This is a genomic window from Streptomyces sp. NPDC007808 (assembly GCF_042868655.1).
Taxonomy (GTDB): domain Bacteria; phylum Actinomycetota; class Actinomycetes; order Streptomycetales; family Streptomycetaceae; genus Streptomyces.
In genome coordinates this window covers 1-57671 of record NZ_JBIAEQ010000010.1, presented here as the reverse complement: position 1 = coordinate 57671, position 57671 = coordinate 1, and the positions used below count along the sequence as shown (strand labels likewise).

50 protein-coding genes are annotated in these 57671 nt (G+C 69.9%); 25 read left to right on the top strand and 25 right to left on the bottom strand.

What is annotated here, in order from left to right:
* Positions 1–117: 117 nt before the first annotated feature.
* From ACFYNL_RS33560 to ACFYNL_RS33550, 3 genes are all read left to right on the top strand, one after another.
* Positions 118–1212 carry a lytic polysaccharide monooxygenase gene (locus tag ACFYNL_RS33560; RefSeq protein ID WP_388810247.1) on the top strand — a complete coding sequence of 365 codons (1095 nt, stop codon included), beginning with the start codon at positions 118–120 and terminating at the stop codon, positions 1210–1212.
* Between the two features lie 139 nt (positions 1213–1351).
* Positions 1352–2617: a glycosyltransferase family 4 protein gene (locus ACFYNL_RS33555; RefSeq protein ID WP_388810244.1), complete on the top strand. Its 1266-nt coding sequence runs from the start codon at positions 1352–1354 to the stop codon at positions 2615–2617.
* The gene (locus ACFYNL_RS33550) at positions 2614–3498 is read left to right on the top strand and encodes a transferase (RefSeq protein WP_388810242.1); all 885 of its coding nucleotides are present in this window, start codon (positions 2614–2616) and stop codon (positions 3496–3498) included. The genes ACFYNL_RS33555 and ACFYNL_RS33550 overlap by 4 nt, the downstream gene beginning before the upstream one ends.
* Before the next feature lie 12 nt (positions 3499–3510).
* Here the strand turns inward: ACFYNL_RS33550 and ACFYNL_RS33545 are convergent, their stop codons facing one another.
* Positions 3511–4503: an acetylxylan esterase gene (locus tag ACFYNL_RS33545; RefSeq protein ID WP_388810239.1), complete on the bottom strand. Its 993-nt coding sequence runs from the start codon at positions 4501–4503 to the stop codon at positions 3511–3513.
* 186 nt (positions 4504–4689) lie between these two features.
* On the opposite strand from ACFYNL_RS33545, the gene ACFYNL_RS33540 reads away from it, so the two are divergent.
* Genes ACFYNL_RS33540 through ACFYNL_RS33525 form a run of 4 tightly spaced genes read left to right on the top strand, consistent with a single transcriptional unit; the run spans position 4690 to position 8900 of the window.
* Positions 4690–5682 carry an ABC transporter permease gene (locus tag ACFYNL_RS33540; protein WP_388810236.1) on the top strand — a complete coding sequence of 331 codons (993 nt, stop codon included), beginning with the start codon at positions 4690–4692 and terminating at the stop codon, positions 5680–5682.
* A complete protein-coding gene (locus tag ACFYNL_RS33535) occupies positions 5676–6548 on the top strand; it encodes a carbohydrate ABC transporter permease (RefSeq protein ID WP_388810233.1) in 873 nt (290 codons plus the stop codon). The genes ACFYNL_RS33540 and ACFYNL_RS33535 overlap by 7 nt, the downstream gene beginning before the upstream one ends.
* A gap of 13 nt (positions 6549–6561) precedes the next feature.
* The gene (locus ACFYNL_RS33530; protein WP_388810231.1) at positions 6562–8217 is read left to right on the top strand and encodes an extracellular solute-binding protein; all 1656 of its coding nucleotides are present in this window, start codon (positions 6562–6564) and stop codon (positions 8215–8217) included.
* A complete protein-coding gene (locus ACFYNL_RS33525; RefSeq protein WP_388810228.1) occupies positions 8214–8900 on the top strand; it encodes a hypothetical protein in 687 nt (228 codons plus the stop codon). The genes ACFYNL_RS33530 and ACFYNL_RS33525 overlap by 4 nt, the downstream gene beginning before the upstream one ends.
* A gap of 94 nt (positions 8901–8994) precedes the next feature.
* Here ACFYNL_RS33525 and ACFYNL_RS33520 read toward each other — a convergent pair whose 3' ends face one another.
* Together ACFYNL_RS33520 and ACFYNL_RS33515 are read right to left on the bottom strand one after the other, a co-directional pair.
* Entirely contained in the window at positions 8995–10938 is a 1944-nt protein-coding gene (locus ACFYNL_RS33520) for an alpha-glucuronidase (protein ID WP_388810225.1), read from the bottom strand.
* Positions 10939–10958: 20 nt separating this feature from the next.
* A complete protein-coding gene (locus tag ACFYNL_RS33515; RefSeq protein WP_388810864.1) occupies positions 10959–14702 on the bottom strand; it encodes a GH92 family glycosyl hydrolase in 3744 nt (1247 codons plus the stop codon).
* 428 nt (positions 14703–15130) lie between these two features.
* Between ACFYNL_RS33515 and ngcE the strand changes: the two genes are divergently transcribed.
* From ngcE to ACFYNL_RS33470, 9 genes are all read left to right on the top strand, one after another.
* Positions 15131–16618, top strand: a complete 1488-nt coding sequence (gene ngcE, locus ACFYNL_RS33510; protein ID WP_388810224.1) for an N-acetylglucosamine/diacetylchitobiose ABC transporter substrate-binding protein — start codon at positions 15131–15133, stop codon at positions 16616–16618.
* 39 nt (positions 16619–16657) lie between these two features.
* On the top strand, positions 16658–17581 hold the full coding sequence (locus ACFYNL_RS33505) for a carbohydrate ABC transporter permease (protein WP_388810221.1): 924 nt from the start codon (positions 16658–16660) through the stop codon (positions 17579–17581).
* Between the two features lie 12 nt (positions 17582–17593).
* The gene (locus ACFYNL_RS33500; protein ID WP_388810218.1) at positions 17594–18526 is read left to right on the top strand and encodes a carbohydrate ABC transporter permease; all 933 of its coding nucleotides are present in this window, start codon (positions 17594–17596) and stop codon (positions 18524–18526) included.
* 209 nt (positions 18527–18735) lie between these two features.
* The gene (locus ACFYNL_RS33495) at positions 18736–19947 is read left to right on the top strand and encodes an ROK family transcriptional regulator (protein ID WP_388810863.1); all 1212 of its coding nucleotides are present in this window, start codon (positions 18736–18738) and stop codon (positions 19945–19947) included.
* A gap of 133 nt (positions 19948–20080) precedes the next feature.
* The gene (locus tag ACFYNL_RS33490) at positions 20081–21178 is read left to right on the top strand and encodes a sugar ABC transporter substrate-binding protein (RefSeq protein WP_388810861.1); all 1098 of its coding nucleotides are present in this window, start codon (positions 20081–20083) and stop codon (positions 21176–21178) included.
* Between the two features lie 191 nt (positions 21179–21369).
* Positions 21370–22161: an ATP-binding cassette domain-containing protein gene (locus ACFYNL_RS33485; RefSeq protein ID WP_388810215.1), complete on the top strand. Its 792-nt coding sequence runs from the start codon at positions 21370–21372 to the stop codon at positions 22159–22161.
* Positions 22158–23450 (top strand): sugar ABC transporter permease, encoded by a 1293-nt coding sequence (locus ACFYNL_RS33480; protein WP_388810212.1) that lies wholly within the window; start codon positions 22158–22160, stop codon positions 23448–23450. Before ACFYNL_RS33485 ends, ACFYNL_RS33480 begins: the two co-directional genes overlap by 4 nt.
* Before the next feature lie 195 nt (positions 23451–23645).
* Positions 23646–25574 (top strand): 1-deoxy-D-xylulose-5-phosphate synthase, encoded by a 1929-nt coding sequence (gene dxs, locus ACFYNL_RS33475; RefSeq protein ID WP_388810209.1) that lies wholly within the window; start codon positions 23646–23648, stop codon positions 25572–25574.
* 145 nt (positions 25575–25719) lie between these two features.
* Complete coding sequence (locus ACFYNL_RS33470) at positions 25720–27240, top strand: amino acid permease (protein WP_388810207.1); 1521 nt, start codon at positions 25720–25722, stop codon at positions 27238–27240.
* Between the two features lie 43 nt (positions 27241–27283).
* On the opposite strand, the gene ACFYNL_RS33465 is transcribed toward ACFYNL_RS33470, so the two are convergent.
* Both ACFYNL_RS33465 and ACFYNL_RS33460 read right to left on the bottom strand, forming a co-directional pair.
* Positions 27284–27655 carry an NTP pyrophosphohydrolase gene (locus ACFYNL_RS33465; RefSeq protein WP_388810205.1) on the bottom strand — a complete coding sequence of 124 codons (372 nt, stop codon included), beginning with the start codon at positions 27653–27655 and terminating at the stop codon, positions 27284–27286.
* Positions 27656–27699: 44 nt separating this feature from the next.
* A complete protein-coding gene (locus tag ACFYNL_RS33460; protein WP_388810202.1) occupies positions 27700–29247 on the bottom strand; it encodes an NAD(P)-dependent oxidoreductase in 1548 nt (515 codons plus the stop codon).
* Between the two features lie 97 nt (positions 29248–29344).
* Here ACFYNL_RS33460 and ACFYNL_RS33455 point away from each other — a divergent pair, with 97 nt between their 5' ends.
* A complete protein-coding gene (locus tag ACFYNL_RS33455) occupies positions 29345–30361 on the top strand; it encodes a hypothetical protein (RefSeq protein ID WP_388810201.1) in 1017 nt (338 codons plus the stop codon).
* A gap of 43 nt (positions 30362–30404) precedes the next feature.
* A complete protein-coding gene (locus tag ACFYNL_RS33450) occupies positions 30405–30806 on the top strand; it encodes a hypothetical protein (RefSeq protein ID WP_388810198.1) in 402 nt (133 codons plus the stop codon).
* A gap of 97 nt (positions 30807–30903) precedes the next feature.
* Here the strand turns inward: ACFYNL_RS33450 and ACFYNL_RS33445 are convergent, their stop codons facing one another.
* The 14 genes from ACFYNL_RS33445 to ACFYNL_RS33380 all read right to left on the bottom strand — a co-directional run bounded on the left by ACFYNL_RS33445 (position 30904) and on the right by ACFYNL_RS33380 (position 44591).
* Positions 30904–33033: a 3-hydroxyacyl-CoA dehydrogenase NAD-binding domain-containing protein gene (locus tag ACFYNL_RS33445; RefSeq protein ID WP_388810196.1), complete on the bottom strand. Its 2130-nt coding sequence runs from the start codon at positions 33031–33033 to the stop codon at positions 30904–30906.
* Positions 33030–34250, bottom strand: coding sequence for a thiolase family protein (locus ACFYNL_RS33440; protein ID WP_388810194.1), 1221 nt, complete (start codon positions 34248–34250; stop codon positions 33030–33032). The genes ACFYNL_RS33445 and ACFYNL_RS33440 overlap by 4 nt, the downstream gene beginning before the upstream one ends.
* Before the next feature lie 123 nt (positions 34251–34373).
* Positions 34374–34772 carry a substrate-binding domain-containing protein gene (locus ACFYNL_RS33435; RefSeq protein ID WP_388810192.1) on the bottom strand — a complete coding sequence of 133 codons (399 nt, stop codon included), beginning with the start codon at positions 34770–34772 and terminating at the stop codon, positions 34374–34376.
* Positions 34766–35350, bottom strand: coding sequence for a hypothetical protein (locus tag ACFYNL_RS33430; protein WP_388810190.1), 585 nt, complete (start codon positions 35348–35350; stop codon positions 34766–34768). Before ACFYNL_RS33430 ends, ACFYNL_RS33435 begins: the two co-directional genes overlap by 7 nt.
* Positions 35340–36236, bottom strand: a complete 897-nt coding sequence (locus ACFYNL_RS33425; RefSeq protein WP_388810187.1) for a phytanoyl-CoA dioxygenase family protein — start codon at positions 36234–36236, stop codon at positions 35340–35342. The genes ACFYNL_RS33430 and ACFYNL_RS33425 overlap by 11 nt, the downstream gene beginning before the upstream one ends.
* A gap of 59 nt (positions 36237–36295) precedes the next feature.
* Complete coding sequence (locus ACFYNL_RS33420; protein ID WP_388810186.1) at positions 36296–37579, bottom strand: MFS transporter; 1284 nt, start codon at positions 37577–37579, stop codon at positions 36296–36298.
* Positions 37580–37594: 15 nt separating this feature from the next.
* A complete protein-coding gene (locus tag ACFYNL_RS33415) occupies positions 37595–39151 on the bottom strand; it encodes an amino acid adenylation domain-containing protein (RefSeq protein ID WP_388810183.1) in 1557 nt (518 codons plus the stop codon).
* Positions 39151–39393 carry a phosphopantetheine-binding protein gene (locus tag ACFYNL_RS33410; RefSeq protein ID WP_388810180.1) on the bottom strand — a complete coding sequence of 81 codons (243 nt, stop codon included), beginning with the start codon at positions 39391–39393 and terminating at the stop codon, positions 39151–39153. The genes ACFYNL_RS33415 and ACFYNL_RS33410 overlap by 1 nt, the downstream gene beginning before the upstream one ends.
* The gene (locus ACFYNL_RS33405; RefSeq protein WP_388810177.1) at positions 39393–40511 is read right to left on the bottom strand and encodes an acyl-CoA dehydrogenase family protein; all 1119 of its coding nucleotides are present in this window, start codon (positions 40509–40511) and stop codon (positions 39393–39395) included. Before ACFYNL_RS33405 ends, ACFYNL_RS33410 begins: the two co-directional genes overlap by 1 nt.
* A complete protein-coding gene (locus ACFYNL_RS33400) occupies positions 40508–40942 on the bottom strand; it encodes a hypothetical protein (RefSeq protein WP_388810176.1) in 435 nt (144 codons plus the stop codon). Before ACFYNL_RS33400 ends, ACFYNL_RS33405 begins: the two co-directional genes overlap by 4 nt.
* A gap of 4 nt (positions 40943–40946) precedes the next feature.
* Complete coding sequence (locus tag ACFYNL_RS33395; RefSeq protein WP_388810175.1) at positions 40947–41261, bottom strand: hypothetical protein; 315 nt, start codon at positions 41259–41261, stop codon at positions 40947–40949.
* On the bottom strand, positions 41258–42034 hold the full coding sequence (locus tag ACFYNL_RS33390) for a hypothetical protein (protein WP_388810171.1): 777 nt from the start codon (positions 42032–42034) through the stop codon (positions 41258–41260). The genes ACFYNL_RS33395 and ACFYNL_RS33390 overlap by 4 nt, the downstream gene beginning before the upstream one ends.
* Positions 42035–42079: 45 nt before the next feature.
* Positions 42080–43219 carry a YcaO-like family protein gene (locus tag ACFYNL_RS33385; RefSeq protein ID WP_388810168.1) on the bottom strand — a complete coding sequence of 380 codons (1140 nt, stop codon included), beginning with the start codon at positions 43217–43219 and terminating at the stop codon, positions 42080–42082.
* Entirely contained in the window at positions 43212–44591 is a 1380-nt protein-coding gene (locus tag ACFYNL_RS33380; protein ID WP_388810166.1) for a TfuA-like protein, read from the bottom strand. The genes ACFYNL_RS33385 and ACFYNL_RS33380 overlap by 8 nt, the downstream gene beginning before the upstream one ends.
* A gap of 775 nt (positions 44592–45366) precedes the next feature.
* On the opposite strand from ACFYNL_RS33380, the gene ACFYNL_RS33375 reads away from it, so the two are divergent.
* A complete protein-coding gene (locus tag ACFYNL_RS33375; RefSeq protein ID WP_388810163.1) occupies positions 45367–46614 on the top strand; it encodes a hypothetical protein in 1248 nt (415 codons plus the stop codon).
* 205 nt (positions 46615–46819) lie between these two features.
* Here the strand turns inward: ACFYNL_RS33375 and ACFYNL_RS33370 are convergent, their stop codons facing one another.
* The 3 genes from ACFYNL_RS33370 to ACFYNL_RS33360 all read right to left on the bottom strand — a co-directional run bounded on the left by ACFYNL_RS33370 (position 46820) and on the right by ACFYNL_RS33360 (position 50043).
* Positions 46820–48100, bottom strand: a complete 1281-nt coding sequence (locus tag ACFYNL_RS33370) for an HRDC domain-containing protein (protein ID WP_388810160.1) — start codon at positions 48098–48100, stop codon at positions 46820–46822.
* Positions 48101–48465: 365 nt separating this feature from the next.
* Entirely contained in the window at positions 48466–49128 is a 663-nt protein-coding gene (locus ACFYNL_RS33365; RefSeq protein ID WP_003997051.1) for a response regulator transcription factor, read from the bottom strand.
* A gap of 279 nt (positions 49129–49407) precedes the next feature.
* Positions 49408–50043: a DUF3000 domain-containing protein gene (locus ACFYNL_RS33360; RefSeq protein WP_388810158.1), complete on the bottom strand. Its 636-nt coding sequence runs from the start codon at positions 50041–50043 to the stop codon at positions 49408–49410.
* 170 nt (positions 50044–50213) lie between these two features.
* Here ACFYNL_RS33360 and hemE point away from each other — a divergent pair, with 170 nt between their 5' ends.
* Positions 50214–51278 carry a uroporphyrinogen decarboxylase gene (gene hemE, locus ACFYNL_RS33355; protein ID WP_388810156.1) on the top strand — a complete coding sequence of 355 codons (1065 nt, stop codon included), beginning with the start codon at positions 50214–50216 and terminating at the stop codon, positions 51276–51278.
* 4 nt (positions 51279–51282) lie between these two features.
* Here hemE and ACFYNL_RS33350 read toward each other — a convergent pair whose 3' ends face one another.
* Complete coding sequence (locus ACFYNL_RS33350; protein WP_388810153.1) at positions 51283–52104, bottom strand: rhomboid family intramembrane serine protease; 822 nt, start codon at positions 52102–52104, stop codon at positions 51283–51285.
* Positions 52105–52229: 125 nt separating this feature from the next.
* Between ACFYNL_RS33350 and ACFYNL_RS33345 the strand changes: the two genes are divergently transcribed.
* Together ACFYNL_RS33345 and ACFYNL_RS33340 are read left to right on the top strand one after the other, a co-directional pair.
* The gene (locus tag ACFYNL_RS33345) at positions 52230–52559 is read left to right on the top strand and encodes a hypothetical protein (protein WP_388810150.1); all 330 of its coding nucleotides are present in this window, start codon (positions 52230–52232) and stop codon (positions 52557–52559) included.
* A gap of 338 nt (positions 52560–52897) precedes the next feature.
* Entirely contained in the window at positions 52898–53467 is a 570-nt protein-coding gene (locus ACFYNL_RS33340; protein WP_388810147.1) for a TetR family transcriptional regulator, read from the top strand.
* Here the strand turns inward: ACFYNL_RS33340 and ACFYNL_RS33335 are convergent.
* Together ACFYNL_RS33335 and ACFYNL_RS33330 are read right to left on the bottom strand one after the other, a co-directional pair.
* Positions 53458–54102 carry a ScbR family autoregulator-binding transcription factor gene (locus tag ACFYNL_RS33335; RefSeq protein ID WP_388810144.1) on the bottom strand — a complete coding sequence of 215 codons (645 nt, stop codon included), beginning with the start codon at positions 54100–54102 and terminating at the stop codon, positions 53458–53460. The genes ACFYNL_RS33340 and ACFYNL_RS33335 overlap by 10 nt on opposite strands.
* Positions 54103–54210: 108 nt before the next feature.
* Complete coding sequence (locus ACFYNL_RS33330) at positions 54211–55014, bottom strand: response regulator transcription factor (protein WP_388810859.1); 804 nt, start codon at positions 55012–55014, stop codon at positions 54211–54213.
* A gap of 343 nt (positions 55015–55357) precedes the next feature.
* Between ACFYNL_RS33330 and ACFYNL_RS33325 the strand changes: the two genes are divergently transcribed.
* The 3 genes from ACFYNL_RS33325 to ACFYNL_RS33315 form a co-directional block, all read left to right on the top strand.
* Positions 55358–56371, top strand: a complete 1014-nt coding sequence (locus ACFYNL_RS33325) for a ScbA/BarX family gamma-butyrolactone biosynthesis protein (protein WP_388810142.1) — start codon at positions 55358–55360, stop codon at positions 56369–56371.
* 29 nt (positions 56372–56400) lie between these two features.
* Entirely contained in the window at positions 56401–57333 is a 933-nt protein-coding gene (locus ACFYNL_RS33320) for an NAD-dependent epimerase/dehydratase family protein (protein ID WP_388810139.1), read from the top strand.
* Between the two features lie 246 nt (positions 57334–57579).
* Positions 57580–57671: biotin carboxylase N-terminal domain-containing protein (locus ACFYNL_RS33315; RefSeq protein WP_308427085.1), on the top strand; the 92-nt coding region annotated here is incomplete at its 3' end.

Here is a 57671-nt window from a genome sequence, read left to right as displayed (position 1 = left end):
CCGCCCCGGGTCGCTCCCGCCCCCGCCTGTCCTCACTCGCGCGCCCGTCACGGCGCGCTTCGGCATGACGCCACACGCATCCGCACGGCCGTACCTGAAGGAACGGACTCGACTGTCATGATCCTGACAAAAGTGGAGCCGAGCGCACCTTCGGCTCATCGGTTGACTCTCCCCACTCGCGCCAGAGCCCTCTTCCTCGTCCTGGTCTCCCTGCTCGCGACGATCCCGGCGGTCGCCCTCGTCATGAGCACCGGTGGTGAGGCGGAGGCCCACGGCACCCCCATGAAACCGGGCAGCCGCACCTTCCTGTGCTGGCAGGACGGCCTCACCGACACCGGTGAGATCAAGCCGGTCAACCCTGCCTGCCGGGCCGCCCAGCAGGTCAGCGGCACCACGCCGTTCTACAACTGGTTCTCGGTGCTCCGCTCCGACGGCGCCGGCCGCACCCGCGGCTTCGTGCCCGACGGCGAGCTGTGCAGCGGCGGCAACACCAACTTCACCGGCTTCAACACACCCAGCAAGGACTGGCCGCTCACCCATCTCACGTCGGGTGCCACGGTCGACTTCTCCTACAACGCCTGGGCCGCGCACCCGGGTTGGTTCTACGTGTACATCACGAAGGACGGCTTCGACCCGACCAAGACCCTCACCTGGAACGACATGGAGGAGCGGCCCTTCCTCTCCGTCGACCACCCGCCGCTCAACGGTTCCCCGGGCACGGTCGAGGCCAACTACTCCTGGACCGGAAAGCTTCCTGACAACAAGTCGGGCCGCCACATCATCTACATGGTCTGGCAGCGCTCCGACAGTCAGGAAACCTTCTACTCCTGCTCCGACGTCGTCTTCGACGGCGGCAACGGCGAGGTCACCGGCATCAAGGAACCCGGCAACCCGACCGACCCGGTGCCCGGCGAGTGCTCCGCCACCCGCCGCACGACCGGCAGTTGGAACGGCGGCTACCAGTCCGAGGTCACCGTCACCAACACCGGTGACGTCCCGATGCTCGGCTGGATGGTCGACTGGACGCTCCCCGCAGGCCAGAAGGTGGAGAGCCTCTGGAGTGGCAACGCGACCTACAACGGCAGAGCCGTGATGGTCCACAACACCGACTGGAACGGCTCCCTGAGTCCCGGTCAGAAAGCGACCTTCGGGTACGTGGTCTCCGGCGCCGGCGGAGACAGTTCGACGACCCTGCCCTGCCGGGTGGGCTGAACCACCGCTGCACAGGTCCGATGGGCGCCGAGCCGCCGCCCATCGGACCCTCGTCGTGGGCGCTCGAAGAAGTGTTTGACGGGAGAACAAACTGATAACAGCAGGCAACCGAAGATGATCGGACACGGTCTAGCTCGCCATGAAGATCTCTTTCCTGCTGCACAACGCCTACGGGATCGGAGGCACGATCACCACCACGTTCAACCTGGCCCACGCCCTGGCCGAGCGGCACGAGGTGGAGATCGTCTCCGCGTTGCGGCACCGGGAACGTCCCAACCTCACCCTGGACCCCAAGGTTGCCCTGCGACCGTTGGTGGATCTGCGGCACGAGAAGGAACATCCCCTGCACCTGAGACCGGCGAGAGTGTTCCCCGACTCCGAGTACCGTCATCACCAGTACAGCGAGCTGACCGATCAGCGGATCGGCGCGTACCTGGCGGCGACCGACGCCGACGTCGTCATCGGCACCCGACCGGGACTCAACGTGCACCTCGCGCTCCAGGCGCCGGACCATGTCGTGCGGGTCGGGCAGGAGCACCTCTCCCTCGACAACCATCCGCCCGCGCTGCGCACCGCGCTGCGCCGGGCCTACCGCCGGCTCGACGTGCTCACCACCGTCACGCAGGCGGACGCCACCGCCTACCAGCGCAGGATGCGACTGCCGGGTGTACGGGTGGCGGCGCTGCCCAACAGCGTCCCCGATCCGGTGCTGCCCCCGGCGGACGGCACCGCGAAGGTGGTGGTCGCCGCGGGCCGGCTCGGCCCGGTGAAGCGGTACGACCTGCTCATCGAGGCGTTCGCCCGGGTGGCCGCCGAGCGTCCGGACTGGCACCTGCGCATCTACGGCAAGGGAGACGAGCACGCCCGGCTCCAGGAGCTCATCCAGCGCCTCGGCCTGTGCGAGAACGTCCTCCTGATGGGCGCGGCCTCCCCCATGGAGGCGGAGTGGGTCAAGGGCTCCCTCGGGGTGGCCGCGTCGGACTTCGAGGCGTTCGGCATGACCATCGTGGAGGCGATGCGCTGCGGCCTGCCGGTCGTGAGCACCGACTGCCCGTACGGACCCGGCGAGATCATCGAGGACGGCGTCGACGGCCGACTGGTGCCGGTCGGCGACCGCGACGCGCTCGGCGCCGCGCTGCTGGACCTGGTCCGCGACGACGAGCGCCGCCGGCAGATGGGTCGTACGGCCATGGAGAACGCGCGCCGGTTCGCCCCGGCCCCGGTCGTGGAGCGGGCCGAGCGGCTGTTCGACGAGGCGTTGGCGGCCCGCAGGTCCGGGCGACGGGTGGCACCCGAATCCGGCCGAATACGCAACCTCCTGGTCAGCCAGGGCCTCGCCGCGCGCGACACCGCACACGCCGCGGCCCTGCGCGCGCTGCGCACCGTACGAAAGGGACGGCCATGACGACAGACCCCGGCGCCTCGCGCGACACGCAGCTGCGTGCCGACTGCACCATCGACACGGACGGCCGGATCACCTTCGCGCTTCGCCCACCCGCGGCCGTCGACTTCCGCTCGTCCCGGTTGCTGCTGCGGCTGCGCCCCAAGAAGGGGCAGCCGGAGAAGGTCGTGCACACCCTCGACCTGGATCCCGCGGACGACGGCAGCCTGCGTGCCGTCCTGGAGCCGGAGCCCGCACTCGCCGAGGGGCGATGGGACGTGTACGCCCTCGCCGAACCGGGAGAAGCCGGGGAGCCCGGCGAGTCCGGGGAGTCCGGAGCGCGGCGGCAGCGCGTCCGCCCCGGTCTGCGTGACCTGCGGGCCCTCGTCGGCGGACAGGCACGTGACCGGTCGTCACCGGTGGCCGTGCGCGTTCCGTACACCACCAAGGACGGCTTCCTCGCGCTGCGGGCCTGGCTGCGCACCGCCCACGCCGAGGTCGAGCGCGTCGACGTCACGGACCGGTCGATGACGGTCAGGGCCCGGCTGCACGGCGCCACACTCGACGACGGAGCCACCGTACGGCTGCGCCTGCGGGGTGGGGACGGTGTCGTAAGGGCGCTGGAGCCGCAGGCCGCGAGCGACGGCCGGGCGTTCTCCTTCACCGTGGTCTACGGGGAGCTCGCCGCCGACCACGGCGCCGGAAGCCGTGTCTGGGACCTGTCCGTCCAGCCGCGGCCCGCCGCGGGCGCTTCGCCGATCCGGCTCGGCCGTCTGCTGGACGACATGGCCGACCGCAAGGAGATCTTCGTCTACCCGCGTGCCGCGGTGGCCGGTGTCGCCGTGCGTCCCTACTACACGGTCGACAACGACCTCTCCGTGGAGGTGACGGCCGGGAAGGCGTGAGGGCCGCCCCGCTCACGAAAAGCCCGACACCGCCTTCAGCCAGTCGAGTTGGCGGCGCACATGCACCGCCTCGCCGCCCTCGTGACCGTTGAACGGATAGGCGTGGATCTCCTTGCGCGGATCGGCGCCCGACAGCTCCGCATAGCGGTTGAAGGCGCCGTACGCCCCGCTCGGCGGGCACACCGTGTCACGCAGGCCGACACCGAAGTGGGCCGGCGCGTGCGCGCGCCGCGCGAAGGAGACCCCCTCCAGGTAGGAGAGCGTGTCGTACGCGGCCCGCTCGGCGCCCCGGTGCACGGAGAGGTACGCGGTGATCTCGCCGTACGGTGACGCGTCGGTGAGGTCGAGCGCGCGCCGGACATCGCACAGGAACGGGGCGGTGACCAGCAGCGCCGCGAGGTCGGGGACCAGCCCCGCGACGGCCAGGGCGAGCCCGCCGCCCTGGCTGTTGCCGACGGCGGCGACCCGGGAGCCGTCCACGCCCGGCAGCGCGCGTACCGCCGAGACCGCCCGCACCGCGTCCGTGACGAGCCGACGGTAGTGGTAGTCCCGCGGGGACAGCAGGCCGCGTACCGCCGGGCCCGGGCCGCCCGTGGCGGTGGCGTGCGGGTCGGGGGTGGCGCCGCCGTTGCCGTACTGGTCGCCCTGGCCCCTGTTGTCCATCAGAAGATGGGCGTACCCGGCGTTCACCCAGGTCAGCCGCTCGTGGGGGAGTCCACGGCCGCGACCGTACCCGGCGTACTCGACGACGGCCGGCAGCGGATCGTCCGCCCCGGCCGGTCTGCTGTACCAGGCGCGCACCGGATCGCCGCCGAAGCCCCGGAAGGTCACGTCGAAGGTCTCGGTCAGCCGCAGTCCGGTCGCCACCGGGTGTGCCGACACCAACACCTCGGCCCGTGCCGCCTCCTTGAGCGTGTCGTGCCAGAACTCGTCGAAGTCGGCCGGCTCCAGGGGCTCCGGGCGATAGCGCTTGAGGTCTTCCCAGGGCAGGTCGAACGCGGGCACGACAACACCTCCGATAGTTGCGCTGCATCAGCGGAATGTTTCGGGTCGTTCAGTTCGCTTGGTTACCGGCCATCCCTACTCCCCTTCCCCGTCAGCACCATTGACAGCCCTGACACCCACCCATAACCTCGCCGCAAAGTTGCCGGTACGACCCCGAAACTTTCGGTGCCACCGGGAGGCCATCGCATGAGCACCTCCACCACGTCGGCTCCACCGCCCGGCACACAGGAGCCGCCGCCGACGAAGGCACCACCCCGCCGCCGGCGGCATCCGACCCGCACCGGCCTGCGGCGGGCGCTGCGCCGGGACTGGCAGCTGTACTCGCTGGCCGTGCTGCCGCTGCTGTTCTTCCTGGTCTTCCGCTATCTGCCGATGCTCGGCAACGTCATCGCCTTCCGGCGCTTCGAGCCGGGCGGCTCCCTCTTCGGAGAGCAGTGGGTGGGGCTGCGCTATGTCGAGATGTTCCTCAGCGACCCCACCTTCTGGCAGGTGTTCCGCAACACGCTGTGGCTCGGCGGACTCACGCTCGTCTTCTGCTTCCCGATCCCGATCGTGCTGGCGCTGCTGCTGAACGAGGTGCGCCGAAGGGCGCTGAAACGGTTCGTGCAGTCGGTGTCGTACCTTCCGCACTTCCTGTCGATCGTGATCGTCGCGGGCATCACCCTGCAGATGCTCGCCACGGACGGACCGGTCAACCACGTCCTCGGCTGGTTCGGGCACGACCCGATCCGCTTCATCCAGGAACCCGAGTGGTTCCGCACCGTCTACGTCGGCTCGGAGATCTGGCAGACCGCCGGCTGGGGCACGATCCTCTACCTCGCCGCGCTCACCACCATCGACGAGGACCTGTACGAGGCCGCCCGCATCGACGGCGCGGGCCGCTGGCGGCAGATCTGGCACGTCACACTGCCCGGCATCCGGCCCACCATGATCACGCTGCTGATCCTCAACGTCGGCACGTTCATGGCCGTCGGCTTCGAGAAGGTCCTGCTGCTGTACAACCCGCTGACCTACCAGACCTCCGACGTGATCTCCACATACGTCTACCGGACCGGTGTGGAGTCCAACAGCTTCAGCTACGCCGCCGCCATCGGCCTGTTCGAGGCGATCATCGGCCTCGTCCTGATCACCTCCGCCAACCAGCTCTCGCGCCGCACAGTGGGGACCAGCCTGTGGTGAAGCCGAGCCGTTCCCACCGGGTCTTCCAGGGCGTCAACGCGGTGATCCTCACCGTCGTCGTGGTCGTGACCCTGTATCCCTTCGTCAACATCGTCGCCCGGTCCTTCAGCGGGGAGCGCCAGATCAGGGCCGGTGAAGTGACCCTGTGGCCCAAGGGGTTCGACCTCACCACGTACAGGATCGTGTTCCAGGACTCCATGTTCTGGCGCAACTACGGCAACACCGTGCTCTACACGGTCGTGGCGACCGCGGTCGCCATGGTGCTGACGACCTGTTACGCCTACGTCCTGTCGAAGAAGCACCTGGGGGGCCGCTCCGTGCTGGTCGGCGTCGCCGTGTTCACCATGTTCTTCACCGGCGGGCTGATCCCGAACTACGTCCTGATCACCAGCCTCGGCCTGAAGAACAGCGTCTGGGCGATCGCGCTGCCCAACGCGATCAGCGTCTTCAACCTGCTGGTGATGAAGGCCTTCTTCGAGAGCCTGCCGACCGAACTGGAGGAGGCCGCGCAGATCGACGGGCTGAGCACCTACGGCATCCTGCTGCGGATCGTGCTGCCGCTGTCCAAGGCCGTCGTCGCGACCATGGTGCTCTTCTACTCGGTGTCCTTCTGGAACTCCTGGTTCAGCGCCTTCCTCTACATGGACCGGACCGATCTGATGCCGGTCACCGTCTATCTGCGCAACCTCATCCAGGGCGCCACCGGCGGCTCCAACGCCGGTGCCGGCACGGAGCAGCTCAGTCAGGTCGGGGCGAACATCCAGGCGGTCACCATCGTGCTCACCGCCCTGCCGATCCTGTGTGTGTACCCGTTCGTCCAGCGCTACTTCGTCTCGGGCGTGATGCTCGGCGCCGTCAAGGGCTAACAAGGGAGCAACTGTGAAGAACACGGGACAGCTGTCGCGGCGTCAGATGCTCGCCGCCGCCGGTTTCATCGGTCTGGCGACTCTCACCGGGTGCGGCAGCGGCGACGACGGCCCGGACGCCAAGGACCTCTCGAAGAAGCGGAACGGCGCGATGAAGGAGTACCGCGCCGGGCAGCAGTTCAAGGCCGCACGGCCGCTCTCCTTCTCGCTGCTGCACAACAACAACCCCGTGTACCCCATGAAGAACGGCTGGCTGTTCTGGAAGGAGGTCACCAAGCGCACCGGAATCACGCTTGAGCCGGTCGATGTACCCCTCGCCGACTACGAGAAGAAGCGCAGCGTCCTCATCGGCGCGGGCGACGCCCCCTTCCTGATCCCCAAGACCTACCACCCCTCCGAGGTCGCCTTCGTGTCGTCCGGAGCGATCCTCCCGGTCAGCGACTACGTGCACCTCATGCCCAACTTCCAGGACAAGGTGAACAGATGGAGGCTCGAACCGGAACTCGACTCCATACGCCAGTCCGACGGCAAGTACTACCTGCTGCCCGGCCTGCACGAGAAGGCGAAGTCCACCTACTCGCTGTCCCTGCGCACGGACGTCCTCGACAAGCACGGCCTGCCCCTGCCCACCAGCTGGGACGAGGTGTACGACGTCCTGAAAGCCCTCAAGGCCGAGTACCCCGACAAGTACCCCTGGACCGACCGCTGGAGCACCAACACCCCCTTCCCGTGCGGTGCCCTGTTCAGCTATCTCGGCCAGGCGTACGGGGTCAGGGCGGGATGGACGTACGACAACATCAGCTTCGACACCGAGTCACGGCAGTTCGTCTTCACCGCCGCCCAGGACCGCTACCGGCAGATGATCGAGTACCTGAGGAAGCTCGTCGCCGAGAAACTGCTGGACCCCGAGAGCTTCACCCAGCAGGACGACCAGGCGGTGCAGAAGCTGCTGGCCGAGAAGTCCTACGCCATCAGCGCCAACCCGCAGGAACTGGTGCAGAACTACCGCTACAACCTGCACAAGCAGGTCAAGGGCGCGCAGATCGAGATGGTGCCGGTGCCGCTCGGCCCGGCGGGCCCGGTACTCATCGGCGGGGCCCGGCTGGAGAACGGCATCATGATCTCCAGCAAGGCCCTGGAGAGCGACAGCTTCGTCGCGATGATGCAGTTCGTGGACTGGCTCTGGTACTCCGAGGAGGGCCAGAAGTTGTGCAAGTGGGGCGTGCAGGGCGTCACCTACACCGAGTCCGGCGGCACCTACGAGCTGAGGCCCGGCATCTCGCTCATGGGCTCCGACCCGGACGCCCCGAAGGACCTCCAGAAGGACTACGGCTTCTTCAACGGCGTCTTCGCCTACGGCGGCAGCTGGGCCCTGGTCTCCTCCCACTTCAGCCCGGACGAGAAGAAGTTCCAGGACGCCATGGCCCAGCGCGAGCAGCTGCCCGTCGACCCCGCCCACCCGCTCCGGTCGATGGAGCAGGAACAGGCGACCCTGTGGGAGACCCCGCTCAAGGACCACGCCATCCAGAACACCCTCAAGTTCGTCCTCGGCAAGCGCCCGATGTCCGACTGGGACACCTACCTGGCCGAGTTGAAGGCCAAGAACATGGACCGGCTCGTCGACCTGCACAACAAGGCGTACGAACGCTTCAAGAAGGAGAACGGGTGAGCGGCGGCGCACCCACGGCCGACTTCGGCGCGGGAGCCCTCTCCCGCGCCGCCGCCCTGATCCACACCCTGGTGACGGTCGAGGCCCTGCTGCTCCTGGCCGCCGCACCCGGCCTCGTCGGCCTGTTCCTGCTGGGGCCCGACCCCGCCGCCCTGCCGCTGGCCGCCGTATGCCTGCTGCCCCTCGGCCCGGCGCTGTCCGCCGCCCTGTACGCGCTCCACCACCGCGGCCACGACCTCACGGACCTGCACCCGGCACGCACCTACGCGCGAGGCTGGCGGCTCAACGCCCTTGCCGCGCTGAAACTGTGGACACCCCTGCTCGCCTGGCTGACCGTGATCGCCTTCACGCTCACGCACTTCTCCGCCACCGGCCTGCCGGGCTGGTGGGCGGGGGCGCTCGGCGCGATCGGTGCCGGCTCCCTGCTCTGGGGCGCCCACGCGCTGGTTCTGACCTCTTTGTTCACGTTCCGTGCCCGCGACACCGCCCGCCTCGCCGCGTACTTCCTGGTCCGGCACCTCCGCGCCACCCTCGGCGCCGCCTCCCTGCTCCTGCTGGTGGCCGCGACCACCGCACTGCTGACCGAGGCCCTGCCCGCCCTGCTGGCCGCCCCGCTGCTGCTCTCCCTGCTGCACAGCAGCCGCCCGGTCATCGCCGAGACCCGGAAGGACTTCACCGCATGACCGCGCCGAGCGCCTGGCAGAGCAGGACGAGCCGCGAGCCCCAGCCGCTCGACCCGCTGGGCACGGCGGTCCCGCACATCCAGGAGCGCGGCCCTCAGTAGATGCGCCGCCCATGTGCGTCGGCCACACCGGACTTCCGGAAGAAGTAGCTGTTGATCTGATCCCGCCACTCACGGGCACTGCGGAGCTGCTCCTCGAACAGCTCCGCCACCCGCGCGTGGCGCGCCGGCTCCACCAGCCCGGCCAGGGAGGCCCAGGTCCGCCGGGCCTCCGCCACCTCCGCCACACCCTCGAAGTGCGTGTCGTAGATGTGCTGGATCACCGTCTTGCCGCTTCGGAGCATGTGCCCGTACGACACGTGGTGGAAGAACAGCAGCAGCTCGTCGGGGCAGGTGTCCGGCGACTCGTACAACTCGGCCCAGGGCTTGGCGTACTGCCCCGCGTACCCGGTGCCGGTCGCCACGCTGCGGTCGACGCCGACACCGTCGCGATCGGCGAAGTGGTAGGTGCCCCAAGGGCTGTACTCGTAGCCGTCCACACTCGGTCCGTAGTGATGACCGGGCTGCACCATCCAGCCCACCCCGAGCGGCGCCGTGTACTTCTCGTACGTCCGCCACGAGCCGTCGAGGATCGCGCGCAGCCCGGCCGCCGGACCCTCGCCGGAGGTGAGCCGGATCCATTCGTCGAGGACCTCGTGCGGATCGGCGTCCGGCTGCCAGGCCAGCCGCCCGAACGTGTACAGGTTCGCCTGGGCCAGCGGATGCCCCGTCCAGAACGGGTCGTCCCCGACGTTGGACACCGCGACCAGACCGCCGTCGGCCAGCTCCCCGACGGGCGACTTCCCGTCGGCCCGGAACCGCAGCACCTCGCTCCACATCGGCCCCAGCCAGCACACATGGCGCTGCTGCCCGGTGTACTCCTGCGTGGCCTGCACCTCCACGGCCAGCCGGGTGCGCGGCATCGCGCCGATCAGCGGTGAGACCGGCTCGCGCGCCTGGAAGTCCATGGGCCCGTGCTTCACCTGGAGGACGGCGTTGTCGGCGAACTCCCCGTCCAGGGGCGCGAAGTGGTCGTACGCGGCCCGCGCCCGGTCCGTCGTCCGGTCCCGCCAGTCCTGGCGGTGGTCGTAGACGAACGCCCGCCAGTGCACCGTGCCGCCGTACGGCTCGAGCGCGGCGGCCAGCATGTTCGCACCGTCCGCGTGGCTGCGCCCGTACACGAACGGGCCCGGCTGCCCCTCCGAGTCGGCCTTCACCACATACCCGCCGAAGTCCGGGATCGCCTCGTGGACCCGCGCGGTCGCCTCGGCCCACCACGCCCGCACCGCCCCGTCCAGCGGATCGGCGGTGGGCAGATCGCCGAGCAGCATCGGGGCGGCGAACGTGACCGACAGATGGGTGCGCACGCCGTACGGCCGCAACGCGTCCGCGAGGTCGGCCACGTCACCGATCCGGTCGGTGAGTAGACGCGCCTCGGCCTTGTGCACATTGACGTTGTTCACACACAGCGCGTTGATCCCGCACGCCGCCAGCAGCCGGCCGTACGCCCGCACCCGGGTCAGGTCGCCACGCGCCCGCCCGTCCTCCCAGAACAGCGAGCCGCCCGCGTACCCGCGCTCCACCTGGCCCATGACCGGGTGCACGGCCACGTTGTCCCAGTGGTCGAGCATGCGCAGTGCCGACGCCGGTGCGTGCCGTTCCCGTCCGCGCTCGCCTCGGAACGCCGCCTCTCCGAGCCGTACGACGTGGAACAGGCCGTACAGCAGCCCTCGTCGGCCCTGGGCGGTCACCGTCGTACGACCGCCTCGCCGCTCATGGGTGAACCCCTCCGAGGAGTCCTCGCCGGTCAGCTCCAGCACCAGGTCGAACGGCCCGGGGGCCGCGCCGTGCTCGACGCGGCCCCCGAAGCGCGCACAGGCCCTCGCCACCTCCGCGCGCACCGTGTCCACCAGCGGACCCGAGCCGCGGATCAGTGTCCGCCGGGTGCCGATCGGCCGGAACGCCTCGTCCGGCAGCCAGGCCGGATCGACACCCTGCATGGGACCCCCAACGCGTGTGCTCAGGCGAGCAGTTCGACTTCCGACACCACCGCCTCGCCGTCGAACACCAGGCGGTACTTCCCGTACGTACCCGGTGACCCCACGGTGAACGCGCGTGTCTGCCGGTCCCAGGCGAAGGACTGCCCGGAGCGCTCGTCGAGGGTGCGCCACGTGGTGCCGTCCTTCGACCCCTGCACCTTCCACCCGGTCGGCGCCTTCGTCCGGTCCGACGACGAGGTGAGGGTGTACTGAACTGCCCTGGTGCCCCGGGTCACCGGCAGGTCCACCGAGGTGACGCTCGCCTGGGTCGCCGACGTGTCGTCGAACAGCGCCCCGTCGCCCTTCAGGACGTCCGCCCGCGGCTGCGGCACCTCGTCGTCCTGGGTGATCGACACCGGCGCCGCGTGCCTGCCGGTACCCCACGAGGAGGGCCGCGGCCCCATGTCGAACTCCAGGACGCCGCCCTTCGCGATCAGCGAGTGGGGGAGCGAAGTCGACTTCCACGCCACGCCGTTGACCTTCAGGCCCTGGACGTACACATTGCGGGCGCTGTTCCTCGGCGCCTTGACGACCAGTTCCCGGCCGTTCTCCAGCCGGACCGTCGCCTTGGTGAACAGGGGCGAGCCGATGGCGTACTCGCCACTGCCCATCACCAGCGGGTAGAAGCCCAGCGCGGAGAACAGGAACCAGGCCGACTGCTCGCCGTTGTCCTCGTCGCCGTGGTAGCCCTGCCCGATCTCGCTGCCGACGTACAGCCGCGACAGCACCTCACGGACGTGTCTCTGCGCCTTCCAGGGCTGCCCGGCCGCGTCGTACATGTAGATCGCGTGGTGGGCCACCTGGTTGGAGTGGCCGTACATGCCCATGCGGACGTCCCGCGCCTCCGTCATCTCGTGGATGACACCGCCGTAGGAGCCGACGAAGTCGGGCGAGGCCGTCTCGGGGGTGGCGAAGTACTCGTCGAGCTTGTCGGCGAGGCCGTCGCGGCCCCCGTAGAGGTTGGCCAGACCCCGGCTGTCCTGCGGGGCGGTGAACGCGTAACCCCAGCCGTTCGTCTCCGTGTAGTCGTAGCCCCACACGCGCGGGTCGTACGTCGAGGACTCGACGCGCCAGTCGCCCTTCGCGTCGCGGCCCTGGAAGAAGCCCGCCTCGGCGTCGAAGAGGTTCACGTAGTCCCGGGCACGGTCGAGGAAGTACTCCGACTCCTCCTTGTACCGCTCGTCGCCGGTCTCGCGGTACAGCGCCCGGCCCATCCGCGCGATGCCGTAGTCGTTGAGGTAGCCCTCCAGCGCCCAGGACAGGCCCTCGTGGGTCTCGGTGCCGGTGTAGCCGAGGAAGGGGGAGGTCGCCATGCCCTTGCGACCCACGCCCGACGACGGGGGCACCACGGTCGCGTTCTTCACGGCCGCGTCGTACGCCGACCTCGCGTCGAAGTCGACGCCCTTGACGTAGGCGTCCGCGAAGGCGACGTCCGAGGAGGTCCCGGTCATCAGGTCCGCGTAGCCGGGCGAGGACCAGCGGGAGGTCCAGCCGCCGTCCTTGTACTGCTGCACGAACCCGTCGGCCATCTCGCCCGCCCGGCGCGGGGTCAGCAGCGAGTACGCCGGCCAGGTGGTCCGGTAGGTGTCCCAGAACCCGTTGTTGACGTAGACCTTGCCGTCGACGATCTTCGCGCCGGTGTGTGTCGGCGTGTCGGGACCCGGCATCGGCGAGAACGGCGACGCGTACCGGTACTTCGACCCCACCTTCTCGAAGCCGGAGTTCGGGTACAGGTACAGCCGGTACAGGCTGGAGTACAGCGTGGTCAGCTGGTCCGGCGTCGCGCCCTCCACCTCGACCTTGCCGAGCAGCCGGTCCCACTGGCGCTGGGCGCGTGCCTTCACCGCCTCGAAGGAGGTGCCGTCGGGGATCTCCTGGCGCAGGTTGTCCTTCGCCTGGTCGATGCCGATGAGCGAGGTGGCCAGGCGCAGCGTGACGGTCCGGTCGTCACCCGCGTCGAAGCGCAGGTGCCCCTTCACCCCGCTGGCGGAGCCCCCGGTCACGGGCTTGTCGAACACGCCGTACAGGAAGAGCCGGGTGGCGCCCGTCGACAGCCCGGACTTCACGTCCGAGTAGCCGGTGACGACGCCGTTCTCCTCGTCGAGGGTGAGCCCCGCCTGGTCGGTGACGTTGTCGAACAGGACGCTCGCGTCGTCGCCCGGGTAGGTGAAGCGCAGCACCGCCGCGTGGTCGGTCGGCGTCATCTCCGCCTTCAGCCCGTTCTCGAACCGCACCCCGTAGTAGTACGGCCGCGCGGTCTCGTTCTCGTGCCGGAAGGCCAGCTCACGGGCCTCGCGCCCGAGGTCCGGGGTGCTGGGGGCGGTCGACGGCATCACCTGGAAGGTCTGCCGGTCGCCCATCCAGGGACTGGGCTCGTGGCTGGCGCTGAACGCCTGGATCGTCGGCAGGTTGTCGGCGTTGTTGGCGCGTGCGTAGTCGTACAGCCAGCTCAGCGAGCCCGCGTTGGTCACCGGCGTCCAGAAGTTGAAGCCGTGCGGCACGGCGGTCGCCGGGAAGGTGTTGCCGCGCGAGAAGCCGCCGCTGGAGAGGGTGCCGCGGGTGGTGAGCGCGTAGTCGGAGGGATGCGCCTTGGGCTTCTCGGGCGCCGCGCGCCGCAGGGTGACGTCGTCCAGCCAGCCGCGGAACCTCGCCGGGCCCTCGGGGGAGTCGTAGGCCACGAGGATCCGGTCGACGGTCCTGCCCGCCGCGACCGACCCGATCCGCGACGCCACGTGGTTCCACTGGTTGACGTACAGCACCTTGGCCGCGCCCTGCCCGCGCGGGGAGAGCGGGAAGCCGTGCTGGTCGGTGGCGCCGAGCTCGCTCAGCCGGGTGCCGTCGGTGAAGGCGAGGTCGACGGAGACGTTCGTGGCGGCGTAGTCGCGGTCGCCGTCGGCCATCGACGGGAAGACGCGGTAGGACAGCCGGGTGTCGCGGCCGACCGCCACGTTCACGTCGTAGACCTTGTTGTACGAGTACGCCCGCCCGTCCGCCGTGTGCCGTCCGGCGTACCTGAGGGCCCGCTTGCCGGTGAAGCCGGCGCCCGCCTTCGCGGTGGGCGAGCCGCTGGGGCCGCGGTCGACGAGGGACAGCATGTCCTGGGGGACCGGTCCCTCGGAGCCCCCGGTCGAGAACTGGACGTCGGCGAGCTGGAGGATGCCCGAGGCGCCGTTGTTCCGGGTGACCTCCAGCCGGAAGTGCCGGTACTCGGCCGGCTCCGAGAGGTCGTACGTCTTCGTCCGGAACCGTTCGGTGAAGGTCTCGCCGGAGCGGGAGTCCAGCGCCTTCCAGTCCTTGCCGTCGGTTGAGCCCTTCAGGGTCCAGTCCCGCGGGTCGCGCTCGGCGTGGTCGTTGGCGGAAGTGAGCGCGTACCTGAGGACCCGCACCGGTTTGTCCATGTCGAACTCCACCCACCCGGTGGGTTCGAAGACCAGCCACTTGCTGCTCGGCTCCCCGTCGACGAGGTTCTCCTTCACCTCCCCGCCGCCGGTGTTCTCGCCGTTCGCCCGGACGTCCGTGACACGGTCGGTCACGTTGCCCGGTATGCCGCTGCTGTAGCCGCCGTCGACGCCGGAGGCACGCTTGTCGCCGTCCGGTCCGGTGTCGACGGTATTGAGCCAGTCGGGTGCAGGGTCGTCCGCCTCGAAGGAGGAGGCGAACTCGTGGTCGGCCGCCGCGGGAGCGTCCGGCAGGGCCACCGCGGCGCCCTGCGCGCTCACCGCCAGAGCGAAGGCGGCCGCCGACACGACCGCCCTTTCATGCCATCTGTGCCGAGCTCTCTGCTGCTTCAAGGGGTACCCTCCCTGCGCACGGGACAACGTTGTCAACTTCGATGCGCAAGGATCAGTTGTGGCCCAAGTGCTCAGCCATGTCAAGGGTGTTGGGTGTGGCATTCGGGGCCGATGACGGGGAATTTTCCGCCAAGGAACACACAGGTCGCTGGTATTTCCGGCAGGTCTCAACTCGGAAAAGACCACCGGCCAACCTTGCATTCGATCTTGATCCGTTGGCGGGAAGTGGACTATACCTGTCGGCGATTCACACGATCCGCACTTCCTGCACGACCCAGCCTGCACGACCCGCTCGACCCGATCGCGGTGCCGGGGAGGATCCGGTTCACCGCCTGAGTCCTGGAGAAGGCGAGGACTTGAGCATGGGATCCACTTCCGCCGAGAACACCGAGAACACCGAGAACAACGGCTCGCAGAATGCCGGTGCCCCGGGTGTGGGACGCCGCGACCTGATCAGGCGGTCCGTCGCGCTCGGTCTGGTCTCCGTCCCGACGATGAGCTTCCTGTCGGCCTGTGCCACCGGCGGGGGCGGCGGCGACGGCGAGGCGAGCAAGGCGCCGGGCGGGGCGAAGTCCGCCACCAACCCGCTCGGCGTCAAGGAGGGCGCCGCGCTGGAGGCGTTCATCTTCAAGGGCGGCCTTGGTGACCAGTACGCCAAGGACGCGGAGGCCGACTACAAGGCGAAGTACAAGGCCGAGGTCAAGCACACCGGCACCCAGCAGGTCGGCCCCAAGCTCACCCCGCGCTTCGCGGGCGGCAACCCGCCGGACGTCATCGACAACTCCGGCGCCGACCACCTCGACATGAACAAGCTGTCCACGCAGGGCCAGCTGCAGGACCTCCAGGCGCTGCTCGACGCACCCTCCTTGGACGACGCGAGCAAGAAGATCTCGGACGTCATCCACCCGAGCACCATCGACAAGGGCAAGCACGGCGACACCTTCGACGTGCTCTACTACGCCTTCACCATCTACGGCACCTGGTACTCGCAGAAGGTCCTCGACGACAACGGCTGGGAGTACCCCACGTCGCTCGACGACATGGTCAAGCTGTGCGGCGAGATCAAGAAGAAGGGAATCGCTCCCTGGACGTACGCCGGAAAGTATCCGTACTACGTCCATTTCAACCTCTTCGCCCAGATCGCCAAGATCGGCGGCATGGACGCCTGGATCGCCATCGACAACCTGGAGCCGAACGCCTGGACCGGTAACGACGCGGTGAAGCAGGTCGTCGGGCACTACGAGGAGCTGGCCGCCAAGGGGTACTTCCTGGAGGGCAGCCAGGGCCTGACGCACATTCAGTCACAGACCGCCTGGAACAAGGGCAAAGCCGTCTTCATCCCCAACGGCTCCTGGGTGGAGAACGAGGCCGCACCGACCACCCCCAAGGACTTCCGGATGTCCGTCGGGGCCCTGTTCGACGGATCCGGTGACAAGATGCCGCACGGCACCCTGCGCGCCGAGCCCAGCGAGCCGTACATCGTGGCCGCCAAGGGCAAGAACCCGGCCGGCGGCATGGAGCTGCTGCGCATCATGCTCTCCAAGAAGCACGCGCAGAACTTCGCCACCAAGGTCAAGTCGCTGACCTGTGTCGTCGACGCCACCGAGGGCATGACTCTCTCGCCGGGCCTCGCCTCGGCGAGCAAGGCGTTCAAGGACGCCGGTGACAACATCATCAGCCTCCAGCTCCAGGAGTGGTACCCGTCGTTGACGGACGAGAAGATCGGCGGCCTGACCGGGCAGCTGCTCACCGGTGAACTGAAGGCGGCCGACTGGATCAAGAAGACCCAGGAATACGCCGACGCCGTGGCGAAGGACGACTCCGTGAAGAAGTTCAAGCGCGAGAAGTAGGCCGGGCAATCACCGAGGGGAAGGGCCGGGAAGCACACCATGCAACACGGCAAATACCGATTCATCGTGGGCTTCCTGGCCCTGCCCGTGATCGTCTACGCGGTCTTCGTGATCTCGCCGTTCGTCCAGGCGTTCCAGATCTCGATGACCGACTGGTCCGGCCTCGTGGGAACCGCGAAGTTCGTCGGCCTTGAGAACTTCGAAAAACTCTGGAACAACGAGGACTTCTGGAACGCGCTCTGGCACAACGTCTACATGCTGATCGCGGTGCCGTTCGTGACACTCGCGCTCGGCCTGTTCTTCGCCTTCATGCTCAACGTCGGCGGAAAGCGCCGTAAGAACGAAGTCATCACCGGGGTGGCGGGTTCGAAGTTCTACCGGTTCGTCTTCTTCTTCCCGCAGGTCATCTCCATCACCATCATCGCCGTCATCTGGTTCAACATCTACAATCCGGACCCGCAGGACGGCATGCTCAACTCCCTGCTCGGCGCGGTCGGCCTGGACGGCTGGCAGAACGCCTGGCTGGGGGAGAAGAGCCTCGCCCTGATGTGCATCATGGCGGTGATGATCTGGTCCCACGTGGGCTTCTACGTCGTGCTGTTCTCGGCGGCGATGGCGTCCATCCCCCGGGACATCTACGAGGCGGCCCTGCTGGACGGCGCGGGCCGCTTCCCCACCTTCTTCCGGATCACCCTGCCGCTACTGTGGGACACCGTGCAGACCGGGTGGGTGTACATGGGCATCATCGCCCTGGACGGCTTCGCCCTGGTGCAGATCATGTCGGTCAACATGGGCGGCCCCGACGGCGCCACGGACGTCATGCCGCTGCGCCTGTACCTGACGGCCTTCCGCGACAGCCAGTTCGGGTACGCGTCCGCGATGGGCGTCGCGATGCTCATCGTCACCATGACGTTCGCCGTGCTCACCCTGCGCTTCGCGCGGCGTGAGCGGATCGAGTTCTAGGGGTACCGGGCGATGACGACCGACACCAACACCGGCACGGTGACCAAGGCGGCCGAGGCGGACCGTCCGAGGGTCGCCAGGAGCTTCGGCCCGGCTGACGGCCGTACCTCCGAGGGCGGCGTCCTGCACGTCTTCTCGCACGGCATGCTCGTCCTGTGGGCGCTGATGGTGGGCGTGCCGCTGCTGTGGGTGCTGTGGAGCTCCTTCAAGACCAGCAACGGCATCCTGTCCGACCCGTGGGGGCTGCCGGCCACGCTGCACTTCGAGAACTGGGCCAACGCCTGGAACAAGGCGAACATGGGCCAGTACTTCCTGAACACCGCCATCGTGGTGGGCGGTTCGGTGGTCGGCACGATGGTGCTGGGTTCGATGGCCGCCTACGTGCTGGCGCGCTTCACCTTCCCCGGCAACCGGTTCATCTACTTCATGTTCGTGGCCGGCATGTCCTTCCCCGTCTTCATGCTGGTCATCCCGCTGTTCTTCGTGCTGCGGGACTTCCCCGGCAGCCCGCTGCTGGCGACGTACCACGGGCTGATCCTCGTCTACATCGCCTATTCGCTGCCGTTCACGGTCTTCTTCATGACCGCGTTCTTCCGCACCCTGCCGACGTCGGTCGCGGAGGCCGCGCTGATCGACGGCGCCTCGCACACGCGAACGTTCTTCCAGGTGATGCTCCCGATGGCCAAGCCGGGCCTGATCAGCATCGGCATCTTCAACTTCCTGGGGCAGTGGAACCAGTACCTGCTGCCGATGGTGCTCAACCAGGACGAGGACAAGTACGTCCTCACCCAGGGCCTGGCGATGATCGCCCTCCAGCAGGGCTACGAGAACGACTGGGGCGCGCTGATGGCCGGCATGATGATCGCGATGCTGCCGGTGCTCGTCGTCTACTTCATCTTCCAGCGGCAGGTGCAGGCGGGCCTGACGGCCGGTGCGCTGAAGTAAACGCTGTCTGTTGGGCCCTGCGTAAGGAGCACGTCACTCCACGTCGAACGTGAGCCGCCCCACTCAGGGGCGGCTCACGTGTGCGCGTACACACTCCCGGATCCGGTTCAACCTCTTGACGGGAGGCAACCCGAACGGCTCAGCTTAGAGTTCACTAGTTGGACACGAACGGGGCCTCGTCGATGCGGTCCCGCGCGCAGGAGGTCGTCGTGGAGACTCCGGGGTCGCAGTCATCGCTGCACCGAGCCAACCTGGAGCGGGTCGTCCGTGCCGTCAGGCTGGCCGGATCGCTCACCCAGGCGGAGATCGCCAGGACCACGGGTCTGTCCGCGGCGACGGTCTCGAACATCGTCCGGGAACTCAAGGACGGCGGAACGGTCGAGGTCACGCCCACATCGGCGGGTGGCCGCCGGGCCCGCAGCGTCTCGCTCAGCGGTGACGCCGGCATCGTCATAGGGGTCGACTTCGGCCATACGCACCTGCGTGTCGCGGTCGGGAACCTCGCCCACCAGGTGCTCGCCGAGGAGTCCGAACCGCTCGATGTCGACGCCTCCTCGACCCAGGGGTTCGACCGGGCCGAAGAGCTGGTCAACCGCCTCATCGCGGCCACGGGCGTCGACCGTTCGAAGATCGCCGGGGTGGGGCTCGGCGTACCCGGACCGATCGACGTCGAGTCCGGCACCCTCGGATCGACCGCGATCCTGCCCGGCTGGACCGGGACCAAGCCCGCCGAGGAGCTGCGCGACCGGCTCGGGGTGCCCGTGCACGTGGACAACGACGCCAACCTGGGCGCCCTGGGCGAGCTGGTCTGGGGCAGCGGCCGGGGGGTGCGGGACCTGGCGTACATCAAGGTCGCGAGCGGTGTCGGCGCCGGTCTGGTGATCAGCGGGAAGATCTACCGCGGGCCGGGCGGCACAGCGGGAGAAATCGGGCATATTACTCTTGATGAATCCGGCCCGGTCTGCCGTTGCGGAAACCGGGGCTGTCTGGAGACCTTCGCGGCCGCCCGCTATGTGCTCCCGCTGCTCCAGTCCAGCCATGGCACCGACCTCACCATGGAGGGCGTCGTGCGGCTGGCCAGGGACGGTGATCCGGGCTGCCGTCGGGTGATCGCCGACGTCGGCCGCCATATCGGCAGTGGAGTCGCCAACCTCTGCAATCTTCTGAACCCGAGCCGCGTGGTCCTCGGCGGTGATCTCGCCGAGGCCGGTGAGCTGGTCCTCGGGCCGATCCGGGAGTCCGTCGGCCGCTACGCCATTCCCAGTGCGGCACGTCAACTATCCGTTCTTCCCGGGGCACTTGGTGGTCGCGCGGAGGTGCTCGGCGCCCTCGCGCTCGCACTCAGCGAGATGGGTGATTCGGCGCTTTTGGACGGGAGTGTCGCCGGGTCACTGCCGGTGGCCACCCCTGCCTTCACTTAGAGAACGGATGGCACCGTTGCCAACCCGTTAAGGATTTACTTCTTGACGTCGCACGTGTGGCCGAGTTGACTTCCAGCCACCTCGGCCGCAATGTCGCGGCCTCGTCAGGGAGGTTTCTGAAGTGAACACGCTTATGCGTCGTGCCGCCGTTGCCGTTGCCGCTGGTGCGATGGCCGTCTCGCTGGCTGCCTGTGGCAGCGCCGAGGAAGCGGGCGGCGGCAAGGACTCGACTGCTTCCGCCGCCAAGGGCGACGACATCAAGGTCGGTCTCCTGCTCCCGGAGAACCAGACCGCTCGCTACGAGAAGTTCGACCGGCCGCTGATCGAGGAGAAGATCAAGGAGCTGACGAACGGCAAGGCGACCGTCGACTACAACAACGCCAAGCAGGACGCCAACCTGCAGGCCCAGCAGGTCGACACCATGATCACCAACAAGGTGGACGTCCTCATCCTGGACGCCGTCGACGCCAAGGCGATCAAGAACTCCGTCCAGAAGGCCGTCGACGCCGGCATCAAGGTCGTCGCCTACGACCGCCTGGCCGAGGGCCCGATCAGCGCCTACACCTCCTTCGACAACGTCTCGGTCGGCAAGACCCAGGGCGAGGCCCTGCTGAAGGCGCTGGGCGACAAGGCCAAGGACGGCCAGATCGTCATGATGAACGGCTCCGTCACCGACCCGAACGCCGCCCAGTTCAAGGAGGGCGCGCACGCCGCCCTGGACGGCAAGGTGAAGGTCGGCAAGGAGTACGACACCAAGGAGTGGAAGCCGGAGAACGCCAACGCCAACATGGAGGCGGCGATCTCGGCGCTCGGCAAGGACAAGATCGTCGGCGTCTACTCCGCCAACGACGGCATGGCGGGCGGCATCATCACCGCCCTGAAGGCCGCCGGCATCGACGTCCCGGTCACCGGCCAGGACGCGGAGCTCGCCGCGGTGCAGCGCATCGTCGCCGGTGAGCAGTACATGAGCGTCTACAAGCCGTACGCCCCCGAGGCCGAGGCCGCCGCCGAGATGGCCGTCGCGCTCGCCCAGGGCAAGTCGCTCGACTCCATCGCCAAGGACAAGGTCGACAGCGGCAGCGCCAAGGGCGTCCCGTCCGTCCTCGTGCCGGTCACCTCGCTGACCAAGGACAACATCAACGACACCGTCATCAAGGACGGCGTCTACACGGCCGCCGAGATCTGCACCGGCAAGTACAAGGCCGCGTGCGACAAGGCCGGCGTCAAGTAAGCAGGACCCCGGCAGTCCCAGCTCCCTTCAGGTGCGGGAATCCGTCCCCGGATTCCCGCACGGGACATGACTGCTCCAGCTTCCTCCGGCGCCCCGCGCGTCATTCAGCCCCGCAAGCTCGGCGCGGGGCGCCGGACGGAAATCCCCCAACTCTTCTGCACTACCTTCCGCCGGGTCAGGCGGCGAAGGAGATGGTTCACGTGTCCGCTACGCCCGTGCTGGCGTTGCGAGGGGTCTCCAAGCGGTTCGGTGCCGTCCAGGCGCTCACCGACGTAGAGCTTGAGGTCCACGCCGGTGAAGTGGTCGCCCTGGTGGGCGACAACGGCGCCGGAAAGTCCACGCTGGTCAAGACGATCGCCGGCGTGCACCCCATCGATGAGGGCGTCATCGAGTGGGAAGGCAAGGCCGTAATGATCAACCGGCCGCACGACGCCCAGAGCCTGGGCATCGCGACGGTGTACCAGGACCTCGCGCTGTGCGACAACATCGACGTCGTCGGCAACCTCTTCCTGGGCCGCGAGCTGAAGAAGCGCGGCATCCTCGACGAGGTCGAGATGGAGCGCCGCTCACGCGAGCTGCTCCAGACGCTGTCGATCCGCATCCCCAGCGTGCGTATCCCGATCGCCTCGCTCTCCGGCGGTCAGCGCCAGACCGTGGCCATCGCCCGATCCATGCTCGGCGAGCCCAAGCTGGTCATCCTCGACGAGCCCACCGCCGCCCTCGGCGTCGAGCAGACCGCCCAGGTCCTCGACCTGGTCGAGCGGCTGCGCGAGCGCGGGCACGCCGTCATCCTCATCAGCCACAACATGGCCGACGTGAAGGCCGTCGCGGACAAGGTCGCCGTGCTGCGCCTGGGTCAGAACAACGGCGTCTTCGAGGTCAAGACGACCTCGCAGGAGGAGATCATCTCCGCCATCACCGGCGCCACCGACAACGCCGTGACCCGCCGTGCGGCGCGCACGACCGGGGAGGTTTCCAAGTGAGCATCGACAAGACCTCCACCACGAAGGACGAGCACGAGGTCCTCAACACCGAGGCCGCCGCGGCCGCGGTGACCGCGGTCGACCCCCGCCTGCTGGTGCAGGAGCAGGGCCTGGCCGGCTACGTCACGGAGTTCCGGCGCAAGATCAAGGCAGGTGAACTCGGCTCCCTGCCGGTCATCCTCGGCCTGATCGTCATCTGCGTCATCTTCCAGAGCCTGAACTCCGCGTTCCTGTCCGCGCAGAACATCAACGACATCACCGTCACGATGGTCGGCACGGGCATGATCTCCGTCGGCATCGTCTTCGTGCTGCTGCTCGGTGAGATCGACCTGTCCGTCGGCTCGGTCAGCGGCGCCTCCAGCGCCATCGCGGCCGTCCTCGCGGTGAACCAGGGCTGGCCCGAGTGGGCCGCCGTGCTCTTCGCCGTCGCCGCCGGTGCCCTCATCGGCGCGGCGCACGGCTTCTTCTTCGCGGTGCTGGGCGCCCCCGCCTTCGCCGTCACCCTGGCCGGTCTGCTGTTCTGGCTCGGCTTCATGCTCCAGACGCTGGGCGAGAACGGCACGATCAACCTCGACAGCGACGGCCTGATCGGCAAGCTCACCACATACTTCTTCACCGACGTGGCCGCCGCGTACGGCCTGGCGGCCGTGGTGACCGCGGTGTTCTTCATCACCTCCTTCCTGGGCAACCGCCGCCGCGAGGCCGCCGGGATCCCGTTCCGGCCGCTGAGCGACACGATCCTGCGCACGGTGCTGCTCGCCGTGGTCTCGTTCGCCGCGGCGGTCATGTACAACCAGTACAAGGGTCTGCCGCTGGCCACCGTGATCTTCCTGGTGTTCCTCGTCGGCACCGACTTCCTGCTGCGCAGGACGGCGTACGGCCGCAAGGTCTTCGCCCTCGGTGGCAGCGTCGAGGCCTCGCGTCGAGCGGGCATCAACGTGACCGCGGTGCGGATCTCCGTCTTCGCGATCTCGGGTGGTTTCGCCGCTCTCGGCGGTCTCTTCCTCGCCTCGAAGATCGCCTCCGCCAACCAGAGCGCCGGTACCGGTGACCTGCTGATGAACGCCATCGCGGCGGCCGTCATCGGTGGTACCTCGCTGTTCGGCGGACGCGGCCGCACCTGGAACGCGCTGCTCGGTGTCCTGGTGATCGTCTCCATCCAGTACGGCCTCCAGCTGGAGTCCATCGCCGAGCCGGTGAAGTACATGATCACCGCCGGTGTCCTGCTGACGACGGTCGTGATCGACTCGATCACCCGCAAGACGCAGAAGACGGCGGGGCGCGCGTAGCGCCGCCGCCCGAAGCGAAACAGTGCCCGGCGCCTTTCAGGTGCCGGGCACTGTCGTGTCGTACGAAGCGTTGCTCATGGGTAGAGCCGAACGCGTGACGCAAGACCCACCGCCCGGGCGTCGGCCGCAAGGGCGGAACATTAGACTCGACAAGCCCGGCAACAGCTCGAACAGCTCTACTGCAAGGAGGCACGGGTGCCGCTGCTGACCCGCATCACGGGACCGCGCGATCTGGACCGGCTCAGCCCGGAGCAGCTGGACCAGCTGGCGGAGGAGATCCGGACCTTCCTCGTCGACGCGGTTTCCAAGACCGGCGGCCACCTCGGCCCCAACCTCGGTGTCGTGGAGCTCACCATCGCCCTGCACCGGGTCTTCGACTCGCCCAAGGACAAGGTGCTCTGGGACACCGGCCACCAGTCCTACGTCCACAAGCTGCTCACCGGCCGCCAGGACTTCAGCCGGCTGAAGATGAAGGGCGGCCTGTCCGGCTACCCCTCGCAGGCCGAGTCCGAGCACGACGTCATCGAGAACTCGCACGCCTCGACCGTCCTCGGCTGGGCCGACGGCCTCGCCAAGGCCAACCAGCTGCTCGAACGCGACGACCACGTCGTGGCCGTCATCGGTGACGGCGCGCTGACCGGCGGTATGGCCTGGGAGGCGCTGAACAACATCGCCGAGGCCAAGGACCGCCCCCTCGTCATCGTCGTCAACGACAACGAGCGCTCGTACGCGCCCACCATCGGCGGCCTCGCCAACCACCTGGCGACCCTGCGGACCACCGACGGCTACGAGCGCTTCCTGGCCCGCACCAAGGAGATCCTCGACCGCACGCCCGTCGTCGGCAAGCCGCTGTACGAGACCCTCCACGGGGCCAAGAAGGGCCTGAAGGACTTCATCGCCCCGCAGGGCATGTTCGAGGACCTCGGCCTGAAGTACGTCGGTCCCATCGACGGCCACGACATCGAGGCCCTGGAATCGGCCCTCGCCCGTGCCAAGCGCTTCGGCGGCCCGGTCATCGTGCACTGCCTCACCGAGAAGGGCCGCGGCTACCAGCCCGCCCTGCAGGACGAGGCCGACCGCTTCCACGCCGTCGGCAAGATCCACCCCGACACGGGCCTGCCGATCGCCACCTCCGGCGCCGACTGGACCTCCGTCTTCGGTGACGAGATGGTCAAGCTGGGCGAGGAGCGCGAGGACATCGTCGCCATCACCGCCGCCATGCTCCAGCCGGTGGGCCTCGACAAGTTCGCCAAGCGGTTCCCCGAGAGGGTCTACGACGTCGGCATCGCCGAGCAGCACGGCGCGGTCTCCGCGGCGGGCCTGGCGACGGGCGGCGTGCACCCCGTCTTCGCCGTCTACGCCACCTTCCTCAACCGCGCCTTCGACCAGGTCCTCATGGACGTGGCGCTGCACAGGTGCGGGGTCACCTTCGTGCTGGACCGCGCCGGCGTCACCGGCACCGACGGCGCCTCCCACAACGGCATGTGGGACATGTCGATCCTCCAGGTCGTCCCCGGCCTCAGGCTCGCCGCCCCGCGCGACGCCGACCAGGTGCGGGCGCAGCTGCGCGAGGCCGTCCAGGTCAAGGACGCCCCGACCGTCGTCCGCTTCTCCAAGGGCGCCGTCGGCCCCGCCGTGCCCGCCGTCGGCCGCGTCGGCGGCATGGACGTCCTGCGCGAGCCCGGCACCGACACCCCGGACGTGCTGCTCGTCTCGGTCGGTGCCCTCGCCCCGATGTGCCTGGAGATCGCCGGTCTCCTCGACAAGCAGGGCATCTCCACCACCGTCGTCGACCCGCGCTGGGTCAAGCCCGTCGACGAGGCCATGGCCCCGCTCGCCGAGCGGCACCGCGTGGTCGTCACGGTCGAGGACAACTCCCGCGTCGGCGGTGTCGGCTCGGCGATCGCCCAGGCCCTGCGCGACGCGGGCGTGGACGTGCCGCTGCGGGACTTCGGCATCCCGCCGCGCTTCCTCGACCACGCCTCGCGCGCCGAGGTGATGGCGGAGATCGGCCTCACCGCCCCCGACATCGCCCGCCAGGTCACCGGGCTGGTCTCCAAGCTGGACGGCCGCTTCGACCGCGCCGCCGCCGAGGTCGACTCGGTGGAGCACGCGCGCGACTGACGGGGCCGTAGAGCCGTACGGGCCGGTTTCACCACCGCAGAGGGTGGTGAAACCGGCCCATCTGTGTGAATCCGCCCGTGCCGGGGCAGGCGTACCACGCCCCCTCTCGATCATGTCGAGGACGACAAGCGTGGGAGGTATGACCGTGAGCAGCACACTCTTCCGGACGAAGAGAGTCGAGCAGTCCATCCTCGATACCGAGGAGCCAGAGCACGCGCTCAAGAAGTCCTTGTCCGCGCTGGATCTGACCGTCTTCGGCGTCGGTGTCATCATCGGCACCGGCATCTTCGTGCTCACAGGCACCGTCGCGAAGGACAACGCCGGGCCCGCGGTGGCCCTGGCGTTCGTCGTGTCCGGCGTCGCCTGCGCACTGGCCGCCCTGTGTTACGCCGAGTTCGCCTCCACGGTCCCGGTCGCCGGGTCGGCGTACACGTTCTCGTACGCCTCCCTCGGCGAACTGCCGGCCTGGATCATCGGCTGGGACCTGGTCCTGGAGTTCGCGCTCGGGACGGCGGTGGTGGCCGTCGGCTGGTCCGGCTACATCCAGTCGCTCATGGACAACGCGGGCTGGGAGATGCCCGCGGCCCTGGGCAGCAGAGAGGGCGCCGACGGGTTCGGCTTCGACATCCTCGCCGCCGCGCTCGTCCTCGTCCTCACCTTCGTCCTCGTCCTCGGCATGAAGTTGTCCGCGCGGATCACGTCGCTGGTCGTCGCCATCAAGGTGGCCGTCGTCCTGACCGTGATCATCGCCGGCGCGTTCCTGATCGACGGCGCCAACTACGACCCGTTCATCCCGAAGAGCCAGACGGTCGACGCCGGCAGCAATCTCGACGCCCCGCTGATCCAGCTCATGTTCGGCTGGGCGCCCTCCAACTTCGGCGTGATGGGCATCTTCACCGCCGCCTCGGTGGTGTTCTTCGCGTTCATCGGCTTCGACGTCGTGGCCACGGCCGCGGAGGAGACCAAGAACCCGCAGCGGGACATGCCGCGCGGCATCATCGGCTCCCTGCTGATCTGCACCACCCTCTACGTCCTCGTGTCGATCGTCGTCACCGGGATGCAGCACTACAGCCGGCTGTCCGTCGACGCCCCGCTCGCCGACGCCTTCAAGGCCACCGGGCATCCCTGGTTCGCGGGCTTCATCAGCTTCGGCGCCGCGGTCGGCCTGACGACCGTCTGCATGATCCTGCTCCTCGGCCAGACCCGCGTCTTCTTCGCGATGAGCCGGGACGGACTGCTGCCGCGGTTCTTCTCCCGCGTCCACCCGCGGTTCAAGACCCCGCACCGGCCGACGATCCTGCTCGGCGTGATCATCGCGGTCCTCGCCGGGTTCACCCCGCTGACCGAACTCGCCGCGCTGGTGAACATCGGCACCCTGTTCGCCTTCGTGGTGGTCGCCATCGGCGTGATCATCCTCCGCAAGAGCCGCCCCGACCTGCACCGGGCCTTCCGCACCCCGTGGGTGCCGGTCATCCCGATCCTGTCGGTGCTCGCCTCGCTGTGGCTGATGATCAACCTGCCCGCCGAGACATGGGTGCGGTTCGCGATCTGGATGGCCGCGGGTTTCTTCGTGTACTTCCTGTACGGCCGCTCGCACAGCCGCCTCGGCCGGCACGACGAGACGACGGTGCAGGAGGTGGAGAAGGGGCACGGAGACACCGCCTAGGAGCCACCGAGCCCGACGGCGCGGGGCCGCGTACGGCAGCCGGCTACGGCCGGACCGTACGCGGCCCCGCCACGTCCGCCCCCAGCTCCGTGACCCTGCGCCGCAGCTCCCGGTCCGCGGTCACCACCAGGCAGGGCCGCCCGCCCGCCAGCGCGACGAGCTCGACCATGTGGTCGTCCCCGCTGCCGGCCGCGGACTCCACCCGCACCCCGGGCACGGACTCCACGCCCCGGGCCGCCCCCTCCACCACGAGCACGATCTCCACGGGCTCCGCGTGCCCCGGCACCCCGTCCGCCGCCAGCCGGTCCCGCAGCCGCTCCGCGGCCCCCCGCCGGTCCCGCCACCACCCGTCGGGCACCGACCCCACGACGTTCGCGGCGTCGACGATCACGAGCAGGGGAGTGTCCTCAGTCATGGGGCAAGGGTGGCACGGGCTCCGCCCGGCGATCAGCGCCCGGCTCAGTCGGCGGCCCGTTCCCCCTCCACCGCGAAACTGGCGAAGTACGCCGCCGCCATGTCCTCGTCCCCGTGCCCCAGCGCGGCCGCCCGCTCGAAGCGCCGCGCAGCCGCCTCGGCCACGTCCAGGCGGGCGCCGTACCGCTCGCCGGCCTCCACGATGAGCCGCGCGTCCTTGGCGGCCGTCCCCACCGCGAACTGCGCCGGGACCAGGCCGTCGTTCAGCACCAGGCCGGTCTTGGCACGCAGGTACCCCATGTCGAGCGGGCCGCCGTCGATCACCTCGAAGAACCGCTGCGGATCCACGCCGAGGGCCTTGGCCAGGGCCAGCACCTCACCGGCCGCGTTCGTCACCGCCAGCACCCAGCTGTTGGCGACCAGCTTCAGACGCGTCGCGCTGCCGGCCCCACCGTCCTCGCCGGTCCACACCGTCCGGGCCCCCACGGCCTCGAACACCGGCGTCACCGTCCCGCGCCCCTCGGCAGGCCCCGCCGCCAGCACCGTGAGCTGACCGGCCTCGGCAGGCGCGCGGGTGCCGAGAACCGGGGCGTCGTAGAAGACGAGGCCGTGCTCGCGGGCGAAGGCGGCCAGGTCGGCGATCCGCTCGACGCCGGCGGTCGTCGACTGCACCCATGCGACACCGGAGCGCAGCGCGGGCGCCGCCTCCCGCATGACGTCCAGGGTCGCGGGACCGTCGTACAGCATGGTCAGGACGACGTCGGCGTCCCGGACCGCCTCGGCGGGGGAGCCGGCGACGAACGCCCCGTCGGCGGCCAGGGGCTCGGCCTTGGCACGGGTACGGTTCCAGGCCCGGACGGCGTGCCCGGCCTTCGCGAGGTTACGGGCCATCGCGGCACCCATGATGCCGGTGCCCAGGACGCTCACGGTGAGCTTGTCGGTCATGGCGTCGACTTCCTGTTCTCGTACGGAGGCTGCTGCGAACCAGCTTGCCCGTCGTGCGGGGCGATGCCACGGACCGAACCCGGTCGCCCAGGGCCCCGGGCGCGGCACGGCCGCCCTCGCGTCGTCGGGGGCGGAAGAGGCGCAGGGGGTGGCGGTTCGGTGCCTGCCGGGGCGGGAGAGGCGCAGGGGGTGGCGGTTCGGTGCCTGCCGGGGCGGGAGAGGCGCAGGGGGCGGCGGTTCGGTGCCTGCCGGGGCACGACCGGGCGCGATGGGCCGTGTGCCGACGGGCGCGGGTGGTCCGGTGCGTCGGGAGAGCGGTGGACATGGGCGTCGTCGAACCGGACGGCCCGCAGCGAGACGGTCGTGGTCCACGAGCGGTGCCCGTTTCCGGATCGTGCGCACCGGGGGTCTTCCTCGGCTTCGCGGACATGCGGAACACGCAGAGAGCCATCGACGTGACGGCCCTTCGACGAGTTCCGCAGCATCCTCGACGCCCGTGGCGGCGAACTCACCGCGGTGCTCGCGGCCGCGCCCCCGCGTCGACGTCGTGCGCCTCGGCGAGGGCAGGGAGCTCACCCGTGAGCCGAGAGCACGCCTTCCCTCCCTTGGCGTTCCCCGAGGCGGGTGCTCGTGCCCGGCGGCGCTCATCACCGGTTCCCGCCGGGCACCGTCCGACGCCGTCGGACCGTCGACCGGGCAGGGGGGCGGGACACGGCCGAACTCCCGCCCCGCATAAGGTGAACCGGTGAACGGCGACTGGCTCATCCGCGGCCGTGACGGCCGCCTCAGCGTCTATCTCCCCACCGACGACGCCGTCCTGTGCCGGGCGGAACTCGGACCCGGTGGCCCCTGGGAACCCCCGCGCAAGGTCGGCGGCGACCAGAGGCTGCGCCCCGGTCCCGGGATCGGCCAGGGTGCCGACGCCTACGCGCATCTGGCCGCCTGGCGGCCCACCAAGCCCGGTGAGGCGGGGCTCGTGCACACGACGCAGTTCCGCCCCCGTCTCGCGGCCCTGGACTGGGCGTCGATCGGCCATCCCGACAAGACCGGTGACCGCACGGGGACGCCTGCCGTCGCGGTCGACGTCCGGGGGCGCGGCCATGTCTTCGTCCGCAACGGGAACGGCGGGGTGAGCATGCGCATGCAGAAGGAGAAGGGCGGCTGGGACCCCTGGCGGGACCTCAAGGGGCATGACGTGCGGGGCCGGCTCGCGGCCGTGACGGGGGAGTCCGGCCGCGTCGAGCTGTATGCGGCCGCCGCCGGGGCCGTACTGCACTGGCGACAGGAGGAGCCGGCGGCCGTACCGACCCTGGTCGAGGAGAGGGAGATCTCGGTGCGCCCGGACACGCTGCACGCCCTGGCCACCTCGCCGGACGCGACCACGCTCTTCTACGCGAACGACGCCGGCGACCTGTGCGCCTGGCGTTCCGGCGGCAAACCGGTGGCCCTGCTGCCTTCCGCGGGACCCGGCCCCGTCTCGGCGATCCGCTGCGAACTCGACGGCCACGACTGCACGTTGCTCGCCCAGCGCTCGGCGAGCGGCCGGGTCGCCTTCGCCGCCTATCCGACGGAGCAGGAGTCGGCGGGCGCGTGGTGGACGGAGTCAGGACCGGAGCTTGCGGCGGACGCGGTGGTGGCGCTGGCGCTCGACGAGGAGGAGCGCGTGGTGGCGGCCACGTTGTCGCCGTCGACGGGGCGGCTGCTCGTCACCCGGCGCAAGGACGAGCCGGGTCTCGCGCTGGAGGCGTGGCGTGAGGCCTGAGCGGACGTCGTCCGGGGGACCGCACGGGCGTCCCTGAGCCAGGATGGCCCTCATGGACGCGAACAGTACGGACAGCCTGGTCGAGGTGTGGCGGCGGATCCTGGAGCCCTCAGGGACCTCCTGGGTGCTTTTCGAGCACGGCACATGCGTGTTGCTGAAGGAGCCCGGGGGAGACCTGGCGGAGCAGGCTTCGGCCGTCCTCGGCGAGTTCGGCCCGGTGCACGTCGGCTCGTCGGCCGGTGACTTCAACGTGCTCACGCTCAAGGACGACCTCGGCTGGCTGGTCACCGGCCACCACCCGGACGTCGTCACCCACGTCGCCCTCGACGAGCCCGTCGATCCCTCGCACCTGGCCGTAGGCATCCACGGCCGCTCCAAACGCCATCAGGACGGGACGGACCTCCACGTCGTCCATGTCGAGGACCGGCGCCCCGCCGCGGACTGAACGCCCCGCCGCGGACTGAACGCCCGGAAGCGGGCTGGAACGCCGGTGCCCCGCACGCCGACAGGCATGCGGGGCACGGGCGCTCACGGCGCAGCGGTCACGCGGGGACGCTCGCGACGCCCGGCGCCAGGAACTTCTTGCCGTTCACGCGCTCGGAGACACCCTCGCGGTCCAGGTACGGCGTGATGCCGCCCAGGTGGAAGGGCCAGCCGGCGCCCGTGATCAGGCACAGGTCGATGTCCTGGGCCTCGGCGACGACGCCCTCGTCGAGCATGAGCCCGATCTCCTGCGCCACCGCGTCCAGGACACGGTCGCGGACCTGCTCCTCGGTGAGGACGACATCGCCCTGCTTGAGCAGCGCGGCGACCTCGGGGTCCAGCTCCGGCTTGCCGGAGTCGTAGACGTAGAAGCCGCGCTTGCCCGCCTTGACGACGGCCGCGAGGTTCGGGGAGACCTTGAAGCGGTCCGGGAACGCCTTGTTGAGGGTCTCGGAGACGTGCAGACCGATCGCGGGGCCGACCAGCTCCAGGAGCACCAGCGGGGACATCGGCAGACCGAGCGGTTCGACGGCCTTCTCGGCGACGTCGACCGGGGTGCCCTCGTCGATGACGTTCTGGATCTCGCCCATGAAGCGGGTCAGGATGCGGTTCACGACGAACGCCGGGGCGTCCTTCGTCAGCACCGCGGTCTTCTTCAGCTTCTTGGCGACGGCGAAGGCCGTGGCCAGGGAGGCGTCGTCGGTCTTCTCACCGCGGACGATCTCCAGCAGCGGCAGGACCGCGACCGGGTTGAAGAAGTGGAAGCCGACGACCCGCTCGGGGTGCTTCAGCTTCGACGCCATCTCGGAGACGGACAGCGAGGAGGTGTTGGTGGCGAAGATCGCATGCGCCGGGGCGACCGCCTCGACCTCCGCGAACACCTGCTGCTTGACGCCGATCTCCTCGAAGACGGCCTCGATGACGAAGTCCGCGTCCGAGAAGCCCTCCGCCTTGTCCAGGACACCGCTGACCAGCGCCTTGAGGCGGTTGGCCTTGTCCTGGTTGATGCGGCCCTTGCCGAGCAGCTTGTCGATCTCGGCGTGGACGTAGCCCACACCCTTGTCGACGCGCTCCTGGTCGATGTCGGTCAGGACGACCGGCACCTCCAGGCGGCGCAGGAAGAGCAGCGCCAGCTGCGAGGCCATCAGGCCCGCGCCGACGACGCCCACCTTGGTGACCGGACGCGCCAGGTTCTTGTCCGGCGCACCGGCCGGGCGCTTGCCGCGCTTCTGGACCAGGTTGAAGGCGTAGATACCGGCACGCAGCTCGCCACCCATGATCAGGTCGGCGAGGGCCTTGTCCTCGGCGTCGTAGCCCTGCTGCAGGTCGCCGTTCTTGGCGGCGGCGATGATGTCGAGGGCGCGGTAGGCGGCCGGAGCGGCGCCGTGCACCTTGCCGTCGGCGATGAAGCGGCCCTTGGCGACGGCCTGGTCCCAGGCCTCACCGCGGTCGATCACCGGACGCTCGACCTCGATGTCGCCCTTGAGGACCTGAGCCGTCCAGATCAGCGACTGCTCCAGGAAGTCGGCGCCCTCGAAGATGGCGTCGGCGATGCCCAGGTCGAAGACCTGCTGGCCCTTGAGCTGCTTGTTCTGGTTGAGGCTGTTCTCGATGATGACCTGCACGGCCTTGTCGGCACCGATCAGGTTGGGCAGGATCGTGCAGCCGCCCCAGCCGGGAACCAGGCCGAGGAAGACCTCGGGGAGCGAGAACGCCGGGAGCGCCTTCGAGACGGTCCGGTACTTGCAGTGCAGACCGACCTCGACGCCACCGCCCATCGCGGCGCCGTTGTAGTACGCGAAGGTCGGCACGGCGAGGCCCGCGAGGCGCTTGAAGACCTCGTGGCCGCCCTTGCCGATGGCCAGCGCGTCCTTGTGCTCCTTCAGCAGCTCGACGCCCTTGAGGTCGGCGCCGACGGCGAAGATGAACGGCTTGCCGGTGATGCCGACGCCGACGATGTCGCCGTCCGCGGCCTCCTTCTCGACCTGGTCGAGGGCGGTGTTGAGGTTCGCCAGCGACTGCGGGCCGAACGTGGTCGGCTTGGTGTGGTCGAAGCCGTTGTCCAGCGTGATCAGGGCGAAGCGGCCGGCGCCGGACGGCAGGTCGAGGTGGCGTACGTGCGCCTGGGTCACGACCTCGTCCGGGAACAGCTCGGCCGCGCCCTTCAGGAGCTCAGCGGTGGTGCTCACTTGTTGCCTCCGTCGAAGTGCGGGTTCTCCCAGATGACCGTCGCGCCCATGCCGAAGCCGACGCACATGGTGGTCAGGCCGTAGCGGACGTGCGGCTGCTCCTCGAACTGGCGGGCCAGCTGCGTCATCAGACGGACGCCGGAGGAGGCCAGGGGGTGGCCGAACGCGATCGCGCCACCGTACTGGTTGACGCGCTCGTCGTCGTCCGCGATGCCGTAGTGGTCGAGGAAGGCCAGGACCTGGACGGCGAACGCCTCGTTGATCTCGAAGAGGTTGATGTCCTCGATCGACAGACCCGCCTTGGCGAGGGCCTTCTCCGTGGCCGGGATCGGGCCGTAGCCCATGACCTCCGGCTCGACGCCCGCGAAGGCGTAGGAGACCAGGCGCATCTTCACCGGGAGGTCGTTCTCCCGGGCGAAGTCCTCGGAGGCGATGATCGAGGCGGTGGCGCCGTCGTTCAGACCGGCCGCGTTACCGGCGGTGACCCGGCCGTGGACACGGAACGGCGTCTTCAGGCCCTGGAGGTTCTCCAGGGTGGTGCCCGGGCGCATCGGCTCGTCGGCCGTGACCAGGCCCCAGCCCGTCTCGCCGGCCTCGGGGTTGGTGCGGCGCACGGAGACCGGGACCAGGTCGGCCTGGATCTTGCCGTTGGCGTACGCCTTGGCGGCCTTCTCCTGCGAGCGCACGGCGTACTCGTCGGCGCGCAGCTTGGTGATGTGCGGGTAGCGGTCGTGCAGGTTCTCGGCCGTCATGCCCATGAAGAGCGCCGACTCGTCGACCAGCTTCTCGCTGACGAACCGCGGGTTCGGGTCCACGCCCTCACCCATGGGGTGGCGGCCCATGTGCTCGACACCACCGGCGATGACGGCGTCGTAGGCGCCGAAGGCGATGGAGCCCGCGACCGAGGTGACGGCGGTCAGGGCGCCGGCGCACATACGGTCGATGGAGTAGCCGGGCACCGACTGCGGCAGCCCGGCGAGGATGCCGGCCGTGCGGCCGAGGGTCAGGCCCTGGTCGCCGATCTGCGTGGTCGCGGCGATGGCGACCTCGTCGATCTTCTTCGGGTCGAGACCGGGGTTGCGGCGCAGCAGCTCCCGGATCGCCTTCACGACGAGGTCGTCGGCGCGGGTCTCGTGGTAGATGCCCTTCGGGCCCGCCTTGCCGAACGGGGTGCGGACGCCGTCGACGAAGACGACGTCCCTGACGGTACGAGGCACGATGGCTCTCCTCCAGGGTGCGGGATGGCACTACTGCTGCGCGGCACGCTGAGCGCGCGCTCAGGGCTCATGCTACTTATGAGTAACGTAGCTGCCCAGTCCTGGGGGACGGAGCGGTGAAGGTCACACCTTCGGGGGTGCGGTCGATCCTCCGGGTGTCAGCGCCGGAGTGGGCACCGGATACGACCCGGGGCCGTCGCCCGTGATCACACCGAACGGGGTCCGCGCCCCCTCCGCCCCGAAGCCGTGCAGGTCATGGCTCATCGCCGACAGCGTCGGATGCGTCAGCCTGCACAGCTGCGAGTCGTCCCACGCCGGCGGCGACACGTCCGCCGGCACCCGCAGCCCCCTCTCCGCCGCCACCGACAGCCCGGCCACCGCCGTGATGTCGTGGCGACCTTCCAGAGCGTCAACGGCTTCGGCATGTTCGACAGCCTGCGGGCGCCGATCGCCCTGGGCCGCCCCCGGCCCGCGGTCGCCGTAAGAGCGGAGCCCCCTACGGCGACCGGCCGTGATCAACACACCTGGGGCCCTTCGAGCACCTCACGGACCGAGAGGAAGGTTCGGACGCGGTCGGGCCGTGCCGTGTCGGCGACCGACCGCAGGTACCACCGGGCAGCCGGAGCCCGCTCCTGCGCCCCGTCGCCGGCCACAGCGGTGATGTCGTCCTCGAACACCTCGGTGAAGGCGTAGCCGTTCGCCGCGTCGCCCAGAACGGGGCAGTGCCGCACCCCGAGCCGCAGGCACGCGCGATGGATGGCAGCGGACGTGACCACAGGCGATCCGTCCTCGGGCCTTTCGAGCGCCACCCATGCGGTCGTGTCGAGGTCGTTGCCGCACACCTGGCAGCCCCACAGGCGGCGGCACAGCTCGGCCTTGACCCGTTCGACCTCACGGAACAGCGGCCCGCTGTCGCCCATGGGGGTCACCCAGGGAAAGGGCAGACCGGCCACCACGGGGCGCGGCAGCCCGGCCGGGTTGTGGAACTCCACTCCCTTGTAGCTCGGCGGATGGACGTACAGGACGTCTTTCATGCGCTGGCCGTCCTCCCGGTCGCGCAGGTAGACGACTCGGTGGCCGGGGCGGGCGTCAGCGGGCAACGGTGCCCTCCTGCAGCCGCTCGATCATGCGCTCGGTGGTCGCCAGGGGCGCCTCCCCGTACGAGGCACCCGCCGCCGCGACGCCGGGCCGGTCGTTCCACGTCTCGTGCCCCGCGAACGGGATGGTCTCGTCCGGCGCGTAACGCGGAAGCTGCCGGTAGGTGTTCACACCGGGGACGGGCTCGCCGCGGACCAGCACCGGATCCAGGTACAGGCCCTGACTCTCGATGCGGGTGGACGTCGCGATGTAACCGATGTCGAGTCCGCAGCGCCGCTTCGGCGACGTGTTCGCCTCGGAGCAGTGCAGCAGGTGCGGGTGGTGGATGGAGACGTCCCCCGGGTTCAACTCGATGTCGACGACGCCCTGTTCCGCGGCCCACCGGGAGACCAGGTCGGTGTCGGCCTCCGAGAAGAGCATGTTGGGCTTGTCCGTGCGCAGGTTGGGCGGGTACAGCGGCAGCCTGTGGCTGCCGGGGATCATGCGCAGGCAACCGTTCTCGGTCGTGCTCTCGTCGATGGCGAGCCAGACCGTCAGCGCCCGCATCGGCGCCAGTTTCCAGTAGGCGCCGTCCTGGTGCCACAGCACGGGCTGTCCGTCGTAGGGCGGCTTGCAGATGTAGTGAGCGGTGAAACAGGCGAGGTCGGGGCCGAGGAAGTGCTCCCCGATGTCCACCAGCCGCGGGTCCGACACGAGCCGGACCCAGAAGGCGTCGTTGCGGATCAGCGGGTGGTGGAAGTGCTCGGGTCGCAGATCCGGGTACCTGGCGGTCAGCCAAGCGACGTGGCTGCGCGCCTCCTCCAGAAGATCCTCGGGAATGACGTTGCGGATGATCGCGAAGCCGCGCTCCTCGTACTCGGCGGCGGCCTGCTCCAGCGGGGTGCTCATGTGTCTCTCCGAAAGAAGCGTTCGTCGTGTCTTTGGGATGGTCGAAGGACGCGAGGCGGTCACACCTCCCACTCGGGGGGCAACGTGCGCCGGCGGCGCAGGGGGGAGCACAGCAGCAGCACGAGGGGAAGGGCCATGACCAGTCCACCGGCCCACAGGGCGGCACCGGTGGACCAGTGGGTGGCGATCAGTCCGCCGGCGAGCGCTCCGAGCGGGGTGGCTCCCTGGATGACGACGCTGTACGCCGCCGTCACCCTGCCCATGTAGGCGTCGGGCGTCACCCGCGCGCGAAGGCCGGCGGTGGAGACGGCCCGGCCCACGAGGGCGATGCCGATGAGGACCTCCGCGACCGCTATCAGGGGCACCGCCGCCTGCCGGAACACTCCGGCCAGCGGCGCCGCGATCACGGCGAACGGGGCCAGGCCGGAGAAGACCAGCGTCATGCGGATCTCCCCGAACCGCCGGCGCAGTCGCGGCGCCAGCAGCGAGGCGGCGAACCCGGCCACGGCCCCGAGCGTGGACAGTAGCCCGTACGCCCAGGTGGTCACCCCGATCTCCTTCAACAGGAAGACCGGCAGCATCGACAGCAGGATGCCCGCGCCCACGTTGTTGAGGGCGGCCTGGTGCAGCAGCAGCCGCAGCAGCGGTTGCCGGAACAGGACGCGGATCCCGTCGCCGATCTCCTGCCGGAACCCCTGCCCGGACCGGGCCGGGCCCCGGGCGATGTCACCGTGCGGGTGGATCCTCCGCAGCAGCAGGAGCGACGTGACATGACCGAGCGCGACGACGCAGTACAGGACCGGGGCGGCCACGGCCTGCGTCACGACCCCCGCGACGCTGGGGGAGATCGCCCGGATGGCCGTCTCGGAGCTCTGCAGCCGGGCGTTGCCGTCCGCCACCCGACGCCGGGGGAGCACATACGGCAGCACGCTGCTGTGCGCCACGTCGAAGAAGACGCCCGCCAGGCTCACCACCAGTGCCACCACGATGAGTTGGGCCACGGTGAGGACGCCCAGGAAGTAGGCGAGCGGCACGCTGGCGAACGCGGCCGCGTAGGCGATGTCCGCGCAGACCAGCACGGGCTTCTTGCGTCGCCGGTCGATCCACACGCCGGCCGGTAGCCCGATGGTGAGGAACCCCGCCCGGCCGCAGACGAAGATCAGGCTCATCGTCAGCGGCCCGGCGTGCAGCAGGAGCAGGGCGGTCACCGGCAGGGCGAAGGAGGCCACCTCGGCGGCCGCGTACCGGAAGCCGTTCGCCGCCCACAGGCGCCTGAAATCAGGAACCTTGAGGACTTCGACGGCATCGTCGGAGGCGGCGTGGGCCGATGAGGAGAGCGACACGGGCACGGCCTCCCTTCAGTGAACGACCGTCAGCCCAGGGCTGTCGCCGAGCGTCGGCCGGGTGGCCAGTGCGGTGAGCGCGGTGCGATCGACCTTGCCGTTGGCGTTCCTCGGCAGCTCACCGGTGGCCAGGACGATCCGCTGCGGGATCATGTAGTGGGGCAGCCGGTCCCGCAGCAGGCGGGGCAGGGCCTCGACGTCATGGACGCCGTCCGCGCTCACGAACGCCGTGAGCAGCGTGGAGAACAGCGCGTCCGGAGTGGCCACGACCACACACTCGTGGATGCCGTCGAGGGCGTTCAGATGCCGCTCGATCTCGCCCAGTTCCACCCGGAAACCGCGCGACTTGACCTGGGCGTCCCTACGGCCGACGAACTCCAGCTCGCCCGCCGCGTTCTCCCGGACCATGTCCCCGGTGGCGTACCAGCGCCGCCCGTCCGCGGTGTGCACGAAGGCGCCGGCCGTCTGCTCGGGATCCAGGTACCCCTCCATCAGCATGCTGCCGCGCACCAGCAGTTGCCCCGTGCCGCCGGGCCGCACGGGGGTCAGCTCCTCGTCCACCACGACGATCTCGGCGCCGGGCAGCACCCGGCCGATGGGGATGACAGCGTCGAGCGGCTGTGGTCCCCGCATCTCGTGGAACGTGCAGACGTTGCTCTCCGTCGGTCCGTACACGTTCAGCAGCCGTATCCCCGGCAGGGCCGCGAACAGGGTGTTCACGTCACTCGGCGGCAGCACCTCGCCGCCCACCACGGCGGCGCGCAGCGCTCCGAGCCGCGGGAGCACGTCCTTGCCCCGACGGGTGAGCCAGACCAGGGTCGAGGTCACCGCGTACCAGACGGTGCCGCCGACCTGCCGGCAGAAGTCGATGTGGGCGGCGGGGAACGGCGCCGCCGAGGCGGGCATCAGCGCGACGGCGGCGCCGACCCGGGCGGCGCCGAAGAGGTGCAGCGTGGTCGGGTCGAAGTGCAGGGGCGCCGAGTTGATGATGACGTCCTGCTCCGTGAGCCGGAGCTCGTCGACCGACCAGTCGACGAAGGCCGAGGCACTGGCATGGGTGTGCACCACACCCTTGGGGTTGCCGGTGCTGCCGGAGGTGTGGAACACGTAGGCGAGGTCCGGCACGGGCGGGCGGGGGGCGGTCGCGGGGATCGCGTACCAGAGGGGCCCGTCCGCCGAACCCGTGGGAAGAGGCTGCCAGGTGAGGTCGGGCGCCACCGCGTGCCACTGGTCGCGGGCCGTGGTGTCCGTGACGATGACGCTGGGCCGGCTGCGCTCGACGATGAGCCGGGCGCGGGCGACGGGACCGTCCGGATCCACCGGCACGTATCCCGCCCCGGAGCGGAGGATGCCGTGCACCGCGGCCACCGCCAGACAGGACTTCGCGCCGTGCCAGGCGACACAGTCCCCGGACCGGACGCCGGCCTCGCGCAGCCCCTGGGCGATGCGTTCGGCCATGCCGTCCAGACGGGCGTAGCCGAGGCTGCCGGTGCCGTCGATGACGGCGGTGCGCTCGCCATGGCGGGCGGCGGTCCTTCGCAGGTCGTCCACCAACGATCGGCCGACAGTCATCAGTGCCCCTTGGACTTCAGGAACGCCCGGATGGCGAGCGGGGTCTCGAAATGCGCCGGGACGATCTCCGCGTCGCGTACGGTCACGGAGAACTCCTTCTCCAGCAGCGCCACCAGGCTCAGCAACGACAGGGAGTCGATGATGCGGTGGGCGATGAGCTGGGTGTCCTCGCTCACCTCGGTCCCCGGTGCCACCTCCCGGACCGCCGCGAGTACGGCTCGCAGCACGGAGTCGTCCGTCATCACACACCCAGCCCTTCCGCGATGATCTTCATCTGCATGTCCGAGGTCCCGGAGTAGTACCTGCTGGCCACGGCGTCGGTCAGCAGGGCGGTCGTCCCGGTCTCCGGCAGCAGCGCGTAGCCGCCGTACACATCCGGAAGCTCCTGGCAGAACCTGTTGAACTCGGTGCTGACGTGCAGCTTCGTCAGCGAGGAGCGGCCGTGGTCGAGCGTGCCCGCATCTGCTTGCCGGGCCGTGGCGTGGAGCAGCTCCCGTGCGCTGGTCAAGCTCAGGTGCATACGGACCAGGCGCTGGCGGATCGTGTCGTACGCGGCCAGGGGGCGCCCGAACTGGCTGCGGGACCGGGCGTGTTCCACGGCCTGGGACAGCGCCCGAGCCATCAGCCCGAGCACCGGGGCCAGGATGAACGCCCGCTCGTGGCGCATGGCCTGCATGAGGACGGCGAACCCGGCGCCCGGGCCGCCCAGCAGGTCGCTGTCGTCGAGGACGCAGTCGTCGAGGTGCAGCGAGCACAGCGCCGCGCCGGCGAGGCCGGCCTTGTCGATGTCCCGGCCGATGTGCAGACCGGGGGTGCCGCGCGGGACGACGAACGCGCTGAGCCCGGACAGGGCGCTGCCTTCCGCGGTGCGCGCGATGACGATGAGGACATCGGCCGTCGGCCCGTTGGTGACGAAGGTCTTGGCGCCGTTGAGTCGCCAGCGTCCCTCGCTGTCGCGGTCGGCGCGGGTGCGCAGGGACAGCAGGTCGGAGCCCGCGTCGTATTCGGTGGCCGCGAACGCGCCGACCGCCCTGCCGGTCAAGAGCGGCGTCAGATGGCGGTCGTGCTGCGCCTCACTGCCGAAGGCCACCAGGGGTTCCTGGCAGGCCCACATCTGTGCGGCCATGGCGAAGGGCGGGCCGCTCAGGCCGCTCTCCTCGGCGAAGGCCTCCAGCGCCAGGCAGGCGGCCTCGTAGCCGGCCCCGCTGCCGCCGGCGGACTCGGGGACCGCCAGCGACAGCAACCCCTGGTCCGCCGCGGTGCGCCAGAGCCCGTCGCCGTCCGGGCACTTGGCCGCCCAGGACCGCAGCCCGGCAAGCCAGCCGGAGAACTCCTGCGGAGGGTACGTCCGCCGTGTCATCGCAGCTCACTTCCCCGGACGGGCCACCGGAAGACGTGGTGGGACTCGGTCAACCCGAACCTGTCGAAGGTGGACGGGCGTTCGCCGATCGGGGCCAGCGCCAGCAACTCGTGGTCCCTGCCCACGCCGAGGCGGGTCGCCAGCCAGTCGAAGATGTCCTCGGCGATGCCGGTGCCCCGGTCGTTCGGCCGGAGCTTGATCTCATGGAGGATCAACCGGCTCTGCCCTCCGGGCCGCAGCCTGCCCAGGGCGGTGAGGGCGAACGCCGCGACGACACGGCCCTCCGACTCGGCGACGTAGTGCCTGGTGCCCGGCGCGGCGGCGCGGTCCGTCACCCGCCTCCCGAACTCCTCGGTGTCCCCGCCCCCGTAGATCTCGCCGAGGGCGGGGGCGTCGGCCGCGACCGCCTCACGGATGGTCCGCCGCGTCACCCGGCTAGCCACCCGCCACCGCCGACATGATCGTCACGGTGGTCCGTGGTGCGACGACGACGTCCAGCGAGGTGAGATCGCGGATGTTGTCCTCACCGAGGTAGACGCTGACGAAAGGCAGGAAGCCCCCGGAGCTGTCGGCCAGACGCTGCCGCAGGCCCGGATGACGCTCGTAGACCCTGTCGACGACTTCCCGGAAGGTGCCCACGGGCACCTGGAACCGGGTCTCGCCACCGGCGTACCGGGCGAGGGGGGTGGACAGGACGACCTCGACCTCGGACATGGTGTCCTCCTTCCTGGGCGGCTGGGCGGTGCTCATTCGGCGGTGCTCCCGGTCGCGACGGCACGGTGCGCCCGGTAGCTCTCCCAGCCCTCGATGGCCTGCTGGAGCTGGGAGTCGTAGTCGGTGTCCTGTACGAAGCCGTGGCCCCGCCCGTCGCGGAGCATGACGGCCCTGGCACTCGGGTGGCCGCCGAGGGCGGCCATGATGGGCCGCAGGTGGTGCAACGCGAAGTAGGAGTCCTTCTCCGACACCAGCGCGTGGAGGTAGCGGCCGGCGCCGGGCGCCGCCCAGTCGGTGAGGATGTCGGTCGTCTTCTGCGGTGCGGCCATGCCGGGAAGATGGGCGAAGGGCATCGCCTCGCGCTGCCACTGGGGCAGGATCGTCGGATCGTCGTGCGGCGAGATGACGAAGGCGAGATCGTCGCCGCCGGCCCGCACACAGTGCTTGAGCGCCGCATAGCCGCCCGACGACAAGCCGTGCCAGACGGTGCCCCGCAGTCCATGGCGCTCCAGCAGCGCGGCACGAAGCGCGTACATCCGCGGCGCGAACTCCTCCTCGCCCAGCAGGAACCAGCCGCAGCACGAGTCCTGGGTGTGCATGTGGATCGGGTCCGAGAAGGACAGGCACACCGAGCGCTCGGCCTGCCGCCACTGCTTGCGGGCGAAGACCGGCGGCACGTGTTTCTCGATGCGGCTGAAGCCGTGGAAGAGGATGTGCAGGTAGGGGCTCTCGATGACGTCGGGTACGGTCACCTCGTATTCGAGGACATACCCTTCCGGGTGCCGGAACCGGTCCCGCTGGATCTTCACTTCAAACCTCGCAATGGCTGGTCCTGTGCGTGGAAGCTCGGGTCGTCAGGCGGACAGGGTGCGCCCCTCCGCGAAGGACAGGCCGGGACAGACGACCCGGACGACGCTGAACGGCTCGGCCGGGTCGGAGAGCCGGACCACCAGCGGGGCATGGCCGGTGACGTTCGTGATGCGCCGTGTCACGTCGGCCAGTTCCTCCTCCATGTCGGCATGAGCGGCTCCATGGCCGCTCAGCGCCTCGTCGAGGCTCACCAGGCCCGGGTCGGCGGGAAGGCCCGCCGTGGTGCCGGCGTCCTGCCAGGCGTCCTGGTCCGAGGGAATGTCGTCGCGGGTGGCACTGATCTCGGTCAGCCTGCTCTGTACCGCCTCGGTCACCGCACGGGACAGGGCGACGACGGGGTCCAGGTGGCTGCCCGAGCCGGCGCACACGAGGGGGAAGAGGGGCGACCACACGAACGCGGCGAACGTCGGTATGGCGAAGCGGTTCGGGACGCAGGAGAGGCGGACGTCCACACCGGCGTCCCCGAGCCGGTCGAGCAGCGAACGCACGTGCCCGTCCTGGACCGTGTCCGCAGCGATCTGCAGGCGCCCGGGGCCCGTGGCGGAAGGGTGGGCCGCCAGGACGTCGCGCTCGACCGCCTCGTACAGGGCGTGCAGTGCGGCCTCGGTGAACGTGTTGCCGGAGGCGAGTCCGGTACTGCTGGACTCGAACAGGCGCGGACGCCAGAAGTGCGGTCCGCTGTAGGAGAGCCGCACCAGGTCGAGGGGGACCGGTACGGTCCGCTGGTCGGTCAGCGACCGCGCGTGGACCCACGGCATCCGCAGCTCGCCGGTCCACGCTTCCCGCACCCGGACGTTCAGGTCGGTCAGCGCGTACGGCAGGCGCAGGCTCGCGGCGGTGGCGCTGAAGCTGTCGACCTGTGGCCGCTCCGCATGCCACAACTCGATGGACTCCATGACCGCGGAGAGCTTGGCGAGCAGCGGCGAGGCTCCCTTGCCCTGCGAGACGGCCAGGGTCTCCGACTCGGGCCGCACGGCCAGGAAGACGGGGATGCCGATGTTGTCCAGCCGGGTGACGTCGGCGACCCGGGTGATGCCGTGGCGACGCAGGCGGGGCGCGATCCGTTCCCAGGTGGTCTCGGGGGCGACCGCGCGATGGGTGCCCGGCAGCGCGAGCTTACGCACGTGCCTCGCCCCCCGCAGGCTCTCGCGACGCACGGGAACCCAGGTATCCGATGGCGAACGGGCGCAGCGCGACCGCCGCGTGGCGCGGGGACGGAAGACCCCGCCGGGCGCACTCCGTGATCAGTTCGGCGTCCGTGCCGACGTTCCAGATCCTGCGCAGCAGTCCTGCGCAGGTGGCGTCGGATATCTGGGCGAGGCTGCGCTCCGGGTGGGTGTCCAGGTAGCGCCGGTTGCGCTCCAGCCAGTCGGTGACCCGGGCCCGGTCCGAGGGCGTCTCTCCCCGCAGCAGCGGTTCCGATTCGCGCGGGTCGGCCAGGTCGGGCAGCGGGCACAGGAGGGCCGTGACGCGGTGGCGCAGGGCCGGGTCGTCGTGCCAGCGGGCGGCGGCGGGGCCCAGGTGCCGCAGGACGTGGTCACGCAAGCCGCCGGGGGAGTCCGCAGCCTCGGTCGCGCGGCGTTGCAGGAAGTCCCACCAGAGGTCGGGGAAGTCCGCGGTGAAGATCTGCTGGTAGGCGACCCGATGCCGGAGCGAGGGGTCGTCGGGCGCGAACTGGTTGCGCCAGCGCCGGTGGTACTCGGTGCGCCAGTCGCGGTCGCCCGTCGTGGGTAGGGCCGATGATGCGGGTGCGTTGGGTGTGCTCGGTGCATCCGGTGCCTCGGGCACATCCGCTGCCTCCAGCGCCTCCCGCGCCTCCGCTGCGTCCAGTGCTTCCGCTGCCTCGACCGCTCGACCGGGCCCCGTCGTGCCGGAGTGCAGGTGCGGCCGGGAGTCGAGGCGCTCGGCCAGCGCCAGGGCTTCGAGCGCGTCCGCCCGCTTCTGGTCGAAGACGACCGGATCGGCGGCGAGCCGGGCCGCGTACCAGTCCGCGAACGCTGCTTCGCCGCACTCCCGCGCCACCGCGAGGATCCGCTCCTGTGTGCGCAGCGGGTAGTACTCCCGCTGCGTCCGCTCCATCAGGTCGCGGCCGGCCCGGTGCGTGAGGACGCCCGCCTCGTACGCGGCCAGGACCGCGGTGTGCAGGTTCACCAAGGGCACGTTGATACCGGCGAGAGAACCCGTCTCGCCGTGGGCCACGCTGACCGCGTCGTCGCCGTCGAACACGCCGTCGCGATACCAGCTGTACACCCGGCCGACACCGATCATGCCGAACCGGTCCACTTCGGCGGCCCGCAGCGCTCCGATGCTGGCCGCGCCGAGGACCGTCACCCCGCGTGCCAGCGCGTCCAGGATCTCCTTGTGCCGCAGGGCCAGACGGTGGTGGTACAACCCGTCCACGATGACGACGACGTCGTCGTCGGCGAACTTCCGCGTGAAGAGATCGCCGTGCCGTACAGGGCCGTGCACCACGACGTTCGGGTGGCGTCGTCTCACCAGAGGTTCAGGGCACGACGGCCCGACGAACACATGAACCGCCATGCCCTTCCCCCTTCTTCAACGGCGTGCCGGCGATCGAACCGGATCAGGCGGACCAGTCAGTGCGAACCGCCGGATGCACGCTGTGTCAGTTGCGCACTTCGCTGTCGGTGATGATCAGCGGGGTCTCGCCGAACAGGACCTCGAAGTCCTCGCCGGTGAGCTCTTCGACCTCGCTGGTGGTCTCGGTGACGACCTCAGCCATGTCTTTCTCCCATTCATGAAATGAGGGGAACTTTCGGCGCCCTAATGACGCCGAGTGGACGCTACAACGACCCCGATGGGGTGTCCAGGGAATTCATATCGACGCAGCTCTTCCGGGCGGCAACCTCATACGGCCGAATTGGGTTGCCCGGCACCGGCGGAATTTAAAAGATCTTTACCGTGGTAGCGTCGCGGACTGGCGCTTCCTTTGGTCGCGCTTTGCGGCGTGATTGTGTACTTTGACGCCCGCCTGTCGTAGACGCGCGGGCGTACGCGCAGCTCAAGCGGGTGAAGGTGCGTCGGTCGCCTCATGTTGGACATTGACTGAAGTACAACGCTTGCTGTCTCAAACTGACTGTTGACTCCACGAGCGGCGGCATGAAGGATCGTGTTCGGTGGGTGATCTTCTGAATTGCTCGCGAAATAGACGGGGGTGCGAGTGGGTTTTCAGCTCACGCCTATGGTTCTGGTTGTCGCCGCGCTTCTTTTTCACCAGGTCAATCGGCTGTGGGAATACGGTTTCGCAGGTGTGGGTCAGCACTACGCACCGGTTTTTGGTATTCGTCTGCCACGGCGCGCCGCCGCCGCCGGGCAGCTGGCCGCACTGCCGACCGCCCTGCTGATCGCGTCGACGTTCCCTTCATCCGCCGGCCGCACCGCGGTGGTCCTGCTGGTGGCGTACTGGATGCTCGCCACCCAGCTCCGGCTGTCGGACCACTGCTGGCTCGGGGCTGTGGCCGTGGCCGTCATGGCCTTCACCCCCGGCTCCGTCCACGCCCTGGTGGCCGAGGACCTCCTAGCGGCCGTGTATCTGACGGCGGCCCTGCTGAAGGTCAACGACGAGTACCTGTTCACCGAGCGCAGCGCCGGCCGCGTCGTCACCGCCCACTACCTGCGCCTGCTCCGCCTGCCGGACGCCCCCGTGCTGCTGCGGGCCATGCCGGCGTTGGTGATCGTCACCGAACTCCTGGTCGGCGTGCTCGCCTGCGTACCCGGCGCGGAGCGGTGGGCACTGGGAGTCGCGATCCCCATGCACTTGATCTTCGGAGTGTCGGGGAACTACCCCTTCTCCGTGGTGGCCCTGGCCCTCTGGGTGACGGTGTTCTCTCCCGAAGGCCGGGTCGAACTGGACGGCCCCGTGTGGGCGTTGGGGGCCGCGACGCTCCTGGTGGGCCTGCTGTCCATCGCCACGGGGCGAACCGCCAAGGGCCGCCGCTCGGCCGGCTGGCTGGTCAAGGACTTCTACCAGGGCGCGGTCTACGGCGCCCTGTGCGCGGCGGCGGTGCTGTCCCCGGCACCCGGCCCCGACCGCTCCACGCCCTGGGAGCCTCTCGTCCACGGCCTCGTCGCACTCGCGTTCGCCGTGAACTTCCTCCTGGTCGTCGCGGGCGTCAAGCTCGAATGGAGCTTCGCCATGTTCACGAGCCTGCGCCCCTTCGGCCGTTCCTGGATGGAACGCCACCGGCTGCGGGAGTGGCCGCGCTACTACGCGCTCACCCTGCCGCCCCGCATACCGAAGTCACTGCTGCGAGACATCGATCCGACGTTCGTCTATCTCGCCACACGGGAGGAGAACGTCGTACACGAAGGCGTCGCCCACCATGTGGAAGCCGTGGCACGGGAACACGACGTCACCTTCGCGCCGCGGGCCATGACCCTCACCGCCGGGAGCCGCGAACTGGTGCCCTCCGAGTCGCAAGAGCCCCCGCCGCGGCGGCGTTTCCTCAACTACCCGGCTGTGGTGCCGAAGAGCCTGGACCGCCGGTACCTCGCCTGAGGCGCGGTGGTGTCGCGCAAGGACTCACCGAGGCGCAGCGGCCCGCCGGCGTCGGAGTGGTGGTGCCGGCGCACGGGTGGCGCCGACGCCCTCGCCGCGCACCGGCGGCACGACACCGCGGCAGCCGCCGCGCGGACCGTGGTGCCGGGTCCGTCCGGCTGCCGCGACCACCTCGGCGGCGTCCACCGCACAGACGGAGGGGACCTCAGGCGGACAGAGCGGCGACCAGAACCGGCGTGACCTGCTCGACCTGCCAGGGCCGCGCCCCGTAGCCGACCAGCGCCTGGGCAACCGACTCGGCGTCGACGGCCTTCGGCGGCTCCCAGCACAGCCGCCGCACGGTGTCCGGCGTGATCAGGTTCTCCTGGGGCATGGCGAGCCGCTCGGCCAGCGCGGACACGGCGGCCCGAGCGGCGGACAACCGGGCCGCGGCGACCGGATCCTTGTCGGCCCAGGCCCGCGGCGGCGGCGGCCCGGTCACCGGCTGACCCGGCGCCGGCAGCTGCGACTCGCTCAAGCCCTTCGCACGGTCCACCGCGGCCTGCCACTGCTCCAGCTGCCGCCGCCCCATCCGATGCCCGAACCCGTTGAGCGCGGCCAGGGCGTGCACATTGGCCGGGATGGACAGCGAGGCCTCCACGATGGCGGCGTCGGACAGCACCTTGCCCGGCGACACGTCCCGCTTCTGTGCGATCCGGTCCCGTGTCTGCCACAGCTCCCGGACCACCGCGAGCTGCCGGCGCCTGCGCACCTTGTGCATCCCGGACGTCCGCCGCCACGGATCCTTGCGCGGCTCGGCAGGCGGCGCGGACGCGATCGCGTCGAACTCCTGCCGTGCCCACTCCAGCTTCCCCTGCCGATCCAGCTCCTTCTCCAGCGCGTCGCGCAGATCCACGAGGAGCTCGACGTCCAGGGCGGCGTACCGCAGCCACGGCTCGGGCAGCGGCCGGGTCGACCAGTCGACGGCCGAGTGCCCCTTCTCCAGGACGAACCCGAGCACGCTCTCGACCATCGCGCCGAGTCCGACCCTCGGGAACCCGGCGAGCCGCCCGGCCAGCTCGGTGTCGAACAGCAGCGTCGGCACCATGCCTATTTCACGCAGACAGGGCAGGTCCTGGGTGGCCGCGTGCAGCACCCACTCCACCCCGGACAGCGCCTCACCGAGCCCGGACAGGTCGGGGCACGCGACGGGATCGATCAGCGCGGAGCCGGCGCCCTCGCGGCGCAGCTGTACCAGGTAGGCGCGCTGGCCGTAGCGGTAGCCGGACGCGCGCTCGGCGTCGACGGCGACCGGACCCGATCCGGCGGCGAAGGCGGCGATCACCTCGGCGAGCGCGGCCTCGTCGGCGATCACGGGTGGAATGCCCTCGCGGGGCTCCAGCAAGGGGATCGGCGCCTCCGTAACAGAAGATCCGCCGTCGTCCGGAGGGGCGCCTCCGGTGGTTCGCAGTGAAGTGTCTGCTGCGGTTTCTTGGGCGTCGGTCACATGTCAAGGGTATCTGTAAGGGGGAGCGTCTGACCTGCGCGTTCTGGACACGTTGGTGCTGACCTGCGGAAACACGGCTCGCCGTTTCTCGCGGTCCGCCGGTGCTCGCCGACCGGCGGGCCCTGGAGCTGCGCCGCGGATCACCGGAATCCGCCGAAAGCGGCCCAACCTCGCCTCGGGCCCGGGTCCTGAGGGCTCCCCGTGATCCTGCCGCGACCCATGGACAGCGCCCGCCGACGGAACGTTCCGTCGGCGGGCGCCTGAGGGTCGTCAACCAGTCGGCCAAGCGAGAGATCCGGTTCACGACAGGTGGGGGACGCGGGCGGGACCAGTGGACGATCCCGTACACGCCGGTGCGTCGAGGGTCAGTGGATGATGCCGGTCCGCAGGGCCACGGCGACCATGCCGGCGCGGTCCCCGGTGCCGAGCTTGCGGGCGATACGGGCGAGGTGGCTCTTGACGGTCAGGGCGGACAGGCCCATGGAGACGCCGATGGCCTTGTTCGACTGGCCCTCCGCCACCAGCCGCAGCACCTCGACCTCACGACCGGAGAGTTCGCGGTAGCCGCCCGGGTGGCTCGGGGCACCCGGGTGGCGACGGTGCATACGGGCGGCGGCGGCGCCGATGGGGGCCGCACCGGGCCGGGTGGGGAGCCCGACGTTGGTGCGGGTGCCGGTGACGACGTAACCCTTCACGCCGCCGGCGAGAGCGTTGCGCACCGCGCCGATGTCGTCGGCGGCGGAGAGGGCGAGGCCGTTGGGCCAGCCCGCGGCGCGCGTCTCCGACAGGAGGGTGAGGCCGGAGCCGTCGGGCAGGTGGACGTCGGCGACACAGATGTCGCGGGGGTTGCCGATGCGGGGACGAGCCTCCGCGATGGACGAGGCCTCGATGACATCGCGCACACCGAGCGCCCAGAGATGGCGGGTGACGGTGGAGCGGACGCGGGGATCGGCCACGACCACCATGGCGGTGGGCTTGTTCGGGCGGTAGGCGACCAGGCTTGCGGGCTGCTCGAGGAGAACGGACACCGGGCCTCCTGGGGTGCGGGGACGGCTTTCAAGGTCACAGTCGTCTTCGGCACCAAACCCATGGCCCTTTAGGGAAAGATCACGATTTAGTGAGTAACAATTGGGGCAATTCAGACACTTGGTCGATCGTTCGGTGAATCAATCGGCTCGATCATGGATTGATCCTGACCGAAAGTGGCCGTATCGACAAAGTGACGGTCAAGTCAGGGGTGTCGAGTGGTCAGCGGTCGAACAGGTGGCGCCAGCGGGAAGAGGGGGCGTCAGCGGGAAGAGGGGGCGTCAGCGGGACTGCGGGTCCCGGCGCTGGGGCAGCGTCACCACCGACGCGTCACCCGGACCCGCCGGGGGCAGACCCGCCACCTGAGCCAGCAGATCGCACCAGGACGCCAGATGGGCCGCGGTGTCCGGAACGCCGCCCAGACCCTCACGCGGGGTCCAGGAGGCGCGGATCTCGATCTGCGACGCCGCCGGGCGCTCGGCCAGACCGCCGAAGTAGTGGGAGCTGGCGCGTGTGACGGTGCCGCTCGGTTCGCCGTACGACAGCCCGCGCGCCTGGAGTGCGCCGGTCAGCCAGGACCAGCACACGTCGGGCAGCAGCGGGTCGGTGGCCATCTCCGGCTCCAGCTCCGCACGCACCAGGGTCACCAGCCGGAACGCGCCGTGCCAGGCATCGTGCCCGTCCGGGTCGTGCAACAGCACCAGCCGGCCGTCGGCCAGGTCCTGGTCGCCGTCGACGACGGTGGCCTCCAGCGCATACGCGTACGGAGCCAGCCGCTGAGGCGCCTTGGTCTGCTCGACCTCGATCTGCGGCCGCAGCCGGCTGCCGCGCAGAGCGTCGACCGCGGCACGGAAGGCCGGTGGAGCCGTACTGCTCGAATGCCGGTCCGCCTCCCCCGTCCCCTTCGAGTCATCCATCCCGCCAGTGCCGTCCGACAGTCGTCCCTGAGCCGCAGCCATGCGGGAAGATTAAGGGGAACCGGGGCTTCGTGCCGGGCTAGACACCCCGTTCCCGCTGTCGGCGTGGCCGTCGGCGGGCCCGCCGCCCCCGGACCCCGGCAGGGCGGCGCCGTGCGAGACTTGCCACCGTGAGTGCCAACGACACGCAGCCGACGCCGCCGACCGCCACCTACGACTCCGCCTTCCTCCGGGCGTGCAGGCGCGAACCCGTGCCGCACACGCCGGTGTGGTTCATGCGGCAGGCCGGGCGCTCCCTGCCGGAGTACCGCAAGGTGCGCGAGGGCATTCCGATGCTGGAGTCCTGCATGCGGCCCGAGCTGGTCACCGAGATCACCCTCCAGCCCGTGCGCCGGCACGACGTGGACGCGGCGATCTTCTTCAGCGACATCGTCGTCCCGCTCAAGGCCATCGGTATCGACCTCGACATCAAGCCCGGCGTCGGCCCGGTCGTCGAGCGGCCGATCCGCACCCGCGCCGACCTCGCCCAGCTGCGCGACCTGACCCCCGAGGACGTCTCCTACGTCACGGAGGCCATCGGCCTGCTCACCCGCGAGCTGGGCCAGACCCCGCTCATCGGTTTCGCCGGCGCGCCTTTCACCCTCGCGAGCTACCTCGTCGAGGGCGGACCGTCGCGCACGTACGAGAACGCCAAGGCGATGATGTACGGAGACCCGGAGCTCTGGGCCGACCTGCTCGACCGTCTCGCCGACATCACGGCCGCGTTCCTGAAGGTGCAGATCGAGGCCGGCGCCTCCGCCGTCCAGCTCTTCGACTCCTGGGTCGGCTCGCTCGCTCCCGCCGACTACCGCCGCTCGGTGATGCCCGCCTCGGCGAAGGTCTTCGACGCGGTCGCCGGGTACGGCGTCCCGCGCATCCACTTCGGTGTCGGCACCGGCGAACTGCTGAAGTTCATGGGCGAGGCCGGCGCGGACGTCGTCGGCGTCGACTGGCGGGTCCCGCTGGACGAGGCCGCCCGCCGGGTCGGTCCCGGCAAGGCACTCCAGGGCAACCTCGACCCGACCGTGCTGTTCAGCACCCCCGAGGCGGTCGAGGCCAAGACCCGTGAGGTCCTCGACGCGGCGGCCGGCCTGGAGGGCCATGTCTTCAACCTCGGCCACGGCGTCATGCCGTCCACCGACCCGGACGCCCTGACCCGGCTCGTCGAGTACGTCCACACGCGCACGGCCCGGTAGCGGCTCACCATGTGTGGGGCCGCGCCCGCCAGCCGAACAGCAGGCCGCGCGGCTCCGGTGGCGGCGGTGTGCCCGGCTTGAGCGGCCAGGCGAGCAGCATGCCCGCGAGGAAGCCCACGATGTGCGCCGCGTAGGCCACGGTGCCCGCGTCGGAGACGCCCTCGCCGCTGGAGTACACCGCCTGCAGCACGAACCAGAACCCGAGGACCAGCCAGGCCGGCAGCCGCAGCGGCAGGAAGATCAGGAACGGCACCAGGACCCACACCCTGGCCTTCGGATAGAGCACGAGATAGGCGCCCAGCACAGCCGCGATGGCCCCGGAGGCGCCGATCAGCGGTTCGGTGGAGTCGGCGTTGAGGATCGCGAAGCCGTAGGACGCCGCATAGCCGCAGGTGACGTAGAAGAGCAGGTACCGCACGGGGCCCATGCGGTCCTCGATGTTGTTGCCGAAGATCAGCAGGAACAGCATGTTGCCCAACAGGTGCAGCCAGCCGCCGTGCAGGAACATCGCGGTGAATACGGACAGCGCGGGGGACTTGTCGTAGCTCGGCGGGCCGACCACGCAGCCGGCGCCCTGCGGTCCGACGGCGACCTCGCCCGTGGGAACGACCCTCGGCATCTGGTCGTGGATCAACTCCCTGGGCACCGCCGCGTAGTGGTCCAGGAACGCGTGCAGATGGCACAGCTGGGCGAGGCCGCTCTCACCGGCCACGGATCCGGCCGTGCCGGGCGTGGACAGGAAGACGAGGACGTTCGCGGCGATCAGCGCGTATGTCACCCAGGGGGTGCGGCGCGCCGGGTTCACGTCATGGACGGGGATGACCACGTCAGGTATGTGCCCGGCATACGTCCGGTGAATCGGTGAACGGGGCCGCCGGTGCGTGCGTATGTCTCGGCAACCGCCCGCGGCACGGGGAAGGCGGGTCGCGGGGTCTACGTGAGGAACAGGCGATGAACGACCGAGTTACTCCTGCGATGCACGCATTGCCCGACGGCGAGGCCGAGATCGCGGTGGTGCTGCGGCTGCCCTGGGAGGACGTCGCACGGCTGGGCCAGGACGCGGGGCGTCTCGCGACGCAGATGCAGCGGCCGGTGACGCTGGACGAGGCCGTGAGCCACCGGCTGCGGTCGGCCCGACCGGCCGCGGCGCATGCGAAGCCGGCGGGGGAGCAGCCGGCCGCGATGCCTTCGAGCGTGAGCGCGTCGGTGTCGTCGCTGCCGTCCCGGCCGCCGACCGAGCAGGCCCGGCAGGCGATCGAGCGGATCAACGGGTCCGCGTAGCGCCGGCCCGCGCCCCTGCGCACTCGTCGGAGGAGCCGGTGAGGTGTCCCTGTCCCTGCATGAGCAGTGAGGGGTCTCACCCGGCTCCTCTGTCGTGTGTATGGAGACAGACCTGTCTGTTTTGTCGGCGGGCATCCGGCTCCATTCCTTCCGCCCGTGAGCGGCAACGTTCGACGTAGTTCGGGATGTTAAAGAAAGCGGCGGGATTGAGTCTGCTCCTGGTGAGCAGCTTGCCAGGAAAACCAGGCAAGGTTGTATGCTTCACGGACTGTTGCACCCCCCGTAGCCCCCATGCCCCTGCGCGTAGGAGGGGTGTCGCGAGGAAGAAGCGGGAGCTGATGGAGAAGCAGTCCGAACACACCCGACAGATGCTCATCCACGCCGCGGCGTCGCTCATAGCCAACGGCGGGCCGGCCGACGCCGGACTCGTGAACATCTGCCGTGTCGCGGCCGTGAGCAGGGGCGCGCTGTACCACCATTTCCACTCCGTCAGGGAGCTGGTGGGGGAGGTGCACGCGCAGGCCCGGGTCCGCGTCGAGACCTTGGCCGAGGAGGTGTTCCAGAGCGGGCCGGCCGAAGCCCCGGAGAGGTTCAGCACCGAACTCGGTGTGATGCTGAGCGAGGAGCAACTGGTCCGCGCGGGCATCCAGGTCGGGTCCGACGGCACGGGCAGCCCGCCGCGACTGCGCGAGGAGGTGCTGACACGGCTGCGCGAGCGGATCGTCGCGAGTGCCCCCGAAGGAGCGGACATGCACTGCCTGGCGGACCTCGCCGTGGTGGTCGCCGCCGGCCTGGAGTCGCTCGGCCACACCGACGACTACTGGTGGGACCCGAAGACGGCGGAGCAGATCTGGGGCCTGCTCAAGCCCTTGTTCGCCGTGGCGGGTTGGGTCAGGGATCAGGCCTGAACCGTCTGTCGGGCAGACCTGTCGGTCTTTTCCGGCGTCGGGGTCACGCGGAGATGGCCGATCATCCCCGGATTGACCAGGCCAGGCAGCAAGAACCGCCACATCATGCTGACCCGTTCGGGCAGATCCTCCCGATTGGTCTGCACCCGTGACATCACCTGGATCCCGGTGAACGTCCCGTTGATCATCTCCGCCGCCTCCAGCAGATCGACGCCGGGCAGCAGCTCGCCGTGCTCCTTCGCCTGGGCGAGCAGCTCCCGGACCGCCGTGCTGGCCTGCTGGTACGGGGTGACCGCGTGGTCCCGCAAGGAGGACTGCTCCACCGCCAGGCGTACGCAGGCACGCAGCATCGGGTCACGCTGGAGCCGGAAGGCGAAAGCGAAGGTGAGGTCGATGACCGCCTGCACATTCGTCGACTGCGCGGGCACATCGAGGGCCTCGCGGTGGGTGGTGAGCAGCGCGACGGCGATGGCTTCCTTGGACGGGAAGTGGTGGTACAGGGCGCCGCGGGTCAGCCCCGACCGCTGGAGGATCTCGGTGGTGCTGGCCGAGTCGAAGCCGCGCTCGTCAAAGACCTCCGCGGCCGCCTTCAAGAGCAGATTCCGGGACCTCGCCCCGCGTTCCTGCTGTGCCATGCCTCGATCCTCACACTCAAACTAAACCGACTTGTCTGCATCATATGGGCGTGCCGATGGCGCTCGGGATCAGGCCAGTGGCCCGTTCGTGATCGCCGGGCGGGGTACTCATGGGTGGCCGAGGCGGAAGCCGACTCCGCGGACCGTGATGATCCAGCTGCTGGAGCCGAGTTTGCCGCGCAGGCTGCTGACGTGAGTGTCGATGGTACGCCCCCGCTGTGACCAGGTATCGCCCCAGATCTGCGCCATCAACTGGCGCCGCGAGACGATGGATCCGGGGTTTGTGGCGAGCAGGTGCAGCAGGTCGAACTCCTTGCGGGTGAGTTCCACCGGCTCGCCGTCGAGGGTGACCTCGCGGGTTGTCGAGTCGATGTGCAGGGGCCCTTGTGAGATGGCCTGCGCCGTCTCCGGGCGGGGTCCGGACCGCCGCATCACCGCCTCGATGCGAGCCAGCAGCTCACGGAAGCCGTACGGCTTGACCAGGTAGTCGTCCGAGCCGGCCTGGAGGCCGAGCACCCGGTCGAGCTCACTGCCGCGTGCGGTGACGGTGATGATGGGGGTGTCGCTGACCGCCCGTATGCCGCGGCACACCTCAAGGCCGTCCAGGTCGGGCAGGTCGAGGTCCAGCAGCACCAGGTCGGCGCGGTGGTGGACGCTCAGGGCCTCGCTGCCGGTCTTCACCCGCTCGGCGCGGTGGCCCTGCCGCATCAGCCCCTGGACGAGCGTGTCGGCGGCGGCTGTCTCGTTCTCGACGACCAGGACGTGCAGGTTCTTGTGCCCGGCGCTGGGGGGCCGGGGAAGGCGAGGTTCGAGTGGGGTGGCGGTGTGCCGTGGCAGGGGGAGCGAGGAGCTCACGGGCCGGTGCCCTTCCCTGCGGTGGGGCCTGAGTTGGTCGACGGCCTGCTGGTTCATCAAGTCCTCCCGGGTGATGGTCGAGGCGTCGTGGACTGTCAGACGGTGGTGCAGACGGTGGTGCAGCCCCAACATACCAAACAGACTTGTCTGATTGTAAAGGGAAGGTTGGGTCGTGTGGGCGCCTGTTGACAGTGTGTGAGTCGCTCCACTTTCTGCCGAATCGCAGGCGCGAAAGGGCAGTTGAGCGCGGCCCTCCGGACGGCGATCGATGCCACGGGTAAAATCTTCACTTGATTTTTCGGGCAGACATGTCTGTACTTGCGGAGTCGAACATCGAGCCTATGGGGGAGCCGGTGTCCGGGTGCTCTCCCTTGCCCGCAACAGGTCAGGAGTGGCACGTATGCAGACCCAAGCCTCCGCAGTGCACGAGTCCAGCGGCCGCATCGAGGCCTACGGCCGCGGTGGGATCGAAGCCCCGGTCGCCATCAGGCCGACTGTCACGAGGCATTCAGGGCTCACCACCACGGTGCCGCGCGAGTTCGTCCACCGTGCCGCGGTCGCGGAAGTCCTGCTCACCGGCTGGGAGCCGGTGCCGCAGGGATCGTTGGACTCCTTCGTCGTCCGGGCGCAGTGGCCCCGAGGGCACTCCCTGTTTGCCCAGTCCGGCGGGTACCAGGACCCGATGCTGCTCGTCGAGTCGGTCCGTCAGGTCGGATCCCTGCTGGCCCACGCCGAGTTCGCGGTGCCCTTCGGCCATCAGTTCATGATGAGGGACATAGCCATCACCGCTACCGCGGACCTGCTGCTCGCCACTCCGAAGCCGACCGAGGTCGAGCTGCACACAGAATGTCGTGATGTGGTCCGCCGGGGAGCGAACCTGGCCGACATGCGCTACGACGTCACCGCGCTGATCGGTGGCGTCGCCCTGGCCACCGCGTCGGCAGCCTTCCGGTGCATCAGCCCGGGCGTCTACCGGCGACTGCGCGGCGGCCGGCCCACGGGCACGACGCAGGTTGTCGGCGCACCGGTCGACCCGGCGGCGGTCGGGCGCTGCAGCGCCGAGAACGTGGTGCTCACCGAGGAGATGGCCGCCGTCGACGGCCGCCGCTCCTGGGGTCTGCGCATCGACAGTTCCCACCCGATCTTCTTCGACCATCCCGTCGACCACATACCCGGCATGGTGCTCCTGGAGGCAGCCAGGCAGGCCGCGTACGCCGCCACCGGCCGGCCCGACATGCTCGTCACCGGCATCAGCGCCACCTTCACGCGCTACGCAGAACTCGACGCGCCGTGCCGTATCGAAGCGGTCCCGGGAATGCCCGTCGCCGGTGAGACACCTGTGCGGGTGACCGGCGTGCAGGAGGGAGAGAAGGTCTTCGTCGCCGACCTCACGCTGAGTGCGACGAGCCGTTGACCGGGCCCGACGAGCCAGGAGGCGCCCCCGTGCGCACCGTCATGATCACAGGCGCGGCCGGGTTCGTGGGCCGGCATGTCGCGGCAGAGGCCGCCCGTGAGGGCGTGGATCTGCGACTGCTGTCCCACCGTCGCTCTCCACCCAGGCCCGGTCCCGGCCCGGTGCGTTCGGTGCGGGCCGATCTCGCGGATCCCGAATCGTTGCGCGGCGTGTGCGAGGACGTGGACGTACTACTGCACTGCGCCTCGCAGGTCGGAGGGACACCCGAGGCCAACCACACCGTCAACGCCCGGGGAACCGCCGCGCTCGTAGCGGAGGCACAGCGCGCCGGAGTGTCCCGCATCGTCTATCTCAGCACCGCCTCCGTGTACGGCCGCGGCACCTACCGAAACGCCCGCCCCGAGGATCTCGACCGCAAACCGCGGTCGCCGACGTCACGGTCGCGCGCGGCGGCCGAGGACACCGTACTGGCGGCGGGAGGCATCGTGCTGCGTCCGTACCTGGTCTACGGGCCCGGTGATCAGTGGGTCGTGCCAGGGCTGACACGGCTGCTGCGCGTCCTGCCCGGCGGGGCAGCGGGCTGGAACGCCAGGCTCTCCGTCATCCCGGTCGTCGAACTGGCCGCGCTGCTGGTGGCGGTCGGGCTTGCCCCGGGCCGGAGCCTGTCCGCGTCCGTGTACCACGCGGCGCACCCCACCCCGGTCCCGGCGTCGGAACTGCTGCGCGCCGTGGCCGACTGCGCGGGGCTGCCTCCGGCCCGGCCAGAGGTCACACTCGCGCAGGCCCGCGCCCACCTGCGCGAGAACAAGGAGGCTTCGTACGCGCTGGCCATGGTGGCCACGGACCACTGGTTCGACAGCGCACGGATCTGGACCGACGTGGGGCGCGCGGTGCCAGGCCCGGCGTGGGACGTGGACTTTCCGAAGATGCGCGAGTGGTACGCCGACCGATCGGTGACCTGAACGTCATCAAGGTCCGTATGCCCGTGCGCGATCCGTCCGGCGGCGGGTCGTCGGATGCGTGCGCGCGACCACGGCGCAGGCCGACGGAGCAGGTGCTTGTCAGGGAGTGAGCCCAGGACGCCTTCTCCGACGGCCCGCGCGGCTCCGAGAGTTGACCAAGACCTGTACGGAGCCGCGTTGATCTCTGAGACGGACCGCGGTGAGGGTGATCGGAAGTATCCGGACGTTCAGGAGAGTTGGTACATCGTGCGCAAGGTGCTCATCGCCAACCGTGGCGAAATCGCTGTCCGCGTGGCCCGGGCCTGCCGGGACGCCGGGATCGCGAGCGTGGCCGTCTA

What these genes read in the sequence shown, in the direction of transcription:
- ACFYNL_RS33450 (WP_388810198.1), top strand. Translation starts at nt 30,405, where the DNA reads ATGGCCCTCATGGACGCGAACAGTACGGACAGCCTGGTCGAGGTGTGG.
- ACFYNL_RS33465 (WP_388810205.1), bottom strand. Translation starts at nt 27,655, where the DNA reads ATGACTGAGGACACTCCCCTGCTCGTGATCGTCGACGCCGCGAACGTC.
- ACFYNL_RS33360 (WP_388810158.1), bottom strand. Translation starts at nt 50,043, where the DNA reads ATGGATGACTCGAAGGGGACGGGGGAGGCGGACCGGCATTCGAGCAGT.
- ACFYNL_RS33325 (WP_388810142.1), top strand. Translation starts at nt 55,358, where the DNA reads ATGCAGACCCAAGCCTCCGCAGTGCACGAGTCCAGCGGCCGCATCGAG.
- ACFYNL_RS33330 (WP_388810859.1), bottom strand. Translation starts at nt 55,014, where the DNA reads ATGAACCAGCAGGCCGTCGACCAACTCAGGCCCCACCGCAGGGAAGGG.
- ACFYNL_RS33345 (WP_388810150.1), top strand. Translation starts at nt 52,230, where the DNA reads ATGAACGACCGAGTTACTCCTGCGATGCACGCATTGCCCGACGGCGAG.
- ACFYNL_RS33520 (WP_388810225.1), bottom strand. Translation starts at nt 10,938, where the DNA reads ATGCAGGGTGTCGATCCGGCCTGGCTGCCGGACGAGGCGTTCCGGCCG.
- ACFYNL_RS33500 (WP_388810218.1), top strand. Translation starts at nt 17,594, where the DNA reads ATGACGACCGACACCAACACCGGCACGGTGACCAAGGCGGCCGAGGCG.
- ACFYNL_RS33395 (WP_388810175.1), bottom strand. Translation starts at nt 41,261, where the DNA reads ATGAGCACCGCCCAGCCGCCCAGGAAGGAGGACACCATGTCCGAGGTC.
- ACFYNL_RS33540 (WP_388810236.1), top strand. Translation starts at nt 4,690, where the DNA reads ATGAGCACCTCCACCACGTCGGCTCCACCGCCCGGCACACAGGAGCCG.
- ACFYNL_RS33340 (WP_388810147.1), top strand. Translation starts at nt 52,898, where the DNA reads ATGGAGAAGCAGTCCGAACACACCCGACAGATGCTCATCCACGCCGCG.
- ACFYNL_RS33425 (WP_388810187.1), bottom strand. Translation starts at nt 36,236, where the DNA reads ATGAGCACCCCGCTGGAGCAGGCCGCCGCCGAGTACGAGGAGCGCGGC.
- ACFYNL_RS33460 (WP_388810202.1), bottom strand. Translation starts at nt 29,247, where the DNA reads ATGAGCGCCGCCGGGCACGAGCACCCGCCTCGGGGAACGCCAAGGGAG.
- ACFYNL_RS33555 (WP_388810244.1), top strand. Translation starts at nt 1,352, where the DNA reads ATGAAGATCTCTTTCCTGCTGCACAACGCCTACGGGATCGGAGGCACG.
- ACFYNL_RS33550 (WP_388810242.1), top strand. Translation starts at nt 2,614, where the DNA reads ATGACGACAGACCCCGGCGCCTCGCGCGACACGCAGCTGCGTGCCGAC.
- ACFYNL_RS33490 (WP_388810861.1), top strand. Translation starts at nt 20,081, where the DNA reads ATGCGTCGTGCCGCCGTTGCCGTTGCCGCTGGTGCGATGGCCGTCTCG.
- ACFYNL_RS33335 (WP_388810144.1), bottom strand. Translation starts at nt 54,102, where the DNA reads ATGGCACAGCAGGAACGCGGGGCGAGGTCCCGGAATCTGCTCTTGAAG.
- ACFYNL_RS33415 (WP_388810183.1), bottom strand. Translation starts at nt 39,151, where the DNA reads ATGACTGTCGGCCGATCGTTGGTGGACGACCTGCGAAGGACCGCCGCC.
- ACFYNL_RS33405 (WP_388810177.1), bottom strand. Translation starts at nt 40,511, where the DNA reads ATGACACGGCGGACGTACCCTCCGCAGGAGTTCTCCGGCTGGCTTGCC.
- ngcE (WP_388810224.1), top strand. Translation starts at nt 15,131, where the DNA reads ATGGGATCCACTTCCGCCGAGAACACCGAGAACACCGAGAACAACGGC.
- ACFYNL_RS33410 (WP_388810180.1), bottom strand. Translation starts at nt 39,393, where the DNA reads ATGACGGACGACTCCGTGCTGCGAGCCGTACTCGCGGCGGTCCGGGAG.
- ACFYNL_RS33485 (WP_388810215.1), top strand. Translation starts at nt 21,370, where the DNA reads ATGGTTCACGTGTCCGCTACGCCCGTGCTGGCGTTGCGAGGGGTCTCC.
- ACFYNL_RS33505 (WP_388810221.1), top strand. Translation starts at nt 16,658, where the DNA reads ATGCAACACGGCAAATACCGATTCATCGTGGGCTTCCTGGCCCTGCCC.
- ACFYNL_RS33560 (WP_388810247.1), top strand. Translation starts at nt 118, where the DNA reads ATGATCCTGACAAAAGTGGAGCCGAGCGCACCTTCGGCTCATCGGTTG.